The following is a 57,180-nucleotide window of genomic DNA, read 5'->3' as shown; positions in this document are numbered from 1 at the left end:
ACACCGCTAAAATCTAATGGTGCTGCCAATGGAAGCCACCAAGTAAACGACAAAAAACAGGAAGCTATTGGCGACCTGTTTTCACAAACAAACGGTAATGGCCAGTCTGATAAGACAGCCATTGCCACTACCAATATTAATGCTATTCCTGAACCTGCCCCGTACACTGGCGAACTGCAATCATTCCACCGTAACGATTGCCTTGTGGTAGATAACGGTTGGGTTGGTTATCTGCAAGATGTGCAAAGGAACGACGACAAGGCAACAGCAACCTTTCATCCGTTGCAATTGCCGAGCTCACAGAAAGCAAGAGCCGAAGCCTATATAGCCGTAAGGGACAGTTATATCAACCTGTACCAAAAAGAAGCTGAAAAGCAGACCGAGCATAAAGAAGAAAGGGAAACGCTGAACCTCCTGTACGATGGCTTTGTCAAAAAATACGGTAATCTCAATGCTGCCGACAATGCCAAGCTGATAAAGACCGACAGCGCAGGCAAAGAAATCCCCTATCTGGAGCGTATCATTGGCGGCGTAATCCACAAAGCGGATATTTTCAGCCGTCCCGTTAGCTTTTCTACCACTACGTTAGCAACCGACAATCCCGAAGAGGCTTTAGCCGCCTCGCTGAACAAATACGGAAATGTGGATTTGGACTTTATGTCCGAAATCAGCAGCCTGCCTACCGATACCCTTAAAGAAGCCCTGCACGGGCGGTTGTTCTTCAATCCGCTACAACAGGAATACGAAATAGCTGAACGTTGGATTGCAGGTAACGTAGTTGAGAAAGCCGACGACGTAAGAGCCTATCTCGAAAACAATCCCGATGATACCGAAGCCAAAGAAAGCCTTAACGCTTTAGAGGAAGCCCGACCAAAACGTATTGACTTTGAGGAATTGGATTTTAACCTCGGCGAACGGTGGATACCTACTGGGATTTATGCCCGTTTCGCTTCGCACCTGTTTGATGCGGATGTACTGGTTCATTATTCCGAAAGCTCCGACGACTTTTCTGTAAAGTGTCATCAGGGCAATATGCACATTTGGGAAAAATATGCCGTCAAAGCGGAAAGCCGCACGTTTGACGGTATTGCCCTGCTCAAACACGCCCTTGTCAATACCACGCCTGATATTACCAAAAAAGTACTGGTTGGCGACCAAGAGGTTAAAGTACGGGATATGGAAGCCATACAAATGGCGAACACCAAGATTGACGAAATCCGTACCGCCTTTACCGACTGGCTACACGCACAGAACGATGAGTTTAAAAACAGGCTGACCGACCAGTACAACGATACCTTTAATTGTTTCGTTCGCCCAAACTATGACGGAAGCCATCAGGAATTTCCGGGATTAGACCGCAAGGGAGCAGGCATTGAAGACCTGTATTCAAGTCAAAAGGACACCGTTTGGATGATAAAGCTGAACAACGGTGCTATCTGCGACCACGAAGTAGGCGCAGGAAAAACGCTGATAATGTGTACCGCAGCGCAGGAAATGAAGCGTTTGGGATTAGCCCATAAGCCGATGATTATCGGGCTGAAAGCAAATATACCTGCCATTGCCGAAGACTACCGTAAAGCCTATCCACACGCCAAAATCCTTTATCCGGGTATTGATGATTTTACGCCGAAAAAACGCCTGCGGATTTTCGGGAATATTAAAAATAATGATTGGGATTGCGTGATACTTACGCACGACCAGTTCGGAATGATACCGCAATCGCCCGAAATACAAAAGGAAATCCTCGAAATAGAACTGGACAGCGTAGAGCGCAATCTCGATGCCCTGAAATCGCAGGGCAAGGAAGTGACAAGGGGAATGCTCGCCGGGGTAATCAAGCGGAAAGAAAATCTTGAAGTAAAGCTGAAAACGCTGCAACACGATATTGAAAACCGTAAGGATGATATTGTGGACTTTAAGATGATGGGCATAGACCATTTGTTTGTGGACGAAAGCCACCAGTTCAAAAACCTGATGTTCAACACCCGTCATACACGGGTTGCCGGACTGGGGAACGTGGACGGCAGCCAAAAGGCACTGAACCTGCTGTTTGCAATCCGCACCATTCAAGAGCGTACCAATGCGGATATGGGTGCAACCTTTCTTTCGGGTACAACCATCAGCAATTCATTAACGGAATTGTACCTGCTGTTTAAATACCTGCGCCCCCGTGCATTGGAAAAACAGGGTATTCATTCCTTTGATGCGTGGGCAGCTATCTATGCACGGAAAACGACCGATTATGAATTTTCGGTAGCTAACAATATTGTAGCAAAAGAGCGTTTCCGCTACTTTATCAAAGTGCCGGAACTGGCACAGTTCTATTCTGAAATCACGGATTACAGAACGGCTAAGGATATTGGTATTGACCGCCCCACTAAGAACGAGGTATTGTACAACATACCGCCAACGCCCGACCAAGAAGCCTTTATCCAAAGCCTGATGCAGTTTGCCAAAACGGGCGATGCTACTTTGCTCGGTAGAGAACCATTATCGCAAAGGGAAGAAAAAGCAAAGATGCTCATTGCGACGGACTATGCCCGTAAGATGTCGCTCGATATGCGTATGGTAAGTGGTATATACGACGACCATCCCGACAACAAGGCTTCGCATTGTGCGGTAAATATCGCCAAGTATTACAACCAGTTCAACGCACAGAAAGGAACGCAGTTCGTTTTCTCCGATTTGGGAACTTACAAGCCCGGCGAATGGAACGTGTACTCCGAAATAAAACGCAAACTCGTGGAGGACCACGGCATACCTGCGCACGAAGTAAGGTTTATTCAGGAAGCGAAAAATGATAAGCAACGTAAGGAACTTATCAACGGAATGAACGAGGGCAAAATCCGTGTACTGTTCGGTTCTACAAGTATGCTCGGAACTGGCGTAAACGCACAGAAAAGAGCTGTTGCCGTTCATCATTTAGATACACCGTGGCGACCGTCTGACCTTGCCCAAAGGGACGGGCGGGCAATCAGAAAAGGCAATGAGATTGCCAAATTCTTTGCCGATAATAAAGTTGCTGTGATTATCTATGCAGTTGAAAAATCGTTGGACAGTTACAAATTCAACCTGCTGTATAATAAGCAGCTTTTCATCGACCAGTTAAAGACTAACAACCTGACCAAAAGAACGATTGACGAGGGAAGTATGGACGAAAAATCGGGAATGAACTTTTCGGAATATGTGGCAATCCTGTCAGGAAATACAGACCTGTTGGATAAAGCCAAACTGGAAAAACAGATTGCCGGACTGGAAAGCGAAAAGCAGGCGTTCAACCGCTCTAAATCCAGTGCCAAATTTAAGGTACAGGATTATATGGAAATGTTGCAAAGCACTCAATCCCGTTTGAGCCGGATGAGTACCGACTGGGAAAACTTACAGCAACGCCTGCAAAAGCGTTCGGACGGTACAATCGAAAACCCTGTGCTGTTAGATGGCTTGCCGCCCAATGCAAATCCGAAACAAATAGGCGCAAAACTGAACGAGATTGCGAACAAAGCCCGCACGGCAGGCGACTATCGTGAAATAGGCAACCTCTACGGGTTTCAATTATTGGTTAAAACAGAACTTCCAAAGGATAATTCAACACTCGAAAGGGTCAATAGATTTTTTATAACTGGCGAGGGCAATATCAAGTACACCTACAATAACGGTCTGATGGCAAAAGACCCCGAAACCGCCGCAATGAATTTTTTAAGGGCTTTGGAAAAACTGCCGGGCTTTGTGAAGCAGGAGCAGGAGAAAATCGCTGAAATACAAAAAGACCTGCCGATACTTCAGGAAGTGGTTAACGGTACTTGGGCTAAGGAAAGTCGATTGAGTGAGCTTAAAACGGAACTGGCTGCCGTAGAAAGAAAGATACAGCTATCTATTACGCCGGAAACCAAACAAGATGCTTCGGAGCAGGCAGAAAAGCAGAATGAAGCCCCAAAGGTGCAGGAAAGCATTATACGGACAAAAGGCGTTCATTCACCTCGTGGCGTATTATAATAGTCGTTACTTTTCGTCCTTTTCGTCCATTTTTTTTATTAGGGCTTCACAGAGGCTGTCAAGGAATTTGGTTCGGTTTATCTTACGGGCTTTCAGTTCCATAAACGTGTGGTAAAAATCGCCTAACTCAATATTAAAGGCTTCTTCAAAAGTTTTAGCTATCAATTTTATGTCTGTATTCCCATTGTTAAATACACCGTGGGAGTACAGTGCATATATGAGTTCCGTCAGTGCCGTTTTACTTGCCGTCCATTTCAATGAATTGTCCGAACCCCTTTTCACATTGATGTTATTGAGCCTGTCTTCCAAATAAACTTGTATCAGGTCATTGGCAATAATCTTGGCAACCTTATAATCGTGTGAAGTAGAAAAACGATGGTCTGCTTCAAAATAAAATGTGTCTAACCACAGCCTTATATCGTGCTTGCCACGCAGAAAGTATTTTTCATCCAGAAAAGAATTGTTGCTTCGATAATATTTATAAAACTCTATGTTGCTATTAAAGAATCTTTTAAGCTTTTTAAGCTCTTTGGAGAAATATTTTTTAAAGCGGTTATAGCCGTAAGGTCTTTTAGTTTCAATTTTATAAACAGTATTGTAGTAAATTAATTTTGATACAATAATTGGCTTTTGATATTTGAAAAAATTTATCTCTTCCTGTATACTCTTAAAATCGTTATTTAATACAAATTCTTTTAATTCGGATAAACACTTTATCACAATTGGTATCGCTATCTCAATTTTATCTGTTAAGTAGTCACTTTCAATTTCTAGCTCACTTAAAGCCGCTTCAAGTTCTAAAATTTTTTTGTTATAATATTTTTCCATTTGAAAAGATATTTGGGTATTATAAAACAAGAAAGCCTATGCAATACTATAGGCTTAACTTGACATCTTACAACGCAAACATCATTAGATAAAACAAGTGTTACAACTTATTTATCCAACAATATCTACTTATCGAGCATTACTTTATAAGTCGGATCTTCAATGATATTTACATCAATAACAGCTTCAGCATTTTTGAGAAGTTGGCGACAATCGTCACTTAAATGCCTTAAATGTATTTTCTTGTTCTGCTTGGCATAACGGTGTGTAAGTACATTCAATGCCTCAATTGCGGACATATCAACAACTTTACTTTCTTTGAAGTCAATAATTACTTCAGAAGGGTCATCAAGTACCTCAAACTTTTCTGTGAATGCAGTGGTTGAGCCAAAGAATAATGGACCAAATATTTCATAGTGCTTAACACCATTCTCATCAACATACTTTCTTGCGCGAATACGTTTAGCACTCTCCCAAGCAAATACTAATGCAGATATTATAACTCCAATTAATACTGCTAAAGCAAGGTTGTGAAGCAATACAGTAATCAAAGCAACTAACATCCCAACAAATATATCGTGTCTTGGCATTTTATTAATGATGCGGAGGCTTGCCCACTCAAATGTTCCTATTGCGACCATTATCATAAGTCCTGTCAATGCTGCCATCGGAACTTTTTCAATCAAACCACTGCCGAACATTATAAATATTAACAGCGAGATAGAAGCAACAATACCTGATAACCTAGCTCTTGCACCGGCAGACACATTTATTAAACTCTGACCGAGCATTGCACAACCACCCATACCTGAAAATAAACCAGAAAGAATGTTTGCGGCACCCTGTGCTACTGCTTCACGATTACTTTGTCCTCTAGTCTCTGTTATTTCATCAATGATATTTAAAGTTAACAAACTCTCTATAAGGCCAACGCCAGCAATGATTGCAGCATAAGGAAAAATAATCTGGAGCGTTCCTAGACTAAAAGGCAATTGCGGAATATGAAATGGAGGGAAACCACCTTTAATTGATGCGATATCCCCAACAGTTTTTGTATCTATTTTAAAAAGATAAACCAAACCAAATACAACTAATATTGCAATAAGCGATGCTGGTATAGCTTTTGTAAGTTTTGGCAATCCCCAAATTATTAACATCGTTAGTCCTACTAACGCTAACAGGATATACAAGTTTGTTCCTGTCAACCATATTCCGGAAGGGTCTTTAAATTGGTCAAGTTGAGACATAAAAATTATTATTGCCAGACCATTTACAAAACCGAAAATGACTGGATGCGGCACTAAACGGATAAGCTTTCCTAATTTTAAAAAGCCTGCCAACATTTGAATGGCTCCTGCTAAAATAACAGTAGCGAACACATATTCAACCCCGTGAGTTTTCGCTAATGCAATTATGACAACTGCGATTGCTCCTGTTGCCCCGGAAATCATACCGGGACGACCGCCCAATATAGACGTAACCAAACCCATTACAAAGGCTGCATATAATCCTACTAAAGGTGAAAGACCTGCAATTAACGAAAATGCTACTGCTTCTGGCACTAAAGCCAAGGCTACAGTTAGACCCGATAATACTTCGATTTTGTAATCTACTTTTTGTTTGAAATCAAACAGATTGATGATTTTTTGCATAAGGGATTTAATAAAAATTGTGTAAAAGAATAGGACATACCCATTAAGGAAAACCTTGGATACGTAAATACTACCAATAAGATGAATTGGGAAAAAACAACTAGTTACCTTTTATCAGGGCGGAGTAACTTGAGATGATATTTTTGCTGTTTTTTTCATTGAAGTTGCAAATTTAGAATTTATATCTTGATAAGACAAGAAATCTTTTATATAATTAACCGTCTTGCAACAAATGCTGCAACTTCGGGTCGTTCTTGATGCGCTCCATTTCACTTACAACAATATTCAGGATGTCGGATTTTATCTGTTTGTAATTGTTTTCAATTTCCTGCTTCATTTTATCCACGCCCTGCTCATTTACAAAAGATAAGATTTGCGGTATTTGCTGATAGGCTTTGATTTCTGCCGCTACCTTTTCATTATCTACCACAATTTCAGCATGGAATATCTTTTGCTCGATACGTTCATCAAAGTTATCTGATACGGAACCGACAAACATACCCTGTGTAAGCGTTGAAATTTTGGAAGCCGGTATAAGGCTGTCTAACTGTGTGGAGATAGAGGTAGATTTATCATTGCGGTTAATGGTCATACTTTGGCGTTTCTGCAATACTTTTCCAAAGCGTTCCGAAAGGCTTTTAGCCGTTTCGCCAACTACCTGACCACTGAATATATTACCAACTGTATTTTGTATTACCTTGCTTTCTTTGTCGCCGTAATCCCTCGTTAATTGCGAAAAGTCCTGAAAGCCCAAACATACTGCTACTTTATTACTTCTCGCTGTTGCAATAAGGTTATCCAGTCCCCTGAAATAAATTGTGGGTAACTCATCAATGATAACGGAACTCTTTAGCTGCCCCTTTTTATTAATCAGTTTTACAATCCTAGAATTGTATAAACCCAAAGCTGCAGAATAAATATTTTGACGGTCGGGATTATTGCCGACGCACAAAATTTTAGGTTCTTTGGGATTATTGATGTCAAGCGTAAAATCATCGCCTGTCATTACCCAGTACAATTGCGGGCTAATCATTCTTGATAGTGGGATTTTTGCCGATGCTATCTGACCTTGTAACTGGTCTTGCGCCCCGCCCTGCCACGCATCCATAAAGGGCGACAAATAATTTTCCAAATCGGGGTATGAGGTTAAAATTGTGAACACGTCTGAATACTTTTTGTTCAGCAATTCAATGGCGTGAGGGAACGTACAATACTTGCCGTCATCGTAGATTTTTAGATACCAAATAATGGCAGCTAAAAGAATAATTGGGCTTTCCACGAAAAAATCCCCTTGCTTCTGTATCCACGATCTGTTAAGGTTTAGCATTATGGTATAAGCCGCTTCATAAGCATCTGAAATGTCGGTCATAAAGTCGGGATTGAGTGGGTTGCAACGGTGGCTCTTGCGTGGGTCGTCGAAATTTATCACGTAAAATTTCGGCTGAATTTTGTACTTGTCACGATGCTTCAGCAAATGGTTGTATGCTATTGTCGAAAGGTCGTCAAACTTAAAATCATAAATGTACATTGAGAAACCTTTTTCAATCTGTTGTTTAATGTAATTGTTTACAATGGCATAAGATTTTCCCGAACCCGGCGTACCGAGAACGATGGATGCCCTGAAAGGATTGACAATGTTTATCCAGCCGTTGTTCCATTTCCCTTTGTAATAAAATTTGGTTGGCAGGTTGACGGAGTATTCATTCTCCATCAATTTTGTTTCCTGTTGGAAACTCTCATTTTCATTGTTGAAAACATCGTCCATCAGGTTGGTACGCAGCAATCGGCTCATCCAAACGCCAGCAACCATTAAAGCAATGTAGCCCAAACCTGAGGTAAGGATATATAGAAAAGTAGCGGTATTTAGCGGTAACTTTAGTAATGGTGTATTCAGGAAGAACAGCACAAAGCCATTGCCCAAAGCCACGTAAATTTTAGTCCAGGTTATCTTCTCGTTCTTTACTCCCTTTGTTCCTATGCAACTCAAAGCCAGTAAAACCAAAGCGAATGCTTTGGTGTAAAGAGTATGTGAAAACAAACCCGCCGTCCGGTCGAAATTGCCTAATATCTTGTTGATTACTTCCAACGTCCAACCACGTTCTGAAAAGAAACCATAACAGAACCAATAAAGGTGCATCAGCACCAAAAGAATACTGACTGCCCGCATAAAAGCCATTATCTTGGCAAGCCCTCTTAAATCGTCTTCTCCCTGCATTATTTGAAGTTTTAATGTTCGGGCGTGAATTTAAAGGCTCTGTGGAGTGGCTATAAGATTGTGGCAGTCTGTGGCGTTGTGTGGCAGTGTTTGGCTAAATATTATTTCTGACCTCTTTGGCGTTTGCGCTTCTTCTTCATTTTATTGGCAAAGTCTTGTTCCTCATAATCTTCGCCCTGGGCTTCGGGCAGTAAGCCACCCAGTGCTTCAATCAAACCGTCTTCGTGTTTGTCGGTAGCTAAGAAGTCGAACAAATGGTGTGGTTCTTCCGCAGGAAGATCCGCATCATTTGATGTGGATAGTTTGGGTTGTAAAACGGCAGATTCCTTAATATCCGGGTTGATGTTACTGTTCCAATAATCATTAAAGGTGTTGGCAGAAAGTTCAGTTGCTAAACGTGAACCGTTCCAAACTGCTTTGGAATTGTGGTCAATAAATGTGATGCCATAAATACGCCCTGTATCATTCCGGCGCACGACTACGTTAATGCCCTGTTCCGCTAATTGCTTTTTAAATGCCTGTTCATCGCTTGTGGTTTTCAGGGCAATGGTAACGGCAGATTTTAGGGTCTGTTTGGCGGGGCTATCTTTCAAAGCCGTTTTGCATTTCGCAAAATGCAGTTCCAAAGCCGGAAGTCCTGCGCTCTTTCCAAACAGCGAAGCCTTGAACGGATGCCCGGCTCTTTCGCCTTTTTCATTTAAGGGAATGTATAATAGACCCTGCTGCATTTTTCCCTGCAATTCGCCCTCGATTTTCTCGGTGGTAATTTTGAACAGGGAAAGCAGGGCATTGTATTCGCCTAAAGTTTGGTATTGGTAGTAATTCGGCAGGTGGCGAACGACCGAAGCGATTTGACTTTTTACATCGCCTGCCCGATAATCTACCGGACGGAAAACCTTATCAGTCTGGTTACGCTCTTTGTCGGTGGCGGGTATCACCCCGTGTTTTTTTTCCAATTCACGGCATACATTCATAGACCGCATTTTCTCGAATTTGTCCGAAATCTTTTTGCCCTGCTCGTCCACGCAAACCGATACAATGTGTATATGGCTGCGGTCAATATCGGTATGTTTGAACACCACAAAAGGCTGTTCGCCGTAACCCATTTCCCGCATATACTGTTCTGTCATTTCCCTAAACTTATCATCGCTAACCTTATCGTTCGGGTCAGGATTGAGCGAAATATGCAACGTATGTTTCTCGGTGTTGCGGTTGGCTATCAGGTAAGGGGCAAAAGACTGGGCTAATTGTGCCACCGAATAATGACCGCTTGCGGTTTCAATCATCTTATTGGCAAACAAAATCTGCCCGTTTTCATTCTCCACTTTAAGCTGATTGTACGCCAATGCCCCGTATAAATTTGCGCTTCTTCCAATTTTTGCTATCATTTCTACCGCTATTTTTTCAGGTGTTTGGCTTCAAATTCTTCGCTTATTTGGATAATTTTCTGACACAGCATTGCCATTTCAGCCGTCTGTTTTTCCAGTTTGTACAGAAACGCTGCGGCTTTTTTCTCGGAAAAATTCTTGTACAACAGCTTTACAATTTGGTTATAGTTCACACCTATGGAACGGAACTGGCTGTGAAAAGAGGTTAGCCGCATATAAAAATCAACCGTTCCCTTGTCAATCTGAATGGTCTTTATGGTCTTGTCAAAGATGCAGGACGTTATGAAATGCGCTTTTACCTGCATACCAGATTTGTCAAAAAGGGCAAGAAAGCGGGCGTGTTCCTGCTCGTTAAAGGAAATTGTATAGCGGATTGTCGCCGGGTCTTCTTTAGGGCGGCGTCCGGTCTTTTTCAATTGCTTTCTGTTGTTATCGTTCATCACTAATCCATTTTAAAATCCATACAAAACCCTGACTTCGGAAGGTGTTTTCTGCCCCCTGCAAAGGGCAAGTTGTTTTGAGCATCGGAAATCATTCCGAGATGCTCAAAACACAACTTGCCGTGTTCCGTTGAACACAAAAATCCGCCCTGCGGGACGGATTAAATGTAACAGGGAAAAACGGCTCGATGCCGTTCCCGTTACCCTCCGATTTGTCAAAAGAATTTTGCATAAATCCATTAATAAAAATCATTGTACAAAGTAAAGCCCTGTTTACGAAAGCATTGTATTGTATAGCAGTGCCAAACACTGCCTTTGAACGCCAAACACTGCCACACCGCAATCAGCGGGCAAATCAATCGCTTTATTTGCCGTATAATTTTAGTGCAGGTAGTAAAAAATGTATCTAAACAGAGAAGAAAATCAAGTTTGCAAACAAGCGGTTTGGAATAAAAGCATAGGGTTTTAAAAGCATAAAACAATAAAAGTGTAAAAGCATAAAAGCGGTAAAGCAATTTACCTGTTGCAAGGTTTGCCACTTACCAAAGAATGTACCTGACAAGGCAAAAATGAAAGCAGATACCTGTGCAGGAAAGTACCCAAAAGGGAATGCAGGAATATAGGAATGAGGTAATAATCAGATAAACCAATATTCAATCCTGCAAAACAAATAAAGTGTGTAACAATAAATTTTTAAATAATGGAAACAACAAAGAAAACTTTAAAAATCAGCTTCTCCACCCAAAAAGGCGGTGTGGGAAAATCTACAATGACCACTTTGCTGGCAAGTGTGCTTCACTACCGTTTAGGTTTTAATGTGCTGGTGATGGACTGTGACTTTCCGCAGCACAGCCTGACCAATATGCGTGAACGGGATAAGAGAACCATAATGCAGAACGACTACCATAAAAAGGCGGCAATGAAGCAGTTTCAAGCCATCAACAAAAAAGCGTACCCGATTATTAAATGCAAAGCTGAAACAGCTTTGGAGAAAGCATCGGAATACAGAAGCCAGTCGGTGGTTGTACCGGATGTTATTTTCTTCGACCTGCCGGGAACAGCCAATACCAAAGGCGTACTGACTACCTTAAAAAAAATGGACTTCATCTTTTCGCCCATTACTGCCGACCGTTTGGTAGTGGAAAGTACATTGAGCTTTACCAAAGCCTTTCTCGGACTTCCAAAAACGGACGAGGGCAATCCCGAACAAGAGATGTGGCTGTTTTGGAACCAAGTGGACGGCAGGGAAAAAACAGGTTTGTATGATGCGTATCAAAGTGTCATCAAAGAACTCAACCTGCCTATAATGGAAACAAGAATAATGGATAGCAAGCGTTTCCGAAAGGAAACAGACGATACAGGTAGTTATGTATTCCGGTCAAGTTTGCTGCCTGCCGAACCACAGTTAATGAAAACAACTAAAATGGATTTGTTTGTCGAGGAATTTTTAAAAATCACTCATCTATAAAAATAGTAAAGTATGGCTTCAGATAACAAAAACAACGATTTTGAAAAGCCCAATGTTGATGAGGAATACCTTATGAACATCATAAGCGGCGATGAGCCTGTTGCTCCACCGAGCAATAACAAAAAGCAGGATGTACCAAAGGAAACAAAGCCCAGGGAAAAAGTCCGTAACAGTTCATCAAAGAAAGCGGACTATGAGGAAACGTTTTTGGTCAATCGGTTTCCATCGGGGCGTAACGGCAAGGTCGTTTACATACGTCCCGAATACCACGAAAGGTTAATCCGCATTGTGCAATTAACAAGAGAAGAAAAGACTACACTCTATTCTTATATCGACAACATCCTTGAACACCACTTTAGGGAGTTTGGGGATGATATTACTGATTATTTCAACGAACGTTTTAAACCCATTTTATAGTTATGGAAATAGTAATTGTGATATGCCTGCTGATTGTGATTGCCCTGCTTGTGCAGGACAAGATTGTAATCAAAAAAAGTTCAGAAAGAAAACCGATACAGGAAAAAAGCAACCCTAAACTGCCCGATATTATGGGGCAACCTAGACCTAAGAGAAGCCTTTCGGTGCCAAACAATGCCACCGAAAGCCAAGTTGAAAAACCAGAAATAAATCCTGATAATTTTGACATAGAATACGACGAAAATGAAAACGTCGGCATTCAAATTCCGCAGGAAGAGCTGGACGAAGTTTTCAGTAATATGCCTGATTTTGGGGAAGAGGAGGAAGAATGGAATAGGTACGAATTATCCGATGGCGATAACGGTTTCGCCCAAGGGGTTACCTTTGAAGAACTAAGCTCCGTGGGGATACTGCTTCAAAAAGAAAAACTGGAGCAATCTCAAAAGGAAACAGCGATAGCTATAGTTCAGAAAATACAGGGAACCGAATTATTCAGCCTTTTGGAAAATTCTATGGAAGGCACTTCTCGTAAAATAGCAGAGCTATTGGATAGTAGCCTTTCTTCTGAAACGGAAACCAGTTCTTCCACTTTGCGGAAAAATGATTTGGAAAATTTCGACATTGGGGAGTTTGTATAGACTTCCCTTTGTCTTTTAAAACAACGAAGTATGGAAAGAGAATTGCCCAGTATAAATATCGAGGGAACAGATTTCTTGATCGATATAAATAAGGTCGAGTTAAGGAAAAAAAACAATCCAGTCAATACCATTTCAATTTACGTAATGAGCGATGTAGAAGATGGCTACGCTTTTAACTATAGTCTACAGGAGAAGAACATTCCGAACCTTATAAGTAACGGAGAAGACACTTCAGTAAAGATACCGGAACTCGTTGTGCTTGATCCAGCAGGAATGGCAGAAAAGTATAAGCTAACACCCCAAGAATTAGAAAATAAAACAGACTTCGACTTGATGGTGGATCAGACGGCATTCAATGACAGAACCCAAAAGGGAATGCTTCCTACAATCAATATTGAAGGTCATACATTTTATGTTGATATACGCATGGATATGCTTCGCCCCAAAGATGATTTCTTGTCAAAAGGAATTGTCTTTGATGAAATAGATCATTATTTCTCCGAGGAAGCGAATGCTTACATCATTCCCTACAACCCTAAAACACGCGAATTTCAAGAGTTAGATTATGATAGTATTCTGGTATTTCCAAAAGACCTTATCGCCGTTCAATTTCCTTTTCAAAGAGATCTTGATCCAATTGGTTGGAACCGAAACGGAGGTTGGAATATCAAAGAAGATTTAAAGCGTATAGGTCTAAAATCTCATTTTGAAGCAAAGACAATTCCCTGGAAGGAAACATTCCTACCACAAATAATAACAGAAAATCTGATGGTGCTGAAAGAAAAAACGATCAAGAAAAAACTCCAAAACAAGTCTGTTTCCTTTTCAAAAAAAGAGCAAGGAAGCAAAGGGCGAAAAATGTAACCTCTTTAAAAGAGGATTAGTAAGAAGCACGTCGAACATCATTTTGTTCGATGTGCTTCTTACTAATAGCTACCAATTAAAATGGCACTCACTGCCAAGTAATTCCTCTCACTATCAATTTTGGAAAACGGTGGAAATTAGGGGCTAAAAGCACAAACCTATTCATCAACTCGCACAACAACTCAACTTTGAGACGTCCTTTCCAAATGTTATGGCTGCTAATTTTATGCCTTCTCCTAATGTCAAATAAGGATAGAAACTCTCAGCCAATTCCCTTACTGTAATACCGTATTTGATAGCCATACTTAATAGTTGAATAAGTTCCCCGCCTTCGGGTGCAACTACTCTTGCACCTATCAGTTTGTCAGTTTCGGTATTGCGAATGAGTTTGATAAAACCCCTTGTGTCGTTTGCTGCAATGGCTCTCGGTACGTCTTTAAGTTCCAGTTTTGAAACTTCAAATGGAATGCCTTTTGATTCTGCCTGTGCTTCATCTAAACCTGCCCCTGCAATTTGTGGGTCAGTAAACACCACCCAAGGTAAAGAAGAATAATCGGCTTTATTATCTGTTCCTGAGAACGCATTTTCAACGGCAATTTTACCTTCAAAAGCGGCTGTATAAACAAATGCAGGGGTGTTGGTTACGTCACCTGCTGCGTAAATGTTAGGTAGATTGGTTTCCATTTTTTCATTTACAGCGATATGTCCGCTTTTGGTGAGTTCCAAACCAATGTTATCTAACCCTAATTGGCTTGTATTGGCTTTTGTGCCTGTGGCAATTACTACCTTACCTTTTTCTATAATTTGCGTAAATGAACCGTCAGCACATTTACAGTGAATGATGGTTTCATTCCCTTGTTTCTCGAATTTCACGGCTCTGAAATTAGGTAAGATTTCAATGCCTTCTTTTCGCATTTGGGTTTCCAATGCTTCACTGATGTCTGGGGTTTGTGTCCGTAGAACACGGTCGGTAAATTCAATGATTCGGACTTTAACGCCTAAACGATTGTACGCCATTGCAATTTCCAAACCTATGTAACCTGCTCCCATAATGGTCAAGCTTTCGGGTTTTTCTTCCAAGTCGAAAAGGGAAACGTTGGTCAAGTAGTCAATTTTGTCCAATCCTTCAATAGTCGGAATGTTGGTCGTAGCTCCCGCAGCAATTAAAAATTTGAAGGCTTTGTATTCCTTGCCATCAACCAAAATGGTTTTGTTGTCTTTGAATTTTGCCCAACCTTTTAGCATAGTCAGGTTTTCAAAATCGCTTACCACATCCATATATTTTTTCTCTTGAAGTGTGGCTACTAATTTTTTCTTGTCTTTGATGATTTGAGCGAAATCAATATCAACTCCTTTTGGCTTGATGCCTTCAAAGTTGGAATGTGTAGCGTGATAAGCCGACTCGCCTGCACGAATAAGATTTTTAGAAGGCACACAACCCACGTTGACACAAGTACCGCCAAAGTCCAAACCACCGTTTACCATTAAGGTCGATAAACCTAAACTTTCGGCTTTGATAGCTGCCGAAAATGCAACCGAACCACCACCGATAATTATTAAATCAAATTGATTATTCCTACTATTTCCATTTTCAGAAATTTCACTTTTTACACGATAGTTTTTTGTGCCGTTAATGGTATTGATGATTTCTTCTTTACTTGTTTTGGTAGGGTCAAAAGAACATTCACAAGTAGCTTTTGGGTAGCTCACATTGGCTTCTTTAACACCCTCATTTTGTGAAAGCATTTTTTTTATTCCTGTGGCACAATGGTCGCAGGTCATACCTGCAATTTCCAATTTTATTTTTTCTTCTTTCATCTTATTTTTTTAATTTATTTAGGACTATACTTAACAACATTTCATTCCTATGTTTTTAGGCTCAAAGAAATCCTCAAGCGTCAATATTTTTCCATCAGGATTATTTTTTAACCATTGTTTTGCTGTTCTTTCGCTTGCAAAAAATGAAACGTGATTACATAGCGACCCTTTAATATTGCAGGTGTCAACAGATTCTACCCAAGAAATAAATAAAGGATAAGGAGTTGTCCATAATAGCTGACCTCCGTTTATTTGTAATTCTATGAGAGAACTATCAATTGGGTCGGACGAATGAACATTGACTTCCACATCTAACCATTCAGCAAACAGAATGGCATCTACTACACACCATGTGTATAACATCTTACCATTTACAATAAAGCGATGTTTGGTAGGAACTGTAGATAGACCAGAAAATGCAATAATATTTCCTTGTACATCGGTTTCGCCCAGTTTATTCAAAATAGCGTCCGCTTTATCTTTGGACACTTTTATTAGTTTATAAAATCTGTTTTTAGATATAGAACTGCCTTGCATCAATTCTTGAAATATTCGTAAAATAAAATCGCTATTCTTTATCTTAAATTCAGAAAAAAGAATGTCGTTTAATTGACCGTCAATATATTTTCGTTGATTTTTCATAAGTTTTCTATTTTGGGTTTTACTGCAAACATGCTTTACTTCCTATAATATCGCCATCTGATGCACTCCAGATATAAGAAAGACCATCTCCTGTTGCTGTAGCTGTTACTTTTGTGGTTGCCCCAATCGCAATGGTGCTTTGTTCCGCACTCAAATCTGTGTAAGAAATGGTCGAAGTACCTGTTGGGGTGGAAGAATTAGTACCGGGAGTTGAAGAATTTGTTGGTTTTACTTCCGGTTCCTGTACTTCTTTATTACAACTAGCTACTATCATCCCGATAGTAACAATGCCTAAAATTAATTTTACAGTTTTCATATTATTTAGAATTTTCTTTAATGATTTCGGCTTTATAACCTGTTTTTTCAATTACTTTTATGATAGCTTCAGGATTTGTTTTGCTTGGGTCGTACTGGATAGTTGCCAAATCGCCCGGATATTCCACTTTGTGTTCAATAATGCCGTCCACTTCTTTGAGGGCATTTGAAATATGGTTGGAACAACCTGCACAAGTCATTCCCGTGATTTTCAGTTGCAGGGTCTTACCTTCTTGCTGGTTTGTATTTGCTGTTTGTGCTTTACTGTCAGTCGGTTTGCAACATTGAGCATTAAGCTGAGCAATTCCAATTAGGAACAAAGCACTCAATAGAATTAAATTCTTTTTCATAGTATAATTATTTAATTAAGTTCTTAAATACGAGGGGCAAAAAAATACTATTTCTTGCCAACCACTTTGTAACCTGTACCGTTGATGGCTTCTTCAATTTGAGCAAGACTCACTTTGGTTTGGTCAAATTCTACTTTGGCAGTCGCTTCTTCATAAATCGCATCTACCTTAACAATGCCTGGCAATTTGTTCACATCATTTTCTACGTGTGAAGCACAACCATTGCAAGTCATTCCTTTTACATCAAAAGTTACCGTTTGGATGTCAGAAGCATTGACGATTACAACTTCCTTGTTGTCGTTTGAAGGATAGAAAATGTGTGCGTAGTTCGGAAAAGCGAGCATCAAGGCTGCAAATACGGTTACAATTCCCAAGAATGTTTTGGTCTGCATAAAGGGTTTCTTTTCGTCTTCTTCGCAATCACATTGAATTTCTTCGGCTGTTCGTGGTTTAAGTTTCTGATACCAAGCAAAACCCAACACCAAAACAGTGATACCGATTAGATAAGGTCTTGCTGGTTCCATCCACGAAAATGTAGATGCCACTCCTGACGCTCCTGAAATAAGAGCCAATACAGGTGTAATGCAGCAAAGTGATGCTGCTACTGCCGAAAGCACTCCCGCTCCGACAAATCTGTTGTTTTTCTTGTTCATACTGTTTCCTTTTTTGAATTGTTTATGATGTGTTTAAAAAATGGACGAAGTAAAGTCAGTTGCTCTTGTTTCAAAGAGTAGAAAATGGTTTGTCCTTCTCTTCTCCCTTCAATGACGTTTCCGTCTTTTAGTTTTCTGAGGTGTTGCGAAACGGCAGGAATGCTCATTCCGAGAATGTCTGAAAGGTCGCAAGGGCAGAGTTCGTTTTCTTCTTCTAAGAGAAATAAGATTTTCAACCTTACTTCGTTTCCTGCCAATGCTAAAAGTCCACTCAGTTGGCTGAATGCCTTGTCGTTGGTTTGAAGTATTACTCTACAATTGTCTATTTGAACCTTGTCGGCAAACACACGGATACACGATTGATTGTTTTCCATAATTTCCTTGTTTAGGATTTAATAACGCAGCAAAAATACAAATAGTTTTCTTATTTAAGCAAATACTTAAATGATAATTTTAATAAATCTTTTTTTTAAGCGGTGGGTCTCTTGGGACTTTGTTAAGGGGATAAATAAATACCCAGTGTCTTTTTAGGATAATGGAAAACTTATAAAATCATAAGGGAGAAATTTTATCAGCTATTCTGTATCGAAATGTTTGGCATTTTTTCATGCTCCATTATCAACTATAACGCCACTCACTGCCAAATCATTCCTTTGACTGTCACTTTATTATAACGCCTTGATTTCTGAAACACCTTTGTTCAGAAAGCCCGCGAGAAGTGGGAATACAATAACAAATTAATGTGTTTAATCATGAAAAAACAAAGAAAAAAAGTTTTGCTGGCAGCTACATTGATGCTCTCAGGAATCGGTGCATTCGCCCAGGGAAATGGTACAGCAGGTATCACAGAAGCTACCCAAATGGTCACCTCTTATTTCGATCCCGCCACACAGCTTATCTACGCTATTGGTGCCGTAGTAGGACTCATCGGAGGTGTTAAAGTGTACAACAAGTTCAGTAGCGGAGATCCCGATACCAGTAAAACGGCGGCATCGTGGTTCGGTGCCTGTATCTTCCTTATTGTAGCTGCTACCATTCTTCGTTCATTTTTCCTTTAATCCTTTGCCCTATGAGTAATTACAACATCAACAAAGGCATTGGAAGAACAGTAGAATTTAAGGGACTGAAAGCGCAGTACCTATTCATCTTCGCCGGCGGATTACTTGGGACATTGATCCTGGTCATGATACTTTACATGGCTGGGGTTAATTCTTACATCTGTCTGTCTTTAGGAATTGGTGGTGCTTCGCTAATTGTATGGCAGACCTTTTCACTCAATCAAAAGTATGGTGAACACGGATTGATGAAAATCGGCGCAATAAAAAGGCATCCCCATTACATCATCTGTCGCAAGCCTGTGCATCGTTATTTAAAGTCCACCTCTAAATCAACTGCCGTATGAGAAATGTAGCAAAAGTCACTACGTTGGAAAATAAGTTTCCTTTGTTGGCAGTAGAAAATAATTGTATCCTGTCCAAGGATGCAGATATTACCGCTTGTTTTGAAGTACGCTTACCAGAACTATTCACAGTAGCTTCTGCGGAATACGAAGCGATTCATTCCGCTTGGCATAAAGCTATCAAGACCTTGCCCGATTATACGGTCATCCATAAACAAGACTGGTACATTAAGGAAAACTATGCACCAGATATTGCTGGTGAGAATTTAAGTTTTTTAGGCAAATCCTACCAACAACATTTCAACGAACGCCCTTTCTTGAACCATTATTGCTATTTATTCCTGACCAAAACTACCAAAGATCGGATGCGGATGCAAAGCAATTTCTCTTCGCTCTGCAAAGGTACGCTGATACCAAAGGAAATCAGAGATAAGGAAGCAATCCACCGTTTTATGGAAGCCGTTGCGCAGTTTGAACGTATCGTGAATGATAGTGGTTTCATAAGCCTACGACGCCTGAGTGAAAACGATATCATCGGTAAAGATGAAAAACAGGGGTTATTAGAACAGTACCTCACCTTGTCAAGAGATGCAGGGACACCCATGCAGGACATCGCATTAGGAGCCGAAGAAGTTCGTATCGGGAACAAAAGGTTATGCTTGCACACCTTATCCGATACGGACGACCTGCCCGGAACGGTATCAGCGGATACTCGTTACGAAAAACTATCTACTGATCGAAGTGATTGTCGTTTGTCATTCGCCGCACCTGTGGGCTTGTTGTTAAACTGCAACCACATTTACAACCAATATTTGTTTTTGGATAACAGCGAAGCCAGTCTACAAAAGTTTGAGAAGTCCGCAAGGAATATGCACTCACTGGCTCGTTACAGTCGTGCCAACCAAATCAACAAAGAGTGGATAGAAAAGTACCTAAACGAAGCCCACAGTTTTGGGCTATCTTCTGTTCGTGCTCACTTCAACATTATGGCGTGGTCGGATGATCCGGCAGAACTGAAACAGCTAAAAAATGATTGTGGAAGTGCTTTAGCATTGATGGAATGTAAACCCAGACACAACACTACGGATGTAGCAACATTGTACTGGGCAGGAATGCCGGGTAATGCAGGTGATTTTCCCGCAGAGGAAAGTTTTTACACTTTTATTGAGCCTGCATTGTGCTTTTTTACGGAAGAAACCAATTACCACAATTCGCCATCACCATTTGGTATCAAGATGGCTGACCGCCTGACTGGAAAGCCTATCCATTTGGATATTTCGGATTTGCCGATGAAACGTGGAATTATTACCAATCGTAACAAGTTCATACTCGGTCCATCGGGAAGTGGTAAATCTTTCTTCACAAACCATATGGTACGACAGTATTACGAGCAAGGCGCTCACGTTTTGCTTGTGGACACCGGAAATTCTTATCAAGGTTTGTGCGAACTCATTAAAGGTAAAACCAAAGGCGAAGACGGTGTTTACTTTACTTATACAGAAGACAACCCAATTGCCTTTAATCCTTTCTATACCGATGATGGCGTATTCGATATTGAGAAGCGTGAAAGTATCAAGACTTTGATACTGACACTCTGGAAACGTGATGATGAACCACCAACCCGTTCAGAAGAAGTAGCATTATCGAATGCTGTATCAGGCTATATCGAGCGCATCAAACAGGAAGATATTTATCCATCATTCAATGGCTTCTATGAGTATGTAAAAGGCGATTACCGCAAGGTACTCGAAGAAAAACAGGTAAGGGAAAAAGACTTTGACATTGCCAATTTCCTTAACGTACTCGAACCCTACTACAAGGGCGGTGAGTATGATTATTTGCTCAATTCCGATAAGCAGTTAGACCTGCTTTCCAAACGCTTTATTGTCTTTGAAATTGATGCGATAAAAGACCACAAAATCCTCTTTCCCATAGTCACGATCATCATTATGGAAGTCTTCATCAACAAGATGAGGAGGTTGAAAGGCATCCGAAAGCTGATACTAATTGAAGAAGCGTGGAAAGCGATTGCGAAGGAAGGTATGGCAGAATATATAAAGTATTTGTTTAAAACGGTTAGGAAGTTTTTCGGTGAAGCCATCGTGGTAACGCAGGAGGTGGATGACATCATCCAGTCGCCCATTGTTAAGGAAAGTATCATTAACAACAGTGATTGTAAAATCCTTTTAGACCAACGCAAGTATATGAACAAGTTTGATGATATACAGGCGATGTTGGGGCTTACAGATAAGGAAAAAGGGCAGGTACTTTCTATCAATATGAACAACGATGCAAGCCGACTTTACAAAGAGGTTTGGATAGGCTTAGGTGGTACGCACTCGGCAGTCTATGCCACCGAAGTTAGTTTGGAGGAATACCTTGCTTACACCACCGAAGAAACCGAAAAAATGGAAGTGATGCAGCTTGCTGCTGAACTGGACGGCAATGTAGAACTCGCCATCAAGCATATCGCAATGCAAAGGCGGGACAAAGTAAATCAATAGTCAATTAACAATTTAAAAATTCAGAAACAATGAAAAAAGTATTGTATCTGGTGTGTACGGCACTAATGCTCGCCGTAGCACCGTCAGCGAAAGCTCAATTTGTAGTAACTGACCCTGCAAATCTGGCATCAGGAATTATCAACAGTGCGAACGAAATCATACAGACTTCTTCCACCGTGAGCAATGTCGTAAAGAACTTCAACGAAGTGAAAAAAGTGTACGATCAGGGCAAGGAATATTACGACAAGCTAAAAGCTATCAACAACCTTGTGAAAGATGCCCGTAAAGTACAGCAAACCGTATTGTTGGTAGGCGATGTGTCCGAAATATATGTTCAGAACTTTGGAAAAATGATGAACGATCCCAATTTCACACCACAGGAATTGGTTGCAATCGGCAATGGTTATTCGGCACTGCTCAATGAAAGTACCGAACTGCTGAAAGAATTGAAGCAAATTATAACCTCTTCAAGCCTTTCGCTAAACGACAAAGAGCGTATGGATATTATTGATCGTGTGTACAAAGAGGTAAAGGATTACCACAGCCTTGTACGCTACTACACTAATAAGAACATTTCTGTAAGCTACCTAAGAGCGAAAAAGAAAAACGACGCACAGAGAGTTCTTGAACTCTACGGAACTTCTAACCAAAAATACTGGTAAAAATGGAATGGGATAATCTTCACGAACTCCTTCGTTCACTTTACGACGATATGATGCCGCTTGCAGGTGATATGGCGGCTGTGGCTAAAGGATTGGCGGGATTGGGTGCGTTGTTCTATGTAGCATTAAAGGTTTGGCAGGCTTTAAGCCGAGCCGAGCCTATCGATGTGTTTCCGTTACTGCGTCCATTCGCTCTGGGTCTTTGTATAATGTTCTTTCCAACCATCGTGTTGGGAACCATTAATGCAGTATTAAGCCCGGTAGTTACAGGAACTCACGCCATACTCGAAGACCAGGTGCTTGACCTCAACCAACTCCAGCAACAGAAAGACCAATTGGAATACGAAGCAATGGTACGAAATCCCGAAACCGCCTATATGGCATCAGACGAAGAGTTTGATAAAAAGCTGGATGAATTGGGCTGGTCGCCATCGGACGTTGGTACAATGGCAGGAATGTATATGGACAGGCAAGCCTACAAGATAGAGAAAGCAATAAAGGATTGGTTTCGCAATTTATTGGAAATACTCTTTCAGGCGGCGGCTTTAGTTATTGATACCATACGAACATTTTTCCTGATAGTCCTTTCGATACTCGGACCAATAGCTTTTGCTATTTCCGTTTGGGACGGATTTCAGTCCACGCTCACACAGTGGATCACGAGATATGTCAGCGTATATCTCTGGCTTCCTGTTTCCGATTTGTTCAGCTCGATGCTGGCAAGAATACAATCCCTCATACTGGAAAGGGATATAGCAATGCTTGCCGACCCGACCTACATACCCGATACGAGCAATACGGTGTACATCATCTTTATGATTATCGGTATCGTTGGCTACTTCACAATTCCAACAGTAACAGGTTGGGTAATCCAAGCCGGAGGTGCAGGAAACTTTACTCGTAATGTAAATCAAACAGCGATGAAGGCAGGAAACCTTGCGGGTGCTGGTGCAGGATCTACAGTAGGAAACATCGGCGGTAAACTGATGAATAAATAACAATAAATCATTCAAAAAAATGGAATTTAAAACGCTAAGAAATATCGAAAACAGCTTTAGGCAGATAAGACTATATGCCATTGTGTTTGCGGTTCTCTGTATTGGCGTGGTAGGATATGCCGTATGGCAGTCCTACCGCTTTGCAGAAGAACAACGCCAAAAAATCTATGTATTGGATAACGGCAAATCTTTGATGCTTGCCTTATCGCAAGATGCAAGTATCAACCGACCTGTGGAAGCAAGGGAACACGTCAGACGTTTTCACGAGCTGTTTTTTACACTTGCTCCCGACAAAAACGCTATAGAAAGCAATATGAGCAGGGCATTCAATCTTGCCGACAAAAGTGCCTTCGACTACTATAAAGACTTGTCAGAAAAAGGCTATTACAGTCGTATTATATCAGGAAACGTACAGCAACGCATCGAAGTAGATAGTGTGGTCTGCAATTTCGATACCCATCCTTATGCGGTACGAACCTATGCAAAACAATTCATCATTCGGTCAAGCAATGTAACCAGACGTAACTTAATTACTTCCTGCTACCTAGTCAACTCCGTTCGCTCTGACAACAACCCACAAGGCTTCAATATCGAAAAATTTGCAGTCGTGGAAAACAGGGATATAGAAGTCATCGAACGCTAAAAAACAATCTTATGGAAACATTATCAGATTTAAACACGTTCGCAAAAATCCTTACAGAAAAAGGATATAACGGCTATTTTCATACGCAGGGTGCGTATGCCGGAAAGCTGAAAGAAAGTATCAGCGATTACCTTGAAAGCTGCCAAAAAGGTGCAGATACTTTGCCTAAACAAGACTTGTTGTTGACAGGCTACCTACAATGGTCGGGAGAAGACAAGGCAAGTGTAGAATGCAGTATGTGGGTAAATTATCTGAACGGCAAATTCTCACTCAACAGAATGGAGGTGGCAAGAAAAGACCAATTTGGGCAATTGCTAAAAAAATCGGAACTGACAAACCTCTCTTTAATAGTCGTACCCAATGCAGTTGAGGTTATTGCTTTGGTTAATGATGAACAAAAGCAAAATGTGGGTAAAATCTCCAAGCGGTTCAAGCTCTAACATCATCATAAAAAATTAAGAGTATGAAAAAACTAAGAGCAAATATGGATAGGTATTTTGATAAGCTCGACGAACGTTGGCAGGCATTGCCAGTGCGCAAGCAGCACCAATATACCCTGTACTTTTTTGTGGGATATCTACTGCTTACCACAGGTGTAATTTTCAAAGTCTGGTACGATACCTCAAAGTCTGGAAACGATATGATCATAGAGCATATCGAAAATCCTGTCCTCTAAAAAAATGGAAGTCCTGCAAGATTGCAGGATAGTGTATCAACAATTTTAAAAAATCAAATTTATGAAAGAAAATGAGAACAAAAAATCGGTTGTTCGGGTAACGGAGGGGAACTCGACAGCAACTGCTGATGTGTTGCAAGACGGCACACAGAATAATAAGGAGAAGCTCAAAAAGCCCTTAATTTTCGGCTTAATGGCGATTGTTTTCGTGGGTTGTATGTACCTCATATTTAAACCATCCGAAGACAAAAAGACAATTGAAAATGTAGGGCTGAACGATGCGGTACCAGAGGCTACTGGAACTGGAATGCCTGCCGACAAAGGCAAGGCGTATGAACAGGAAATGCTCGAACGCAAAGAGCAGGAAAAACGCAATGCATTGGCTACACTTTCAGACTACTGGAATACAGAAGACAAAGAAGAGCCAACCGACGAACCGTTTAATGAAGAAGAGGAAAACAACAGCTTTGGCGGTAGTGGGAGAAATTCGGCAAGAAGCAGTAACCCTGCTTTGAACAGCTATCGAAATAGCCAAAGCGCATTGAGTTCCTTTTATCAAGATGATAACGCTGAAACAATGGAACTGCGTAAGCAGGTGGACGAATTGAAAGAAAAATTATCAGAAAAGGATGTGCCACCTGTGGCCACAGTTGATGACCAATTGAAGCTAATGGAGAAATCCTATGAAATGGCAGCAAAGTATCTGCCAAAAAATGCGAATACCGAAAATTCAACACCTGCTAATGGTGCTGTTCCGGATGCTATTAGTGCTATGGCTACTAACCAAAAAGAGCATTTTGTATCGTTCACATCAGCAAGAAAAAATACAGTATCAACCCTTTACCGTGAACCATCGGACAGTGCTTTTTTAGCGGATTGGAGCGAAACAAAGAACCGTGGGTTTTATACCGCTGGTTCTGTGGAACAAATGGCACAACCCAAAAACAGTATCAAAGCCTGTGTACACGATGCCCAAACAGTAGTTGGCGAAACAGGTGTGCGTTTACGATTATTAGAGCCTGCAAAAACACCGAGCCGTACCATTCCAAAAGGAACGATTTTAACGGCTAATGCGAAATTTCAGGGAGGGCGTTTACAACTAAAAGTTACCTCGATAGAACTGGAGGGCAATATCATCCCGGTAGATATAACCATTTACGATTTGGACGGACAGCAAGGCTTGTACGTTCCATATTCGCCGGAAATGAATGCCCTTACCGAAATGGCAGGCAATATGAGCCAGACAGGCGGAACAAGCGTAATGCTCACGCAAAATGCTGGACAGCAGGTTGCAGCAGACCTTAGTCGTGGCGTGGTACAGGGAATTTCGGGCTACTTCGCCAAAAAGGTAAGAACCCCAAAAGTTACGCTGAAAGCAGGATATCAAGTCTTCTTGGTATCTAAAAAATAATGTTGAACTCAAATAATTTTAATAATGAAAAATCATTTAAAAACCTTTTGGGCAATTGTCCTGATACTCGGCTTTGCCGTACAATCTTTTGCACAAGACAGCATCAGAACTCCGCTTGCATTAGGCAAGATAGAACCGTATAAAATGGAAGTTACCTACGATAAAACTTCGCACTTGATTTTTCCGACCGCTATCCGTTATGTGGATTTGGGAAGCGAATATCTAATTGCAGGAAAAGCAGAAGATGCGGAAAACGTGTTGCGTGTAAAAGCAACGGTAAGGGATTTCGAACCTGAAACCAATTTTTCGGTCATTACGAATGACGGACGTTTTTACAGCTTTAATGTGTATTACAGTTCTTACCCGGAGGCAATGAGCTACGACCTACTTACAATGCAAAAGGCAGTGGATAAAGCCAATGGAAACGATGTGCTTTTTGAAGAATTGGGCAATAATTCGCCTTCACTAGCAGGCTTGCTATTAGAAACAATTTACAAAAATGATAATCGGATTGTAAAGCACATTGGGGCTAAGAGTTTCGGCATTCAGTTTATTCTCAAAGGCATTTATATCCACAACGGCAAATACTATTTCCATACGGAATTGAGAAATAAAACCAATGTGCCTTTCCAGATTGATTTTATCAATTTCAAAGTAGTAGATAAAAAGGTAGCCAAACGTACTGTGGTACAAGAACGCCCGATGATACCCCTCAGAACTTACAAGCCTTTGGACGAGATTGGCGGGAAACTAACCGAACAAAACGTGTTCCTGTTAGACCAATTTACCATTGCCGATGACAAGGTACTGTTGATTGAGATTTTCGAGAAGAACGGTGGCAGACATCAAACTTTGCAGGTAGAAAATTCGGATTTGATAAAAGCTCGTTTAATAAACGATATGCACCTAAAATTTTAATAACATTTTAATCCAATAATATGAAAAAGTATATCTATACCGTGATGCTCATCTTGATGGCCATCACGGTTACACAGGCACAAAGAATGCTCCCAAAACAGAAAGGACTGGAAGTAAGTACAGGTGTAGTATCCAAAGATAAAATTGGTAATGATTATTACCTCAATATTGGAATGACCGTGAACGGTAAAAACGGGAACTATCAGCTTTGGGCATTGGAATACACCCACCAATACCACGACTACAAAGACCTCCGCATACCGCAGGAAACCTACACTTCCGAAGGCGGCTACAGTTTCTTCCTTTTGGGCGATGCTCGTAAAAACATTACGCTGAACTTCGGAATAACAGGTGTTGTCGGTTATGAAAGCATCAATCGTGGCGAAGCGATGTTGTATGACGGAGCAAAGATTTTGAGCGAGGATAACTTCATCTACGGAGCTGGTGGACGGCTCACTCTTGAAACATATCTATCAGACCGTTTTGTGTTAATCCTGCAAGGACGCACAAAAGTATTTTGGGGTACGGACTTAGAGCAATTCCGACCATCCGCAGGTGTGGGATTAAGGTTTAATTTTTAAAAACTTAAAACAATGATAGCTATATTTAATAAATTCAGAATAGGATTAGTGCCGATATATGTAATGCTGGCAATCCTAACAGCTTCGGTAACTTTAGTATCTTGTAGTAAAGATGATGAACTCGAAATACAGAACGATTTTCCTTTCGAGGTAAACGTGATGCCAGTTCCAAAAGATGTAGCCAATGGACAAACGGTAGAAATACGCATTGACATACAGCGAACAGGCAATTACAGCAACACACAGTATTTTCTTCGCTATTTCCAATTTGACGGACAAGGCATATTGCGGTATTACGATGAGCAACCATATTTACCGAACGATTTATACCCATTACCCACAGAGCAATTTCGGTTGTACTATACTTCAACATCTGCCGTTTCGCAATCCTTTGATGTTTGGATTTCGGACAGCTTTGGAAATGAAAAACAGATAAGTTTTCAGTTTAATAGTGCTGATTAAAAACAATGAAATCCTGCCACAAAAAGCAGGATTTCTCTTTTTAAGGGATATTAAAACTGTTTTTTTTTGTAAATTTAAAAAGTAGATTTTAAGTGTTTTGTTATGGTCGCATCATTGGTTATAGGAATAATATTTTTGATTGCAGGTTTAGGACTTCGCTATTGGCTTAACCGACGAAAGTTTTACAGGCGTGGTCCGATGGGAGCCGAAGGTTTTTCATCTTATGAAAGTTCGGTTTTCATTAAATTTATTGAAAAGGTTGGTAAATGGATAGCTTATGGATTGATTATATTTGGACTTTTATCACTTTGGGTTTATTCTCGTGAGAAAAAAGATAGGGAAATCCAAAACATGGAAATCCAGAAACAGAATTAATCATTTTTAAATGACAAAATCCTTTGATGACATAACCTTGCGAAATATATCTGACATTATATCAAATCTATTAACGCATACAAAAATCACAGAACATTTAGCTGGTGCTAATATTTCTCAATCGCAAATTGGTACAAACAAAACCGACAGACTTTTTTATGCATTAAAAGAAAAGCAAATACAAGACAATTGTGGAAATAATGTATTGGCATTTGTAGTTAGGTTATTAAATCCTAAAAGATATAATTCCGAAGACGAATTTGAAAGAGACAGAACAACTATCAATGAAAAATTAGTTTACGAAGGGATAGAAATTGATAAAACCGGACAACCCCGACTAGTTGAAAAGGCTAAAACCATTTCAGAAGCTAAAAGCAGGTCACTTAAAATCAAAGAAAAAGTACACGGTATCGGAGTTCATTCAGAAATTTTACCATACTGCGAAGCCGAATGGCTGAAAGAAAATTATTTTCACTCTATACTAGAAATCACAAAAAGTGTTGCGGAAAGACTTAGGCAGAAAAGTGGCTATACTTCAGATGGAGTAGATCTGGTTGATGATTGTTTTGCTTTAGGAAAAGACAAAAGACCTATGCTTGCTTTTAATATGCTGAATAATCCAAGCGAAGAAAGTGAGCATAAGGGTTTCGGCAACTTCTGTAAAGGATTTTTTTCTATGTACCGAAATCCAAAAGCGCATAACCCGAAAATATTAGAAGACACTCAACTTTCAGAAATGACTGAAGTATTGGTTGTAGCTACAATTATTCATAACAAACTTGATAACACTTACAAAACAGGACTTAAATAGCGCAAATCGGATAACCCAAAAGTTATCCGATTTTTTAACTTACAAATCGGTGCATATAAAAGATGAGAGTTTTAGAGGTAAATAAATTTCGTCTGGACTGTGTTTTATGTAATCTTCTTTATCATAGTCCCACATAAAGCCAGGTCTGATTAAAGTAAAATCGTTTGTTTTATTTACGTACTGAACGTAGCTATAACCCCAAGGCGATTTGTAAATAATTTGCCCGTTAACTGCTGATGTATCAAAGTTCTTATCTTCAATCTGTTCAATCACTTTTATAAACGAAGGACATAGTCTTTCGTAAAATATCTCTAAGTTTTTTTCAAATCCTTTTGTTCTGTTTTTCAGCTCGGAAATTCTAATATTAATTTTGGATTTTAATTCTACAAAATTGCTATTGAAATCATCTACATTCCTACAACCTAAATAATGAAGTGCATTTAAAGCCATAGTAAAAAAGTAATGTAATTCATCATCTTTCCATCGATTGTTAATTAAGCAAACAATTGTATTTATGAGTGCCTCTTTTTTTAGTTCCTCGATTTTCTTTTTTGTATAGTCAAATTCATACGCTTTAAATCCGCTTCTTGCCAGCATCAAAAAGTCGCCAATTAAGTTTAAACAACAACCCTTTACATTGTTATTGTCATAATCGTCTACAAATGGTAAATAACTGAAAAAATGGTGCGTGTCTTGTTCGTCATACTTTGCAGATTTCCCTCCGTATTCACTTATCAACTCAAGAGCGATTAAATATTTAGTCAAATCTGTAAGTGTAGGCCTATATGTTTTTGGTCGACTATTCCCATAGAGAATTTCTTGTTGGTAATTGTAAAGGTTATCAAAGTAGTTCATCAACTTTCTTTTTTCAGATTTAAGAATGACAAAAGAGAGGTTACGAACCGTTGCCACTTCTCCTTCCTCATTTCCATTTATGTTGCCTAAATCGTCTTCTTGCTCATCAATACTTATATCAGCTTGTTTATTTGTTGAAATTCCATTTAAATTGATGAACTTCAAAACATCTAAAACACGTAGGGAAAGAGAAGAGAGTAGAAGGTTTTTTTCAAATCCAGAATTTTCTATTGCTTTATAGGAAGAGAGATCGTAAAGTTTTTCAGGTTCTTTGTCATCATTCAGCTTTGTAAACGTGCTTCTCCTACTATCTAAAAAGCTGGCTCCTGTCTCATTTTCTGTTTCGTCAAAGATGGCGTAATGCAACAAGTCAAGAACTTTACTTAGTTCGCCATTTTGAATTTCGCTATAAATTTTCTCAATTTCCTCTGTTTTTGGGTTAGGATGCGTTTTCGCCAAAAGGAAATAATCGGAAATTAATAGTTTATTTGAGATAATCCCATCATTAACATTTGTCAATTGCACATATAGGAAACTGCCTAATTCTAAATTGACTGTTATTTTTAGCTCTTTCGCATAATTTGAGAAAGTTTTGGAATACAAAAATCGGTTTTGTTTATCGAAGAAAACAACCTTGAATTCATCGGTATAAGTTCCAGTGGAATGAAGTATAAATTCATCATAAATCAACTCTGCACAAAGCAACTGTACTTTAAATTGATTGTTCTTGATTATAGTTTCATAAATTGACTGATTTGTAGTCGCTGTAAATTCATCAAGGCTTTTACTATTGCTTGTTTTCAGTTTTATGCCTAATTGATTTAATAATCCACCTTTTTCTGACTGAATAAGAAGTGAAACTTCTGCATTTGAATTTTTGCCCAATAATCCCAATCCTGCAGGTGTAATATTGGCACTACCGAACAAGCAAAATTCTTTTCCATTTTTTGTCTTGAAATGAATAATCTTCCCGTGAAGTTTTGATTTTGAGTTTCCAGATTTTGCATATTGGATTTTGCTTACGCCTGCATCACACCAATCGTAAAATGTAAACGCTTTGTTCACTTGCATTGCAGAAGGGATTAAACCACTTTCATCCAATATGACTTTTACTATGGCTGAAGGAAAAAGAGAATTAAGTTCTTGCAATACTTTCCCATTTTTGTCATAATATGGAGAAATGGTAGTTATTTCTACTACTTTCTCATTGCTAAGATGTTTTAAAAGTTCGTTCCAAATAGAAGTTGTTTCAGTATTAAACAGGAAAGCAACCTTCTCTTTTTGCGACGTTTCGAAAAATTGAAATGGTTTTGTCTTTGGCAATTCATTCAGCCATTTAGAATGTTCAAGTATCCATTTTGTAGTTTTTTCATTCATCTGTCCTTTAACTGACGATGAAAGAGTTGATAGATAATCCCAAGCTGACGAAAAGACTGATGAATTTTCGGTTGAACGAATATCAAAATGAAATGCTCCCCAAATCTCATCATTGTTGCCATTTCCAGAATTTGTAAGGTTTCCAGAACCAACAATAAGCAATCCTTCTTTTTCACCAAACAACATCCAAATTTTTGGATGGAATACTGACTTTTGAAAAACAGGATAAAGTGAATAACCGGCAGAAAGTTGCATTTCTTCTCCTGTCGCTTGTTGCATTAACTCTGAATAATAATGTCCATCAATAAAAACGTTGATGTTTCTCACGCCACAAGAACGCAACCATTTCATTGCTTTCATTTCAAAAAAATAAAAGTCAAAGCTGAAGGTAGTAAGAATTGCAGAATGATATCTTCTGCTTCCTATCAATGTTAGTATGTTTTCTCTTTCTAGTATCATCAGTCAATCAAAAGTTTCTTATGTAATGGCGATAAAACCCTTTGGTCGTTGATTACCTGTAAATCAAACATTATGTTTTGCAAGGCGTTCATTCTTGGCGATGTGTTTCTTGGAGGAAATGTATCTATGAAACGGATGTATTGTTCCTCAATAAAAAATTTGTGAGTAGCCTGTGAGCCGTTGCCCATTTTTCTGAGTGCAACCATTGAGTGCCTGTAAATAATTTTGCGTAAAATAAATTGTTCAACAAAATCTTGAAGTGTATCGTTTTCTGCTGTGTGAACTGTCAAGATACCATCAACCATATTCCCATCCCTTTCTATCTTTTTTCTGCTCATAAATTCTTTCAATGGATGAAGTTGCTCTCTATTATTTTTGAATATTTGAAGCAAAAGAATAAAGCCATATTTTGCTACTATAACAGGGTCGTTTGTTCCATCAATTTCCTTTTTGATGTTTTCCTCATCTTCTGTGTCAGGGATTAACTCCAAAATTTCTGCAAGTGAACTTGTTGGCTCTGTAGCTTGCTTTAGCTCTTTGCATATTTCATTTGTAATACTGCTTGAAAATTTCTTTACAAACAATGGTAGATATTGGTCTTGTTGGAAATCGTAAAGATGTTGTAATACAGCCCAAAACATCGTACCGCAACTGTACTGCCAATACTCATTTAATTGATAGCAGTACCAACCAATATTAGTTTCCGTTTCAGGATAACCATTTGTTCCCAATTTCTTTCGGTAACTTTCCAATAGAAATCTATACCAGTCGTAATTATTTTCATTTTTAACAGCTGTATTTAAGAGCGACAAAATTGTTTCCCTTCTGTGAAAAGTAAAACGTTCTTCCATTTCTTGACTTGGATCGTCTTTGTCCAAAAGCATTTCTACATATAGTTGCCATTCGGCATTTTCTGTTTGTACCGTATCAATCGCAAAATACTTTATCAGTTCTGAAATATCATCTTGGTAGAGTTTTCCTTTTTTGATATTAATATAAAATAACTCTTTTATTTGTGGTGACAATGATCCTTCAAAAGCCTCGGCTAATTGTTTCCCAGAAACTTTTTGTCTTGGGTGTGGTTTACTAATGTTGTAAATAACATCTCCATCATCATTTATTGCTGTAATAATTAAGGAAAGTGCCTGCATTGCTCCGTAATAATATTGTCCGAATGCACCGGATGGATATTTCCAATAAACATTTTTATCGGTATTGTCCTTGTCTGCTCCTTCGGCTAAGTCAAAATAAGTTTCCTCAGCTGTATTTATTAGGTTTGAAGCAAAGTTACTTCCTGTTATCTGTTGAACTCCTTTACGCTCGCTTTGCATAATTATGGCAATCATCAATTCAGCTCTGCGGATAAAACGATATTGTTCTTTTGAGTTGCCTTTCTTCTCGGTCTTGAAATAGAAGTCTAAAAGCCAACAATAAAACCCATAATAACGGAGACGATTAGTCAAATTGGAAATTCCAGGCAACATAGTGGCGTAAGTCGCTTCTGAGGTTGTTTGAAGGCCTAACGGGTCAAGTCCAGTGATTAGACTTATTGATGCTCCCCAAAACGGATAATTTGAATTGCCTTTTTGTAATACTGCCATTTAAAATTAATTTATCAGTAACCTATATTCTTCAAATTTACAAAATAAACTATCTTGAAATTTATATCGTGGCGACAAATACTACCTTTCAACGCCAATCAATACAACATTTTCCAAGCCTTTACAAATCCTTGATAAATTCCACTTCCACAGAAAAATTGAGCAGATTATGGAAGTTATTGCAATACAAAAATCCACATTAGACGGAATGAAGAATGAACTAAAAGCACTTTTAGAAATGACCGAAAATGCTGTACGGAAATATACTCCAATTTTCAAAGAAGAAAAGTGGCTCGATAACCAGGAAGTGTGCCTGATGATGGATATTACCAAACGGACTTTGCAGACCTATAAAGACAAAGGGCTATTGCCATATTCCAAACTGAACCGCAAAAATTATTATAAACGCTCGGATGTACTGTCTTTGCTCGAAGCTGGACACCCCTACAATACCAATGACAATGAATTTATTGACGAATGAAGCTGAAGAAGTAATCGAACAACAGCAAATGATAATGCAGTTGAGAAACCGTATTGAAAGCATATTAAAAAATTATCGTCCTGTAATGAACGGAGAAATTTATTTGTCGGGCGAAGATGTATGCAAATTGCTACATATCAGCAAACGGACTTTACAGCAATACCGTGATGATAATATCCTGCCGTATATTCAGATCGGTGGCAAAATTATTTATAAGGAAACAGATTTGATGACAATATTGGAGCAGAATTATATCAATCACAAAACAAATTCAGGCTAAGCTTTTTGTTGCATTAATACATCTAATAGCAAGAGTTTAGTATCTTTGCTATGTAAAATATAGAAATACTTAAAGTGTTTTTGCTTTAAGTCCCACATTGAAAACTGGTAATTTTTAGACAACGGGACGATAAGGAAGAACGCTCATGCCATAGGCGTGGGCGCTCGCTTATTCGTTGTCGGGTATACCAGTACCTCAATGTGCGGTAAGTGTAGTTGCCTGCGCTTTCTTTTTGTGCAGGGCTACATCAACTTTAAAAAAGTATGATGATATGGAAACTGGTACAGCACAACAAAAAATTACACTCGCCTTTATCAATGATAAAAGCCCAATTTTAGATTTCATTTGTAAAGACCTCATTGCTTCAGGAACTGAAGTCTTATTTCGTTCGGAAAGCATTGAAGATGGACTATCACAATTATCTTCATTAAATGAACTCCCGAAAATTTGTATTATCGACCTTGATTTTTACAACAAGAATGTTTTGGTTGAACTTCAAGAATTAAGAACAAAATATCCAACAATAAAACTGATTGCACATAGTGATATTGATGATAAAAAAGTCGGTAAACCTCTTTTAGACATTGGTTTTGCAGGTTATCTACTCATTGGTAGCGATGCAGATGATTTTAAAAGAGCCATTGACCAAGCTGTCTATAGCTCTAACTAATAATATGAATGTTATAACAATTATTTTACTTGAATATTATTTTATAGAGTTCAGTGATTAAACTCTCTCTTCTTTCAAAATCACAGTTTACCGTAAAAAAATGAGATTTAATACTTTCCAACGTAAAATCTTGATAGATATTTATTTCCTTATTGAATACAGTAAAGGTTTTACCATTTAAACTGTAAATATCTATACTCGAAAAGTCTGGTCTAATTTCTAAAAATGCTTTCTCACTTGGCCTTTTTAGTAAATAATCATATCTTTTTTTATCAGAATCCCATAAAACTTGATGACTCCTTACAAAGGATTTTGGAAACTTACTTTTTACAGCACTTAAGATTAATTCATCAAGCTCGTCATTTGTAAATAGCTCTTGTTTAGGATAATCTAATAATCTTTTTATCTGATTTGGCTCTGGATCATCGTTAAGCTTATAATCACTCGTAATTTGACGATCATAAATAATAACACCAATAGTAATTTCAACACCAAATTGGTTTGTTGAAACAACACTTATTTCTTTAACAATTTTCCAATCTTTTTGGTCTAAAAGTTTAATTGTAATTTGTTCGTTTGATTTGTTTTTATCAGTATTCATATATTATTCCCATTTTAAGTTTTGAGCATATTTAGTATGGGGTGAGATTTCAAACATATACTCCTTACTATTTAAACTATGTCCAAGTGTCTGTATCAAATCGTCAGTTACCCAAATAAATTTGTTTGATTCTTTTTCTAATTTTAGTTTTTCTAGAATTGGTAATTGTTCATTATTAATAACCAAATCAAAAATTTCAAAAATAAATATCCCTTTACCCCCGCTATCTAATTTGATAATTGGAGATTGAATCTTTTTTTTAAATTCATAATCAATGAAGCGAAATTGTCTCCAGGGTAAAATGTCTTCTGAGATTAATTCTTCACAAAACTCTCTCCATGGAGAAATTTCCCTATCCTTTTTTGAATCGAACCATTTAAGAAAAGAGATTACATTTTTTCCCCTAACATAAACTCTCAAATCATTTTTAGCTATTCCTTTTTCTGTTTCAAACTTTCTGTCAGGTTTTACTTCTAATTTTTCAAAAATAGCACTACTACTAGGTAATGTTTTATAACATCCACCTACTGGCTGATAATAATTTCTGGTTCTACTTTTTACTAGTAAATACTCATTGTCAACTTTAATTCTGTACAGATACGCAATTGATAAACGAAAATCTTTTTTGCGGTGCAAAATTTGAGTATTAATAATTAATATTAGTTGTTTATAATTATCTATTAACCAACCTAAAATCAATGTTATTAAAGAAATTATACCTGCTCTTGTAAATGGAGAATGCCAAAAATCATTGTCAAATAATCCAATAATAATAAGTAAAATAGGTATGGTATATTTTATGAGATTATCTTTCATATTATTTTTGGACTTGGATTTAATTGAATGATTGTTTCTTTTACCGATTCAAAGTCCAATGCTTTTGAAGGAAAACATTTAGATACTGCTTCAGGTAAGACTCTCAATCGAATGTCTGAAAAAGAAAAAGCTAAACCATTATTATGTTTTTCACCAGTTAAATCTGCTAAAGTTTCTAATTCTTTATCGTTTAATCCAATTTCTCCAATTGATTTTTCAAACAATTGCTTTCTCTCATCAAAAGTAGGTCTCTCAAATTCTAATATTATTGCAGCTCTTCGAATAATTGCTTCATCCAGAAAATGAAGTCTATTTGTTGACATGAATAAAATAGCTCTACCATTTAATTCTCTTAATTCGTCAATTTTTTGAATTAATGTATTAACAGCTGCCTTTTCTTCTTGATGCATTTGCATAGTTGACCTAGTTGAGGCTATAGCATCAGCCTCATCAATCAATAAAAATGCAATTCTTCTTTTTCCCGCTTGATTTTTTAATTCACTGAACGCATCATTTACCAAGTTACCCATTTGACCATGTAAACCTTCTCCTCTTACTCTTGTACTTAGTTTGAGAAAAAAACCGTCTTTTTTAAGTTCTCGTAACATTCTATCTGCAATTGCTTCAGCGGAAATTGTTTTTCCGGTACCTGCGTCTCCAGACAGTATAATTAGCGGATACTTCTCTTGAAGCTGAGAAATAATCGGTAGCTCTACTTTGTGAAACTTTTTACTCCATTCACTTAATCCTTCTTGATCAAGTAATAATTTTAAGTTAGAAAAAATTCTATCGAATTTTGAATCAAAACCAACTAAGTTCTTTGCTCTTTCTTGTATACCCTTGTTAGGTAATTCAACTATATTGTCAAAAATATTATTCATAGCTATTTGTAATTAGTTTTTTTTAATTCATATCCTTTGCTAGCATATAATTGAGCATTTGAACTTTGAAGACTGGGGAATGAATTATCAATAGAGGATGCCGTCCATGATAATTTAAAACCTTTTGAAAAATTTTCTTTTTCTGAAGCATTTAAATTTTTCCATTTTTGAGTATATGCCAAAATGACTGATAATCTTGTATTTGGAATGTCAGTCCAATCATTATTCTTACCTGCTCTTTCACTTTCTGTAGATGTTCCAAGAGAATTCACAATAAATTTTGAAGCTCGAATTACTCTTTCTGTCTCGCTGTTTAGTAATACAACATCAACTGAATATAAATATTCATTTTCAGCCAATAAAAGTATGTCATAGAATAGTTTATCAACATATTCCATTGTCCATTTTCCAGTTCTTCGTGCAATTGTTCTAATATCAGCTTCACAGCCTTCAAAGGTTTTTCTTATATCTAAAACTGTATAAGTGCTGGTTTTTGTAGTTGTTCCGTACATAGGCATTAATCTAAATTAAAAGTTGGTCCGAAAACACGTTTCCATTCTTGAATAGTGTCTCCTTTATTATTTTTTGATTCGGCAATATTTAAGGTATCAAAGGCATCTTCAGCTTCTTCAATAATTTCATCCCATTTGTTTTTATCAAGACGTTTCACAATATTGTTCTCTTTGTTTGTATTATCAGCAATGTAAATAGGTGAGTCATAATTGCCAGGAATTGATTTAATTGAATCTTTAAATTCAATTATGGGAAATGATGGATTACTTACGAATTGAAAGAATCGAATTACACCTTCTTCAATACTTTCTTCTATACCATAGTTCTCATCTAAATAAGCAACAATTAATTCAATTGAAAATGATGATAAACCTGGTTCGTTGTCTGTAGGCTGCAATTCTTTATAATTTTTCCACCATTTTATTGTTCTAACAATGGAGGTGTAAGATGGATTTTTTTGCCTTTTTTCTAGTGAAAAGCTTAATTGTTTACTGATACTTGTTATATATTTTTTTCCACCGCGTCGACTTGGCTGCCAAACATATTCGGCTATATCTTGTAGTGGAACAACAGGAACAATGTCAACTTGTAAACCTGTTCCACTAAAGGAAATTGTTATTGATTTTGTATTTCCTTTAGCATCAACATCTCTTTGAATATCCTTTTGTGGATATATACTTTTTAAATAAGAAACAATATAATCATATAATTTGGGTAGATCATTATGAATTTCTTTATCTCCAGAAATAAAGAGTACCAAATCTATATCTATAGGGTTTTCTCCAGTAGGTTTTAAAATTGTATGCTTTTTCCACGAACCAGCAATAATGTACTTTTGAACTTTTAATCCGTGACTATCATCTTCAGCAATTTTTTTTTCTAATTTTTCTTTCAAATTATTGATTTGATCTCTGTATTTACCCATATTTTCAGGCTGCAGTTTGATCTTCTCAATAAAGTTTTGTAAATCTTTATTTGATAACTTCATAATTTTAGTTTTTATACATCTTTATATATCAAACAGTTGCCCATTTATTTGGTTCAGACTTTTTGTCAGTTTAAGTTTGTTATTAGCTTAAATTGTCTACTAAATTCATATTGCTGCTAAGCTGCTAAATAGTAATTTTCTTCGAAATATTTCTATCCGAAAAACAGGTCATAAGCGATCATTAATCAGGCGACGTTCTTTTGCTTTTCTTTGATCGCTGTGTGGAAAGAAAAGAAGTCAATACTAAATACAGCAAATGGGATAGCGAATATCCCACGTAATAATTTAGCAATCTGTTTGGTAAAATGTAAGGAAAGGCAATTGTGTAGTGGTGCATTTTGACAAAGTGGTTGCATCCGCTTTAAACCGCAAAAATGCGTTTCCGACCGTAGCGAGGAATTGCATTTTTGCCACCCAAATTTTCGGGTCAGGCGACTTTTATCGGGTGGGTGCGGAAATCTTTCAGATTGTGAAAAAATCCCCTGTATTCGGTCATTCCTTTGCGAAACAAGTTCCACAATAACGAACAACCCATTTGTGTCAATGATGAATTGATAAACAAATCTTGGTGTTCCAACGCTTCGGCAAGTGAGCAACTTGGCGTGTTGTCCTCTTGTTCGGATTGCTTCAATAGTTCGCCAAATTCATCGGTAACAAATGGCAGGCTTGCCACCGTTTCGTACTTTTCAGAATTTGGTTGTTTTATCTCTCCGATAGTAGATAGTAGCACTTGTCCTGTATCTTGGCTGTTGCCAAAATCTAACCAATATTTTGGTTCGTCTTGATAATGTCTGCGGTAACTTATTTCTTTAAGAATTTCAGCAACACCAAACCTCGCCTGTACATTATCCACACAAGTAATGGTAATGGTTACCCTTGCTTTTTCGGGTGGTCTGCCAAAATTATCTTTTTCAAATTTTACCGTTTCGGCTTTCCAATTTGTTCCTGCCCAACGGTTACAACGATTGACTAAAGCAACGGATTTGTATAATCCTGTTTCACTTTCTGCAAAACGCTGTCTGCCCAAATTGGCACTCGTGATAACATCATCGTCCCAAAGGCGGACTTGTAACCCTGCGTGTCCCAACGCAATCAAACTTTCGTTTATTTCCATTAAAGCAGTCAATACTTTTGAGCCTGTGCCACCTGCCCCGATAAGGTTTACCGAAATCGGATTGGTAGGATTGAGCAGGTAATTATCTGTAAAATGAACTGCGGTTTTTGCTGTATTCATCACAATAGATTTTTAAGGATTTTGTTGTTCTTTTTCAATACTTCTTTAGGAAAGGGTTTATCGGTATTGATAAGGTCTTTCCAAAGGTTCACAATGTTTTTTTTCGTCAAGTTTTCGCATAATGAATGACTGAAATAGGACTTGAAAAAATAATGTTCCCAAGCCTGTAGAAATTCCTCAACCGAAGCCGAATTTTTAATATCAACACTCACCGTACCCATACAAACATTGCCTTTCTCGTAGATATTGAAGTAAGGTGCGTAATGCAATGGCGTTTTCTCGGTGGGTCTTCTGTCGCTTGCCAAAGCAAATAACGTAAGACTGCTTTTGCTTGCCAACCAAAGCATTGGCGGTACTTGTGCCATTCCGCTGGGTATGCCCAAACTATCCACAAAATACAGTTTCCGTTGCTGTGTTTTGGTGTACCAAAGTACCGTACCTTTTTCCGCATTTGGATTGATGTGTAAGATATTGGTCGGCAAAATTCCTTTTGGTTTTAAAAAAGCTTGGTTCTTTTCTTCATCGGTCTGTAAGGACTTTGCTAAAATATTGGCTTCTTTTACAGTTAATGGATGGGCATTGATAGGCGTTCCGTTGATGTCCATATCAAAATGCTCAACATACATATCGTTTTCAGTTCCTTTGGTTTCATAGAAAACCAAAGCAGATTTCGGATGGTACAATGTGCCAAAATGGTCTGTTATATCTGTTGTTGTATTCATTTTTCTATCGTTTTGTATTCGTATAATATTCCACTCAAATCATTCAATAAACCAAACAAACGGTTCTCAAAATCAAGATTGGCTGTTGGTATTTCGCTTCCGTCAAATCGCTTGGAAATAGTAGGTTCTTCCATTGCTCCGTACTCGTTAAATTCATTGTTGATGGTATCTGAAAGGCTTTCGTATAACCAGCCTCTGGTATCTGCAATAAATGAAATGTACTTTTCCATTCCGATTACTTCATTTTCGTCATCATCATAAGGGTCTTTTTCGGGCAATGTTGCGTTGCTGAAAATAGTGGTGTTCGGATATTCTGTACAAAGGGCAAACGCATTACAAGCCACTTGCCAACATTCCTTGTCGAACATATCAACACTTTTAAATCGGTTCAAACGCTGTTCAAATACCTTTAGATTAGTTCGATTAAATAGCTTTTGTTCTATTCTATCGCCAATGTATTCGGCATTTCTCAACTCACGTTTGTAACTTTCCGTTTCGTCCGTTTTCTCGTCCTGTTCCACCCAATCTTTGTGCATTTCATATAACCAATACAGATAGCTGTCTTCCTGTCTGTAATACGGCACATCGGCAATATGGTACAGATAACTACATACTGATAATAGAAGCGGTGCAGTCTTTTTACGCTTCGGGTCTTTGAGCATTTGAAATAGTGGTATAATTGGAATATAATACAAGGTCGTACCCACATTGTACCTTTCCTCGCTTACGAAAAAGGTTTTCTTACTGTCCTGTACCAATTTGAAACTATCCCAATTTTTGTTGGTACGTTTTACTTTGGTTTCCATATCCCACATAGCCAATACGATATTGTAGGGAAAACCAAAATCCTTGGTCTGTGTTGCCTCAATGTTGTAATGCTCGGCAAGTTGGGAAAGGGACTTGTAAAAATCCCTCTCCGTTTTCTGACAAGCCTGTACGGATTTTGCTGTTTTCAGTTTTGGCAGAAACGTACACTTTAGAATACCATTGGTAGCATTGCTATTGGTACGGATTTCTGCTTGTCTTTCTGCACTTGGTTTGCGTCCTTTGGTCTTTGTAGCCAATTGGCGAACTCGCCCAACTGTCGGTGCAATTGCCGTTGTCGTTTCTGTTCGGGTATGCTGATAGTTCCCGATATGATGTTGCGTTGCATAATTCATTGTTTTAAAATTTTGGTTTAACCTTTCGTTCCCATTACGCTCTCAAATTTGTACTCGACTGCATCGTCTTTTATCTGCGGTGCAGATGCTTTTGCCGTAGTCAAAATCGGGTACATATTGGCGTAAAAATTCATTACGGCTTCCACGCTCCAACGTGGTTCGGGGTCGGTCAGTCTTATGTCCTGTCCTTTATCTTTGAGTATAAAAACTCTTTCTAATTGCGTTGCTAATAACATAATGTTCTGTTTTAATGATTACTATTCTTTTCATCTTCGTCTGTTTCATCAATAGGATAATCGGCAGTAATTTCTTGCTCTATTGGTGGTTCGGGTTTTGCTTCGTCCATTGCTCCGAAAAGGCTCGGTGTTGCGAATTTGTCGGATAATGCTATTTTGCGTTTGCGTATCTCGTCTGCTTTTTCGGGAAACTCCGTTATATCGGGAACTTTTATCCACGCTTCACGGAATTTGCCCTCTTTCTCCAACTCGTCCGCCTTTGCCATTGCATCTTTAAACTTCTTGTCTTTGACTTCTTTTTCTTTTTTCTCTTTTTCGGTTTTTGCTTTCTCGATTGCCGATTGTGCTTTGGCTTCATCAAGTTGCTTTTGAAATTTCTCCATATCCACCATTAAGCCCGATACCTTTTGTATAGGTGTGGTTATCTGCTCAAAAAATCCCTCGTCAAACTCCTGGGGTGTGGCGTTAAAGGTCAATGGTGGAATTAGATTTTTTGCACTATCTCCGCATTGTTCGTTATTGAGCAATACTGTTACAATTAGGTTGCTTTCTATTCCTTTTGAAATGTTCAGTTGTAATACTCCTGTAAAGTCCAACTGCTGTATCTGATTGAAAAAATTGGTGTTCATCGTTCTTAAATTTTAATTGTTATTACTTTTTTCTTTTTTAAGTTTCTCGTGCATATCTGCCCAATATTCCTGTCTTTCCTTGTCTGTTTCTGTTGGTGGGTGGTGCTGATATTCTTTATACCAACCTGTTTGTTGAATAGCTTTTATGAGGTCGGTAACTTCAATCCAATTCCCTTTTTTATCTATGATTTTCATCGTACTTGGCTTTAAGTGTTATTTGCTGATTTCCGCTATTTGGTCAATCCTGCCATAAATGATACTTCTAAGACTTGTTTTATCGGGAGCGTTGTATTCTGCCCAACTACCGTACTGCTTTACGATATAGGATTTTAAAACATCCTCAAATCCAAAGCGATAACCCATAAGCGGTACAGCTCTTTTGAAATAGGCGTTTCGGTTTACTGCTTCTGCAAGCCAATTTTTTTCGGCTCGGTTCAATTTTTCGCCTTTGTTCAGTTTTTCCCTTAATAAGTAAACCTTTGCATTTTGCAGGGGTGCCAATTCGGGTACATCGTGGCGTACAAACTTTGTGGCTATTATTGTTACTATTTCCATTGCGGTAGATTTTAAGGTTGCTGATTTTTGATTTTTCGTTCCAACAAGGTTTCCAATATCTCGTAATCACTTTCGTAAATTTCTCCTTCGAAATGGTAGGTGTCCGTTTCTTCATCAAACCCGTATTGTTCAAAATCTTCGTCTTCCAAATAAATATCTGTGAGTAGCTTGTCATAAAATGTTGCCCTACCATATATAAGATTGCCCATTTCTTCATAATCCTGTGTAAAGTTCACTTCGTAATGTTCCGCTATCTTTTGAATTACTTCTATATTGGGCGACCATTTTGTTTCATACTGAAATTGCCCTTCATCGCCTTCATTCCAATAGATATTGAAGAAATAACCACCATTATTTTTAGAAATAAATTCGGGTAGTTGCCCTTCTTCGGTTTTTTCTTCCTTTTCCTTCATTGATTGAAAAAGTTCCTGTATTGCTGTGATTGTTTCGGGTTTCCCCTCGAATACAACTGTATTACTGCACCAATTTGCCATAACTTTTGTTTTTAGTAGGCTACCACCGATTAAAGCGGTAGCCTGTTGTTATTTAATTAAGGTTTAGGATTTCTGCACCATCTAAAGCAAAACCATTACACAATTCAAATGCTTTCTGTGATTTGAGTTGAGCAGTGCCACCCAATACAATGCTCTGCAACTTGGCTTCATCATTCTTGTAATTTCTTACGTTCTGATAGTAACCTGTAACCGCATTATAAGCTCCGAACAATGTTCCTTTTGTCGTATCCATTTGTTGGGTGTCGCTTATCATTGCGTATGCAAAAGCATCTTCAACGGTGTTTTTGAACACGGTGGAAATTTCATCTTCTGCACCTTTTTTGATAAGGTCAAGCGTTTCCTTATTCGGGCAAAGTGCCAATTGGATTAGCTTTTTAACCTCTTGGTCCGTTACCTTTACTTTTGCCCATTCGTTGAAAATACTCTCCAATTGATTGCTTAATGTGTTGGCAAGTCCCATAATCTTGTGAGCGTTCTCGATACGTTGTTTTGCTCCCGAAGTGTGTTTGATACGAACAACATTGGTCATACTGCGTAAAGATGCATTCAGCGTGTTTTGGCAAACAATACGGATAGGCGTAAATGCGGCTGTGATGCTTCCGCTACCATCGTGCGAAGTGGTAAGGAAAATGTACTTTTCTGTAACATCATCGCCATTGCCTACACGAATATAATCGGGCAATTTGGCTGTAATAAAAATGCGTTCTCCGTTGCCTATTGCTCCTGCGGTTTCGTACAGAATGCCCTCGTCACCGCCTACAATAGCATCAAAGAAATTAAAGGCTTCACGGTTTTGTACGATATGGTAATCCTTACCGACTACGCCCAATACGGCATTGTTATCGGTGCGTATGTTGGCGAAATAGTTAGGTACTTCCAATTCGCTACTGCCTATCTCTATACCGTTGGTGGTTTCGATAATGCCCGAACCTTTGGTAAATAGTGGGGATTTTACGACTTCGTAATCTAATCCTGCGTGTTTGATAGCTTCCTCGCTTGTTGGGTATTGCTCCACGATTTGCCCTAAACCGTGCCACGCTTTTTGCTGAACGCTGAAAAATGAATAACGTCCTGTTCTCTCGTTGAAATTGATATTATGTGCCATAATGTTTAAAATTTTGATATAAAAAATGGATTGAATGTTCTTGATTAAAATGGAAGGTCGTCTTCTGTACCTTTTCCTGCTGTACTGTTGTTTCCTGTTTGTGCAGTAGCTTGTACGCTTTCGGTTCTCTTACTACCTCCGTGCAATTTGATTTGTGAGGTGTGGAAATTCAGACCTGCTCTTGGCTCTCCATCATTACCTGTCCACGCTCTTGTACTTACTCGTCCCGATAGTTCTACCAAAGTGCCTTTTGTGAGTAGCTTGGCTACATTCGGGGTTATCCAATAGGAGCAGTCGAAATAGGTTGTTTGCTCTATGCGTTCGCCTTGCTTGTTACGGTAGCTGTCGTTGGTCGCTACTGAAAAATTTACTACTTGTTTGTCCTGTGACGTTGTGCGTACTTCCGCATCCCTTGTCAGTCTTCCTGTGATGTTCATATTCTTTAATTTTTAGTTATTGATTTTGATTTTTTTTAGATTTATTCGGCAATGAGAGGAGGTGCTGTTTCGTTTCATTACCATTTCCAATGTTTTTAATTTTCGTATCTGACATTTTTTTTATTCGTTTAAAGAGCCGGAGTATGCTATGTTTCGTTTCACGAGCATAAAAGGTTCGTGTTTAGCATCACCAAGGTTTTGGAAAAAAATACTACCCAACGGGTGGAGATTATTTTCCAAACTTGCTTGACCTTTGTGATGCGTTAAGAACACGGAAATACCTTTGCTCTTGAAATGGGACAAAAAGCATACGGGTCTTTGGATAAAAATGAATGTGGAAGCTAAGAAGATGGCATTGAGAAATGGTTTACAGTGAATTGAAATAACACTTCCAATTCGCTGAATTTTTAAAACACTTTTTTAAAGCGGTGGGGCTATCAAAGCCACACTAATAGAGGATTAAAAAATTGTATTTGTGTGGGAGGCGTAGATGGCAACATTTTTTAATCTTCTGTTCCAGAAGTAGCCGAAAAGCTCTTTTACAGAAAGGGAATAGCAGAGCGAAGTAAATGTGCTTTGGCTATAAAATATGGGCATAAAAAAAGCAGAACCGTTAAGTTCTGCTCGTAATTATCAAATTGTGATTAACTATATAACCTGTAAAAACGCTTCTTCAATCTCCTTAAATTTAGGAGCTACCAAATCCATATCCTTACTAATCTTTTGGCTGGTAATTTTAGCATAAATCTGTGTAGTAGAAATATTTTTATGCCCCATCATTTTACTAAGGCTTTCAAGGGGAACACCTTCTGTCAAAAACATCGTTCCAAATGTGTGTCTTGCGGTGTGAAAAGTTACTTTTTGTTCTGTAATAATTTTAGCTTTTTCAATTAATTTGCCAATGTGAGTATTGCAGGTTACATTGGTTGGAACTGGAAAGATAAACTCATTACGAGTGCTACCGAGGTATTTTTCTATGATACGTTTTGGGATTTCCATTAACCGAACATTAGAAGCAATATCTGATTTTTTTCTTCTGCTGATGATCCATTGATGGCCATCGAAGAAAGACTGAATATTGTTCCTTGTTAGTTTTTTAATATCCGCATAAGCAAGTCCGGTAAAACAACTGAAAATAAAAAGATCTTTTACAAGCTCATACCGTGGGTGGGGCGGTGCACACATCATCAGTTTTTCTACATCTTCTTTAAGAATATAACCCCTGTCGGTTTCTTCCATATTAATTTCATAATCTTGAAACGGATTATCACGTATCAAACCTTTTTTTATAGCCAATTCTACCAGACTTAGTACGGGCATCGTGTAAACCCAAACCGTATTATGTGTAGATTGTAAATCGTACCGAAGATAAAAATCGAATTCCCTAATAAAATCTCCAGTCAATTCCCGAAAGGCCATATCATCACGATGATAGCGTTCTTTGATAAAAGTGGTAAGATGATTATAAACCGTGATGTACTTGTTGTAGGTGCTTTGTGAACGTTCTTCCTTGTCAACCAATTTTTTAAAATCCTCATTTTTATCGTTAAAGACTTTTAGAATTGCATCATCCATTACACCAACACCCAAGAATGAGAGCTTTACTTTTTGGGAAGTAGCAAAGCCCTCGTGTTTCAGCATATCTTCATAAATTTTGTCGATACGCCCACGTATGTTATCCAACTTTTTATTAATATTTAAAGCTGTTGCGCTTTTGCCCTCAACTCTTCCATATTTTAGATCCCAATTGCTAGGGTCAATTTCTAACTTTGTCCCAAAAGTTTTAGGTGTTCCGTCAATGGTAATACGTGCCATAATTGGAGCATTACCATTTTTTTTTAGTTCGTTCTTTTTCAAGTAGAAAAGCAGTTTGAACGTTGATTTTTTTGTCTGCGTCATAACTCAAATGTTTAATGTTTAAAATTAATTTACATTGAGTTACAAGGAAATATAAAAATAAGTGCAAAACACTGAAATATAACCGTTTAAACTAATAAGGAACCTCTATTAATCGGTAACGAATTAGTAACTTAACTTTGTCATTTCAAACCCAAAACCTATCAGACACCGAGTTCCAAATAAAGACTACTTCTTTATAAAACATTGTATAGCAACGGATTTAATCGTTTTGCTTAACTTTGCTTTTTACTAATCTTTTTTTTCTAAAATACAGTATTTTTCTTCGAAAACTGAACTTAGAAAAGAATATCATTATTCATGATGTTACGTGAATTGGCGTTCCTGTTGAATATAGGAATTTGAGCTGACTATAATTATTTTTCAATGCTTATTCCATTTCAAAAGTAACGGTCACATTCCCTGAACCCAATGCGGTTGCCAAACCCGTTACATCATCTACCGCACCTAATTTCGTGTAGCTGTACGATGTTGAAAAGGTCTTGTAAAACAGCACCAATGTTTTTGAACCGTACAACATTAAATCCCCGTTTTTGATGGTTCCGGAATTGGATGAGTTGATCGGCAGGCTGTTCGGGAAGTCATAATATTTCTCATTATTATTCAGCTCAACCATATTAATGGTTAAGGGCAGCATTTCTTTAAATGCTTTTGCTGATTTGTCGTCCAATAATGTAGCTGTAAAGGTTTGTGAACCTATCTTTATTTTGATTTTACCATTTGCCAGAGGAGTAATATTTTCTGTGTTGCCATTATCATCATTCTTATCGCAGGACGAAGCACTGCATACAATCATTGTCATAAAAGCCACAACCATCAAAAAAGAATGTTTCATAGATAACCCATTTTATTTCAAATTGTCTTTAAGGAATGTTTCCAACTTACCAAAAGGAATAACATCAATCTTGTCGTACAAATCGACGTGTACCGCATTGGGGATAATCATTAGTTCCTTTGGTTCTGCTGCTGCCTTAAAAGCATCTTCGCTGAAATAACGGGAGTGCGCTTTTTCTCCTGCAATGACTAAAAGTGGTCTTGGCGAAATCTCTTTGATATACGTCAATATCGGCATATTCATAAACGACAACGCATTAGTGGCATTCCACGCACCCGTTGAATTAAGGGAACGCTCGTGAAAGCCTCTTGGTGTACGGTAATAGTCGTGGTATTCCTTTACAAATTGCGGTTCGTCGCCTTTCAGCTTTTCAGGATTTAATATTGCGCCGGATTGGAATGTTCCTGCTTCGGCATCATTCCAACGCTGTTCGCCCAACTGTTCCAATGTTTTTGTGCGCTGCTCCAATGTAACGGCATCATTATAACCTTTTGACATTACCCTCGTCATATCGTACATACTGGTAACGGCAACGGCTTTTACACGTTTGTCAATGGCAGTAGCGTTTAGGGCAAAACCGCCAAAGCCACAAATACCTATGATACCGATTTTCTTGCGATCTATGTTTTTTTGTATGCCGAGATAATCTACTGCTGCGCTGAAATCCTCCGTATTAATATCGGGCGAAGCTACGGCACGGGGTTCGCCGCCACTCTCGCCCGTATAGGACGGGTCAAATGCCAGTGCGACAAATCCACGCTCTGCCATTTGATTGGCATACAATCCCGAAGATTGTTCTTTCACAGCCCCGAATGGTCCGCTAATGGCAAGTGCCGCCAATGACTCGCTGCCGGGATTTTTCGGGGTGTATAAATCGCCTGAAAGCGTAATGCCATAGCGGTTTTTAAAGGTTACTTTTTGGCGGGTTACTTTATCACTCAACTCAAACGTGTAGTGTTCTGTTTTTGCTGTATCGTTCATTTTCTCTGAATTTTTATTGTTTGTATTCTGTATGCAGGATTGCCCTAAAAGCATCAGGCTTAATAATGCTAAAACTGATAGTATTTTCATATCTCTCCATTTTAAATTGACTTAATGATTTTTGCAGGAATACCGCCTACAATCGTATTATCGGGGACCTCTTTTGAAACGACCGCACCTGCGGCTACTATGGCATTTTCGCCAATGGTTACACCCTGCATAATGGTAGCACCTGCACCAATCCAGGCATTCTTTTTGATGTGGATATGCCCGGTGGTCAGCGTTGCCCTGGTTCCGGGTGTTACGGGGTGTCCCTCGGACAGCAGGCTGACCTTTGGCGCTATCAGTACATTGTCTTCAATAGTGATACCGCCCAAATCAAGAAACACGCAATCGAAGTTGATGAATACGTTTTTACCGATTTGGGTATGCCGACCGTAGTTAATATGTAGTGGTGTAAATACGGTTGTGGTTTCGTCAATCCCGCTTCCTGTAATTTGGCTTAATAAACTTCTCACTTCGTGCGGCTCGGCTGTGCCGTTCATTTGAAGCAATAATTTCTTTGTATCGTAACAGGCTTGTCCTATTTTGGAATATTGTGGGTCGCTGAATGGTACGCTTTCCCCATTACGTAACCGTTCAAATATATCTGTCGTTTCTATTTCCATTGCCTAACATTTTATAGTACAAAGGTAAAAACAAAGCCTTACAACGGTTTTGCTGTAAGGCTCAAATTACTTTTCTGTAAGGCTCAATTTTATATTTCTGTCGGTGGGATGCCGTATTGCTTTTTAAATGCAGTAGAAAAGTGGGAAAGGTTTTTAAAGCCAACTTCCGTATAAACTTCCTGTACTTTTTTCTTTTCTTCTTTGAGTTTGATGTAAGCCATTTCCAGACGTTTATTGATTAGCCATTTTTGCGGTGTGAGGCTGCTTATCTTCTTAAAATCCCTTTTGAATGTTGCTAAACTTCTTCCGGTAAAAGCTGCGATTTGTTCCATTGAAAGTTCCTGCATATAGTTTTCATTAAGGAACTCCAACAGGTCAATTTTCCAGGGGTCGGCAAAATCAAAAAGTATCGGGTAGAATTGCTCCGAACTGTTGAGCAAAGCATAAATTCCCTCCAATAGTTTTAAATGGGTTACGCCCTCTGTTGGTTTTACATTGCTGTCAAAATATGGCGTAAGCGACTGGAATAAACTTTCTATTGCGGGGCTTGGCTTTAGTTTGAATATTTTTTTATCGGATATAGGTACATCTTTGGGTATATCCGCTTTATTCATCTTGCTGTAAAACTCCCGCAAAACATTCCGTTGAAACGTCAGCGAAATACCTTTGTAGCAATCTGCGCCCTTACTGTTTTTGAACATTTGCAGGCGATTATCCCTCCTGATGAATGCGCATTCTCCCGCCTTTATTATGGTCTTTTTATTCCGGTCAACAATAACCTGTTCGCCCGAATAGATATATACCAAAACGTGTTCGGGCTTGGAGTGTACACAGTGTGCGCCATATTCGGAAAAGCACGAAAGGAAAATTCCCGAATAGCTTAATGTGTCGTATTTATCTTCTTGCTCTACATTCATAACCTGCTGATATTATTCCTGTACAAATTTAGAAATTTTGTGCCTGCTTTGCTTTTCTGAAAGGTTCATTTTGTTTTGCTGTGAGGTTCACTGTAAAATTAGTGATTTCGACTGCGTGTGTATCTTCTTTTCATCTTATTGAAAGTAATTTTTGCTCTGGTTTTTTCCTGTTTCCAACCGAGAAAGGTGTTTTTGTGTTTTACACTGTTTATTATTGCGTTTAGCGATTTTAGATTCTCTGTTTTATACGGCATAATATAAAAACAGCTGTAAATCATTTATTTACAGCCGTTTTTATATTATTATTCTTTGCAGTATTTTTGGTGAAAATGTATTTAAAGGATTAAACAGCAGTATAACCGCCATCTACGAGATAGTACCCTCCTGTCATAAAGGACGCTTTATCAGAGCTTAAGAACAGGACTAATTCAGCTACTTCTTCTGCTTCCCCCAAGCGTCCCATCGGATGCTTCGCACGCAAGGTTTCCAATTGTTCTTTACCCAGATGTGTGGTCAGCAAAGGTGTCATGATATATCCGGGACCGACTGCATTACAACGTATATTCTTCGGACCGTATTCGGCACCTATGTTGCGGGTCAATCCTACTACAGCATGTTTGGACGCTGTATAGGCTGATGACATGGGTGCAGCGACCATACCATGTATGGAAGCCATATTGACTATAGCTCCTCCTCCGTTTTTCTCCATAGCTTTTAACTGGTATTTACATCCGTAAAATACACCGTTAAAATTGATATCAGTAACTTTTTTCCAATCCTCCAGTCCATAGTCTCCGCTTAATGCAGCTGCACCACCTATACCCGCATTATTGCAGGCAATATCTAATTTTCCGTATTTTTCTATTGTTGCATCTACAAGAGCCTCATTTTCTTCTGCAGACGAAGTGTCTGCCTTAACAAAGAAGGCTGTGCCTCCGGCCTGGACAATCGTATCTACCGTTTCCTGACCGGCTTTCTCATTAATATCTGAAACGACTACTTTTGCACCTTCTTTTCCATAAGACAAAGCTACAGCACGACCAATTCCTGATCCTGCTCCGGTCACAATAGCTACTTTATTATCTAAAATTCCCATGATAAATTAATTTTAATGAATACATACAAGTTACGATTTTGCTAACAGGCGTTTGTCTTATGAATGTCTGATTCTAAATAAAAGTCTCAAAAAATAGATTTTACGCCAATTTGAATAATAACTTATCACAATACTGTATATTTATCTTTTGGATATTAGTATGCAGTCAGATATTACAATCAGTTCCTATTTAGAAAGTTTTCAGCTTTTCACCGCTTCTGAAGTGGATGTGATTGCCTCTCATTTCAAACCTAAATCGCTAAAGAAAGGAGACTATTTTATCCGGGAAGGTAATTATTCGAGTGAGGTTGCACTGGTTGTCTCCGGAATTTTCCGCTCCTACTATCTGAATGACAATATGGACGAAATTACCTATTGTTTTCGTTTTCCTGAGGAATTGCTGGCGGCCTATTCATCCCTTATTCAGCAGACTCCCAGTCTGGAAAATATACAGGCGATTTCCAATGCTGAGCTTTTTGTGATCAGTGCTGATGATATCAGAAAACTGGATGATCTTTATCCAGGCTGGATCAGGTTTCAGAAAATGATTGCCGAACAACAATATATTGAACTGGAACAACGTGTTTTTCAATTGCAACGTCAGCAAGCTATCCAACGTTATACCAGCTTGCTTCAGAATCAACCTGACTATATACGCCTTATACCTCTTCAATATCTGGCTACTTATCTGGGTATAACACAGCGGCACCTTAGTCGTATAAGAAGGGAAATTGTTTTTTAGGACATTTGTCCTGTGCAGCCTGTTGTTCTATATGGTATTTTTGTACAAACAGCAGCCATAATGTCAAAAAATAAAATCCTTATCATCAATGCTCATCCGAACAGCAATTCCTTCAATGCAGCACTTACGGAAGCCTATAAACAGGGTGCGCTGGAGTCCGGAGCTCATGTTGAGGAAATCATAATATCGGAATTAGAGTTTAATCCTAATCTGCAGTATGGATACCGTCAGCGAATGGAGTTGGAACCCGATCTGCAGGAGGCCTGGCAAAAGATTCTGCAAGCCGATCATATCGTATGGATTCATCCGGTATGGTGGGGAGGTCTTCCGGCCATCAGCAAAGGGTTTATAGATCGCTTATTTCTTCCCGGTATGGCTTTTCAGTATCGTCCCGATTCCGTTTTTTGGGACAAATTGTTAAAAGGAAGATCGGCTCATATCATTACGACATTAGATCAACCGGGATGGTATTACCGTCTTTTCTTCGGTCGCCCCAGTGTCAATCAGTTAAAGCGCTCCGTCTTACAGTTTTGCGGAATCAGTCCTGTAAAAGTGACTTATGTAGGTATTGTAAAGACTTCTTCGGATGCATTGAGACACAAGTGGCTGCAAAAAGTGAAAAAATTTGGCCTGCACAGAAAATAAAACCGCTATTTACGCATTATGCGGCTTAAATATCTTCGTACAGGAATGTCGTATATAATCATTGTCAGGTACGCAAATAATACCAATAGTATAACACATAGCGGTATGATATAAAAAAGCTGCTCTGTACTCGGCTTGTATTGCGTATAATAGTGAGCAAACACCCATATTCCCCAATAATGAGTCATATAGATCGGATAGGATATCTGTCCCGAAAAATTACAGATCTTTTGTAAGGAAGGTGAAAGAAATGCCCCTGCGCCCAGAGAAACAAGCAAGGGGAAATATAAAAGTACAACCAGAGATTCTGCCAGCCAGTTCCATGAGGTGAACGGCATCATAAATGGCAATATCAGCAAAATACTAAGACTTGCAAAGCCTAGTTTGGAATGTAGAATCCATTTGGAACGATGAATAAGTAAACCTGCAAGAAAGGAATAGGCAATGCGTGCGCCGCCTTCCCAAAAATTTCCTTTTCCCCATCCGCCGGAAAGGCCACCAGCGGTATAACTGACATAACATAAAACACCTGCTGCCACAACGGTTAACAGGATAAGGAATGTTCGTCTGATGCGGGACAGAAATAAAGCATATACAATGTTAGCTATATATTCCCAAAAGAGAGACCATGCCGGAGCATTCAGTCCAAACATGTTATACACCTTATCTTTCATTACCGGAAACGGGATAAGAACCAGAGTGAAGACTATAATGAGGATCATGCGACTGGTAGAAAGAACTTCTTCAGGTCCGGTAAAAGGATCAAAGAAATAGCCTAACAGACCCAGTATACCACCCAGAATCACTAAAGGATGCAGACGTATAGCTCTGGAAATAAAAAACTGCTTAAGTCCCATTTGATTAATACGATCATCATAAGCATAGCCTATTACAAAACCGGACAAGCAAAAGAAGAAATCTACAGCCAGATAGCCGTGTCCTACTATATTATCACTAAAATCGCTGTAGATCCATTCCAGAAAATGGAAGATCACGATGACCAGTGCGGCCACACCTCTAAGTCCGTCCAATATGGCGTAATGTCTTTTTGAAGTGGCTAAACCTGCAGGAGAATTAAACATAAGGTAATGATAATATCAATTTATACTTTATAATTATGGCTTTATATCATTGATAATGTGGCTATATATAAAAGCCTGAAACTATATCAATTCAGCATATCGGGCATTCGTAACCTTTACCAGGTCCTGCGGACTCAGGATAATCTGCAATCCTCTTTTTCCCGCACTGATACTAATAGAAGTCTGCTCCCGGACAGATTGTTCTATGTAAGTCGGAAATGCTTTCTTCATTCCGATGGGCGAACAGCCTCCCCGTATATATCCGGTCAGTGTCTGTATATCTTTTACAGGGATCATTTCGCAATTCTTATTACCGGAAGCCTTCGCTATTTTCTTAAGATCAAGTTGTGTATCTCCCGGAATTACCGCGACAAGATATCCTCCAGTATTCCCTTTTAAAACTAAGGTTTTATATAATGATTTAGGATCGAGACCCAATGATTCTGCGACATGACCAGCACTTAAATCGTCTTCGTCTACATCATATTCGCGTAATTCATAATGGACCTTAAGCTGATCCAGCATCCGGACAGCATTGGTTTTATTTGACATGTGTGTTCCTTATTTTCCGGACGTGAAGATAATAATTTTAACAGAAAGTCAACCTTCCGTATGGGAATGCTTTTGTATCATTCTTTATATAATAGTAATCTGCATTATATGTTATATTGAAAAATGTAGGCCTTTAACCGTAATAATCGTAGTTATCCGGATTTGTTAATGGTTTTCATCTGGCGATGAAGATACTCCGGTAAAGATCAGAGATAGGATTAAAGAATAGAAATCCCCTGATCGTGAATCAGGGGATTTGAACGTTTTGCTTATATAAACCAGCTATTTACTTAAGCTATCGTAATGTCCTCAGAAAGATATACATCCTGTATCGCATGTAGAAGCTGTATGCCTTCGTTCATTGGTCTTTGAAACGCTTTTCTGCCGGATATCAATCCGGTTCCTCCAGCTCTTTTATTGATAACTGCAGTTTTGACTGCATCCGGAAAATCATTTTTGCCTGATGCACCTCCCGAGTTGATAAGTCCTGCACGACCGGAGAAGCAATTCAATACCTGATAGCGGCAAAGATCAATAGGATGATCTGAAGCCAGTTCGGTATACATGCGTTCATCAAGCTTGCCATAGCTGCTGCTGCCCATATTGAGGACCTGATAACCTCCGTTTAATTCCGGTAGTTTCTGTTTAATGATATCTGCCTGTATCGTTACTCCCAGATGATTGGCCTGCCCCGTCAGATCTGCCGAAAGGTGATAATCCTTTCCGCCGGTCTTGAAGGCATCATTGCGCAGGTAACACCACAGGATGGTCGCCATACCCAGACGATGAGCTTCCTCAAACGCTTTTGCAACTTCCACAATCTGTCTTCCTGAATCATCTGATCCGAAATATATTGTTGCTCCTACTGCCGCGGCTCCAAGATTCCAGGCTTCGCGAACTGTTCCATAGAGGATTTGCTCACTTTTGTTGGGATACGTCAATAACTCATTATGATTTATCTTGACAATAAAGGGGATCTTATGTGCGTATCGGCGTGCAACGGAGCCTAATACACCAAACGTAGTGGCAACGGCATTACAACCTCCTTCTATTGCGAGTTTTACAATATTTTCGGGATCAAAATATAAAGGATTTGCAGCAAAGGATGCCCCGGCACTGTGCTCTATACCCTGATCAATCGGTAAAATGGATAAATATCCGGTATTTGCGAGACGTCCATGTCCAAAAAGCTGTCCCAGACTGCGGATCGTTTGCGGATTACGGTCAGAAATGCCATATACCTGATCGATAAAATCGGGCGATGGCAGATGAAGTATATCTTTGGCAACAGCTTTACTCTCATAACGGAGTAATTCATCAGCTTCAGTGCCGAGGTAAGTAGTAATTTGATCAATTATAGCCATAATATTTTCTTTTATGTTAAAACCATTGAAATGCTTAAATGTTTGTTGCTTTCCTGTTCGTATTCCTGATTACCGAACATGATAAATTTATCTTATCAATTTGAACATTCGCGATATTCTGAAAAGCACCGAACTTACTCTTAACAAACTATTCTTTAGCAATTTACATCTTTAAAAAATGAAATAAATATAAAAATTTAAAAAATCTGTAGCTTTTCGATTCTTCGTTTCGTTTTATATTCCAAAAGAGAAAAAATAACTGAATTCCGGTAAACGGAAATCTAAACTTTAGAAAACATGAAAAAAAATACATTTTATCTAATGATCTGCTTTGTATTAAGTAGCTTTTTACTTAGCAGCTGTCTGAAAGACGATGATAACAATTATATTGACATTCCTGCTTGCGGTCTGACTATGATCAATGGATTTTCAGATGCTCAGGGCATTGTTTATTATGCTGATCAGCGTGCTGTCCAGAATCCGTATTTTCCATTAATGTATAAAGGTTATGATTGGGTCGGACTATTCACAGGAAACCGCAATATTATTGTAAAAGGAACTCAGGATCCTAAAACATTGGTCGATACTACATTTGCAGTGAAAGACAGTGTTTATTATTCTTCCTTTACTTATGGTACAAAAGATAAAGCAAAACACTTTATTACGGAAGATAAAAAGATCACTCTTGCACCGGCAACGGATAAACCGGCTGGTCTTCGCTTCTTCAATTTAGTAGATATGCCTGGCAAAGTGTCTCTGCAGATCGGTGATGCGGCTGTGAATGATAAATTTAAAGACAGAGTTACCGAAACTCAGATCTCAGCTACTGCTAATCAGGTTTTTGTGTCTCAGGCTAGCGGTACTTTCAAATTATCCGTAAAAGATGAAACCGGTACAGTACTGGTAAGCAGAGACGGAATCAAATTAGATCCGGACAATTATTATTCTATTATTCTTGTCGGTAAGAAAGATAATACCAATACCCCATTATATATTGGTGTGGTAAAGCAGGCTGTAAACTAGCATAATTTTTTCCTTTATATACGTAGAAGGCCGGTTGAACAGCACATGTTTAATACGGCCTTTTTATTTTATAAAATTCTGCGTTAGCATTTATTTAAGAAAATTTTCTACCTTTGCAACAG

General features: G+C 38.6%; 62 protein-coding genes (1 of these 62 only partly in view). 25 read left to right on the top strand and 37 right to left on the bottom strand.

Going from position 1 to position 57,180, the window contains the following annotated elements:
- Window positions 1–3,993 carry the 3' portion of an N-6 DNA methylase gene (locus tag I6J03_RS19910; protein WP_078704226.1) on the top strand. 1,452 nt of this gene lie to the left of the window's left edge, so 3,993 of the gene's 5,445 nt are visible here — the last part of the coding sequence; its start codon lies beyond the left edge, outside the window; the stop codon is at window positions 3,991–3,993.
- Window positions 3,994–3,999: 6 nt separating this feature from the next.
- On the opposite strand, the gene I6J03_RS19905 is transcribed toward I6J03_RS19910, so the two are convergent.
- The 5 genes from I6J03_RS19905 to mobA all read right to left on the bottom strand — a co-directional run bounded on the left by I6J03_RS19905 (window position 4,000) and on the right by mobA (window position 10,516).
- Window positions 4,000–4,821: an RteC domain-containing protein gene (locus tag I6J03_RS19905; RefSeq protein WP_003002391.1), complete on the bottom strand. Its 822-nt coding sequence runs from the start codon at window positions 4,819–4,821 to the stop codon at window positions 4,000–4,002.
- A 125-nt stretch (window positions 4,822–4,946) separates the two neighbouring features.
- Entirely contained in the window at window positions 4,947–6,473 is a 1,527-nt protein-coding gene (locus I6J03_RS19900) for a SulP family inorganic anion transporter (RefSeq protein ID WP_003002394.1), read from the bottom strand.
- A gap of 214 nt (window positions 6,474–6,687) precedes the next feature.
- A complete protein-coding gene (gene mobC / locus I6J03_RS19895; protein WP_003002396.1) occupies window positions 6,688–8,688 on the bottom strand; it encodes a conjugal transfer protein MobC in 2,001 nt (666 codons plus the stop codon).
- A 101-nt stretch (window positions 8,689–8,789) separates the two neighbouring features.
- Entirely contained in the window at window positions 8,790–10,076 is a 1,287-nt protein-coding gene (gene mobB, locus I6J03_RS19890) for a conjugal transfer protein MobB (protein WP_003002398.1), read from the bottom strand.
- Between the two features lie 8 nt (window positions 10,077–10,084).
- Entirely contained in the window at window positions 10,085–10,516 is a 432-nt protein-coding gene (gene mobA, locus I6J03_RS19885) for a conjugal transfer protein MobA (RefSeq protein ID WP_003002400.1), read from the bottom strand.
- 700 nt (window positions 10,517–11,216) lie between these two features.
- On the opposite strand from mobA, the gene I6J03_RS19880 reads away from it, so the two are divergent.
- From I6J03_RS19880 to I6J03_RS19865, 4 genes are read left to right on the top strand one after another with little or no spacing between them, the layout of a single operon-like run.
- On the top strand, window positions 11,217–11,984 hold the full coding sequence (locus tag I6J03_RS19880; RefSeq protein ID WP_003002404.1) for a ParA family protein: 768 nt from the start codon (window positions 11,217–11,219) through the stop codon (window positions 11,982–11,984).
- A gap of 12 nt (window positions 11,985–11,996) precedes the next feature.
- On the top strand, window positions 11,997–12,401 hold the full coding sequence (locus I6J03_RS19875; RefSeq protein WP_002978223.1) for a DUF3408 domain-containing protein: 405 nt from the start codon (window positions 11,997–11,999) through the stop codon (window positions 12,399–12,401).
- A gap of 2 nt (window positions 12,402–12,403) precedes the next feature.
- Window positions 12,404–13,039: a hypothetical protein gene (locus tag I6J03_RS19870; RefSeq protein WP_002978226.1), complete on the top strand. Its 636-nt coding sequence runs from the start codon at window positions 12,404–12,406 to the stop codon at window positions 13,037–13,039.
- A gap of 30 nt (window positions 13,040–13,069) precedes the next feature.
- On the top strand, window positions 13,070–13,903 hold the full coding sequence (locus I6J03_RS19865; protein ID WP_003002407.1) for a hypothetical protein: 834 nt from the start codon (window positions 13,070–13,072) through the stop codon (window positions 13,901–13,903).
- A gap of 165 nt (window positions 13,904–14,068) precedes the next feature.
- Here the strand turns inward: I6J03_RS19865 and merA are convergent, their stop codons facing one another.
- The 6 genes from merA to I6J03_RS19835 are packed head-to-tail and all read right to left on the bottom strand — an operon-like array spanning window position 14,069 to window position 18,055.
- Window positions 14,069–15,721, bottom strand: a complete 1,653-nt coding sequence (merA, locus tag I6J03_RS19860) for a mercury(II) reductase (RefSeq protein WP_003002408.1) — start codon at window positions 15,719–15,721, stop codon at window positions 14,069–14,071.
- Window positions 15,722–15,751: 30 nt separating this feature from the next.
- Window positions 15,752–16,363: an organomercurial lyase gene (gene merB, locus I6J03_RS19855; protein WP_002978232.1), complete on the bottom strand. Its 612-nt coding sequence runs from the start codon at window positions 16,361–16,363 to the stop codon at window positions 15,752–15,754.
- A 19-nt stretch (window positions 16,364–16,382) separates the two neighbouring features.
- The gene (locus I6J03_RS19850) at window positions 16,383–16,679 is read right to left on the bottom strand and encodes a hypothetical protein (protein ID WP_002978236.1); all 297 of its coding nucleotides are present in this window, start codon (window positions 16,677–16,679) and stop codon (window positions 16,383–16,385) included.
- Between the two features lies 1 nt (window position 16,680).
- The gene (locus tag I6J03_RS19845) at window positions 16,681–17,028 is read right to left on the bottom strand and encodes a heavy-metal-associated domain-containing protein (protein ID WP_002978237.1); all 348 of its coding nucleotides are present in this window, start codon (window positions 17,026–17,028) and stop codon (window positions 16,681–16,683) included.
- Between the two features lie 47 nt (window positions 17,029–17,075).
- On the bottom strand, window positions 17,076–17,681 hold the full coding sequence (gene merTP, locus I6J03_RS19840) for a mercuric transport protein MerTP (RefSeq protein ID WP_002978239.1): 606 nt from the start codon (window positions 17,679–17,681) through the stop codon (window positions 17,076–17,078).
- Window positions 17,678–18,055, bottom strand: coding sequence for an ArsR/SmtB family transcription factor (locus tag I6J03_RS19835; RefSeq protein ID WP_002978241.1), 378 nt, complete (start codon window positions 18,053–18,055; stop codon window positions 17,678–17,680). The genes merTP and I6J03_RS19835 overlap by 4 nt, the downstream gene beginning before the upstream one ends.
- A gap of 378 nt (window positions 18,056–18,433) precedes the next feature.
- Between I6J03_RS19835 and I6J03_RS19830 the strand changes: the two genes are divergently transcribed.
- The 14 genes from I6J03_RS19830 (at window position 18,434) to I6J03_RS19765 (ending at window position 29,121) form a co-directional block, all read left to right on the top strand.
- Window positions 18,434–18,739: a DUF4134 domain-containing protein gene (locus I6J03_RS19830; protein WP_034871415.1), complete on the top strand. Its 306-nt coding sequence runs from the start codon at window positions 18,434–18,436 to the stop codon at window positions 18,737–18,739.
- Window positions 18,740–18,750: 11 nt separating this feature from the next.
- Window positions 18,751–19,083: a DUF4133 domain-containing protein gene (locus I6J03_RS19825; protein ID WP_003002417.1), complete on the top strand. Its 333-nt coding sequence runs from the start codon at window positions 18,751–18,753 to the stop codon at window positions 19,081–19,083.
- A complete protein-coding gene (locus tag I6J03_RS19820) occupies window positions 19,080–21,584 on the top strand; it encodes a TraG family conjugative transposon ATPase (protein ID WP_003002420.1) in 2,505 nt (834 codons plus the stop codon). The genes I6J03_RS19825 and I6J03_RS19820 overlap by 4 nt, the downstream gene beginning before the upstream one ends.
- Window positions 21,585–21,613: 29 nt before the next feature.
- Window positions 21,614–22,246, top strand: coding sequence for a DUF4141 domain-containing protein (locus I6J03_RS19815; RefSeq protein ID WP_002978253.1), 633 nt, complete (start codon window positions 21,614–21,616; stop codon window positions 22,244–22,246).
- 2 nt (window positions 22,247–22,248) lie between these two features.
- Window positions 22,249–23,244: a conjugative transposon protein TraJ gene (gene traJ, locus I6J03_RS19810; protein ID WP_002978255.1), complete on the top strand. Its 996-nt coding sequence runs from the start codon at window positions 22,249–22,251 to the stop codon at window positions 23,242–23,244.
- Window positions 23,245–23,263: 19 nt separating this feature from the next.
- Window positions 23,264–23,887: a conjugative transposon protein TraK gene (gene traK, locus I6J03_RS19805; RefSeq protein ID WP_002978256.1), complete on the top strand. Its 624-nt coding sequence runs from the start codon at window positions 23,264–23,266 to the stop codon at window positions 23,885–23,887.
- Window positions 23,888–23,898: 11 nt separating this feature from the next.
- Window positions 23,899–24,327, top strand: coding sequence for a hypothetical protein (locus I6J03_RS19800; RefSeq protein WP_003002425.1), 429 nt, complete (start codon window positions 23,899–23,901; stop codon window positions 24,325–24,327).
- A gap of 23 nt (window positions 24,328–24,350) precedes the next feature.
- A complete protein-coding gene (locus I6J03_RS19795) occupies window positions 24,351–24,563 on the top strand; it encodes a hypothetical protein (RefSeq protein ID WP_003002428.1) in 213 nt (70 codons plus the stop codon).
- Window positions 24,564–24,624: 61 nt separating this feature from the next.
- Window positions 24,625–25,974 carry a conjugative transposon protein TraM gene (gene traM, locus I6J03_RS19790; RefSeq protein ID WP_034736782.1) on the top strand — a complete coding sequence of 450 codons (1,350 nt, stop codon included), beginning with the start codon at window positions 24,625–24,627 and terminating at the stop codon, window positions 25,972–25,974.
- A 24-nt stretch (window positions 25,975–25,998) separates the two neighbouring features.
- Complete coding sequence (traN, locus tag I6J03_RS19785; protein WP_003002435.1) at window positions 25,999–26,892, top strand: conjugative transposon protein TraN; 894 nt, start codon at window positions 25,999–26,001, stop codon at window positions 26,890–26,892.
- Between the two features lie 20 nt (window positions 26,893–26,912).
- A complete protein-coding gene (locus I6J03_RS19780; protein ID WP_003002438.1) occupies window positions 26,913–27,473 on the top strand; it encodes a conjugal transfer protein TraO in 561 nt (186 codons plus the stop codon).
- A gap of 12 nt (window positions 27,474–27,485) precedes the next feature.
- On the top strand, window positions 27,486–27,935 hold the full coding sequence (locus I6J03_RS19775) for a DUF3872 domain-containing protein (protein WP_003002441.1): 450 nt from the start codon (window positions 27,486–27,488) through the stop codon (window positions 27,933–27,935).
- 102 nt (window positions 27,936–28,037) lie between these two features.
- Entirely contained in the window at window positions 28,038–28,310 is a 273-nt protein-coding gene (locus I6J03_RS19770) for a molybdenum ABC transporter permease (RefSeq protein WP_003002444.1), read from the top strand.
- Window positions 28,311–28,320: 10 nt separating this feature from the next.
- On the top strand, window positions 28,321–29,121 hold the full coding sequence (locus I6J03_RS19765; RefSeq protein ID WP_003002448.1) for a TIGR02391 family protein: 801 nt from the start codon (window positions 28,321–28,323) through the stop codon (window positions 29,119–29,121).
- 39 nt (window positions 29,122–29,160) lie between these two features.
- Here the strand turns inward: I6J03_RS19765 and I6J03_RS19760 are convergent, their stop codons facing one another.
- On the bottom strand, window positions 29,161–31,713 hold the full coding sequence (locus I6J03_RS19760) for a phospholipase D-like domain-containing protein (RefSeq protein ID WP_232279582.1): 2,553 nt from the start codon (window positions 31,711–31,713) through the stop codon (window positions 29,161–29,163).
- 98 nt (window positions 31,714–31,811) lie between these two features.
- On the bottom strand, window positions 31,812–33,413 hold the full coding sequence (locus I6J03_RS19755) for a hypothetical protein (RefSeq protein WP_103913855.1): 1,602 nt from the start codon (window positions 33,411–33,413) through the stop codon (window positions 31,812–31,814).
- A gap of 169 nt (window positions 33,414–33,582) precedes the next feature.
- Between I6J03_RS19755 and I6J03_RS19750 the strand changes: the two genes are divergently transcribed.
- The 3 genes from I6J03_RS19750 to I6J03_RS19740 all read left to right on the top strand — a co-directional run bounded on the left by I6J03_RS19750 (window position 33,583) and on the right by I6J03_RS19740 (window position 34,844).
- Window positions 33,583–33,894, top strand: coding sequence for a helix-turn-helix domain-containing protein (locus tag I6J03_RS19750; protein WP_003002460.1), 312 nt, complete (start codon window positions 33,583–33,585; stop codon window positions 33,892–33,894).
- A complete protein-coding gene (locus tag I6J03_RS19745) occupies window positions 33,875–34,174 on the top strand; it encodes a helix-turn-helix domain-containing protein (protein WP_003002463.1) in 300 nt (99 codons plus the stop codon). The genes I6J03_RS19750 and I6J03_RS19745 overlap by 20 nt, the downstream gene beginning before the upstream one ends.
- Window positions 34,175–34,445: 271 nt before the next feature.
- A complete protein-coding gene (locus I6J03_RS19740; protein WP_003002467.1) occupies window positions 34,446–34,844 on the top strand; it encodes a response regulator in 399 nt (132 codons plus the stop codon).
- A gap of 25 nt (window positions 34,845–34,869) precedes the next feature.
- Here I6J03_RS19740 and I6J03_RS19735 read toward each other — a convergent pair whose 3' ends face one another.
- From I6J03_RS19735 to I6J03_RS19635, 21 genes are all read right to left on the bottom strand, one after another.
- Window positions 34,870–35,445 (bottom strand): hypothetical protein, encoded by a 576-nt coding sequence (locus I6J03_RS19735; protein WP_003002470.1) that lies wholly within the window; start codon window positions 35,443–35,445, stop codon window positions 34,870–34,872.
- 3 nt (window positions 35,446–35,448) lie between these two features.
- Window positions 35,449–36,261: an SMODS-associated NUDIX domain-containing protein gene (locus I6J03_RS19730; protein ID WP_003002474.1), complete on the bottom strand. Its 813-nt coding sequence runs from the start codon at window positions 36,259–36,261 to the stop codon at window positions 35,449–35,451.
- Window positions 36,258–37,142, bottom strand: coding sequence for an ATP-binding protein (locus I6J03_RS19725; RefSeq protein ID WP_003002482.1), 885 nt, complete (start codon window positions 37,140–37,142; stop codon window positions 36,258–36,260). Before I6J03_RS19725 ends, I6J03_RS19730 begins: the two co-directional genes overlap by 4 nt.
- A gap of 2 nt (window positions 37,143–37,144) precedes the next feature.
- Window positions 37,145–37,654 (bottom strand): HORMA-1 domain-containing protein, encoded by a 510-nt coding sequence (locus I6J03_RS19720; protein WP_034736833.1) that lies wholly within the window; start codon window positions 37,652–37,654, stop codon window positions 37,145–37,147.
- 5 nt (window positions 37,655–37,659) lie between these two features.
- Complete coding sequence (locus I6J03_RS19715; RefSeq protein WP_003002487.1) at window positions 37,660–38,643, bottom strand: CBASS oligonucleotide cyclase; 984 nt, start codon at window positions 38,641–38,643, stop codon at window positions 37,660–37,662.
- A gap of 427 nt (window positions 38,644–39,070) precedes the next feature.
- Window positions 39,071–39,877, bottom strand: a complete 807-nt coding sequence (locus I6J03_RS19710; protein WP_003002489.1) for a PRTRC system ThiF family protein — start codon at window positions 39,875–39,877, stop codon at window positions 39,071–39,073.
- Complete coding sequence (locus I6J03_RS19705; RefSeq protein WP_003002491.1) at window positions 39,877–40,599, bottom strand: hypothetical protein; 723 nt, start codon at window positions 40,597–40,599, stop codon at window positions 39,877–39,879. The genes I6J03_RS19710 and I6J03_RS19705 overlap by 1 nt, the downstream gene beginning before the upstream one ends.
- Window positions 40,596–41,759 carry a hypothetical protein gene (locus I6J03_RS19700; RefSeq protein ID WP_003002494.1) on the bottom strand — a complete coding sequence of 388 codons (1,164 nt, stop codon included), beginning with the start codon at window positions 41,757–41,759 and terminating at the stop codon, window positions 40,596–40,598. Before I6J03_RS19700 ends, I6J03_RS19705 begins: the two co-directional genes overlap by 4 nt.
- Before the next feature lie 17 nt (window positions 41,760–41,776).
- Complete coding sequence (locus I6J03_RS19695) at window positions 41,777–41,995, bottom strand: PRTRC system protein C (protein ID WP_002978317.1); 219 nt, start codon at window positions 41,993–41,995, stop codon at window positions 41,777–41,779.
- Window positions 41,996–42,006: 11 nt separating this feature from the next.
- Window positions 42,007–42,624: a PRTRC system protein E gene (locus I6J03_RS19690; RefSeq protein ID WP_003002497.1), complete on the bottom strand. Its 618-nt coding sequence runs from the start codon at window positions 42,622–42,624 to the stop codon at window positions 42,007–42,009.
- A 12-nt stretch (window positions 42,625–42,636) separates the two neighbouring features.
- Window positions 42,637–42,819 carry a hypothetical protein gene (locus tag I6J03_RS19685; protein ID WP_003002500.1) on the bottom strand — a complete coding sequence of 61 codons (183 nt, stop codon included), beginning with the start codon at window positions 42,817–42,819 and terminating at the stop codon, window positions 42,637–42,639.
- An 18-nt stretch (window positions 42,820–42,837) separates the two neighbouring features.
- Entirely contained in the window at window positions 42,838–43,179 is a 342-nt protein-coding gene (locus tag I6J03_RS19680; protein ID WP_003002502.1) for a hypothetical protein, read from the bottom strand.
- An 11-nt stretch (window positions 43,180–43,190) separates the two neighbouring features.
- Entirely contained in the window at window positions 43,191–43,673 is a 483-nt protein-coding gene (locus tag I6J03_RS19675; protein ID WP_003002504.1) for a DUF1281 family ferredoxin-like fold protein, read from the bottom strand.
- Between the two features lie 52 nt (window positions 43,674–43,725).
- The gene (locus I6J03_RS19670; protein WP_003002508.1) at window positions 43,726–44,799 is read right to left on the bottom strand and encodes a DUF932 domain-containing protein; all 1,074 of its coding nucleotides are present in this window, start codon (window positions 44,797–44,799) and stop codon (window positions 43,726–43,728) included.
- A 44-nt stretch (window positions 44,800–44,843) separates the two neighbouring features.
- A complete protein-coding gene (locus I6J03_RS19665) occupies window positions 44,844–45,236 on the bottom strand; it encodes a single-stranded DNA-binding protein (RefSeq protein WP_003002511.1) in 393 nt (130 codons plus the stop codon).
- A 648-nt stretch (window positions 45,237–45,884) separates the two neighbouring features.
- Entirely contained in the window at window positions 45,885–47,135 is a 1,251-nt protein-coding gene (locus tag I6J03_RS19660) for a site-specific integrase (RefSeq protein ID WP_003002515.1), read from the bottom strand.
- Between the two features lie 388 nt (window positions 47,136–47,523).
- On the bottom strand, window positions 47,524–47,988 hold the full coding sequence (locus tag I6J03_RS19655) for a cyclophilin-like fold protein (protein WP_003002520.1): 465 nt from the start codon (window positions 47,986–47,988) through the stop codon (window positions 47,524–47,526).
- 12 nt (window positions 47,989–48,000) lie between these two features.
- On the bottom strand, window positions 48,001–49,059 hold the full coding sequence (locus I6J03_RS19650; RefSeq protein ID WP_003002522.1) for an alpha/beta hydrolase: 1,059 nt from the start codon (window positions 49,057–49,059) through the stop codon (window positions 48,001–48,003).
- 11 nt (window positions 49,060–49,070) lie between these two features.
- Window positions 49,071–49,637 (bottom strand): sugar O-acetyltransferase, encoded by a 567-nt coding sequence (locus tag I6J03_RS19645; RefSeq protein WP_003002523.1) that lies wholly within the window; start codon window positions 49,635–49,637, stop codon window positions 49,071–49,073.
- A gap of 89 nt (window positions 49,638–49,726) precedes the next feature.
- Entirely contained in the window at window positions 49,727–50,554 is an 828-nt protein-coding gene (locus tag I6J03_RS19640; protein ID WP_003002526.1) for a helix-turn-helix domain-containing protein, read from the bottom strand.
- A 343-nt stretch (window positions 50,555–50,897) separates the two neighbouring features.
- On the bottom strand, window positions 50,898–51,650 hold the full coding sequence (locus I6J03_RS19635; RefSeq protein ID WP_003002529.1) for an SDR family NAD(P)-dependent oxidoreductase: 753 nt from the start codon (window positions 51,648–51,650) through the stop codon (window positions 50,898–50,900).
- A gap of 160 nt (window positions 51,651–51,810) precedes the next feature.
- Here I6J03_RS19635 and I6J03_RS19630 point away from each other — a divergent pair, with 160 nt between their 5' ends.
- Together I6J03_RS19630 and I6J03_RS19625 are read left to right on the top strand one after the other, a co-directional pair.
- Window positions 51,811–52,392, top strand: coding sequence for a Crp/Fnr family transcriptional regulator (locus I6J03_RS19630; protein ID WP_003002532.1), 582 nt, complete (start codon window positions 51,811–51,813; stop codon window positions 52,390–52,392).
- 60 nt (window positions 52,393–52,452) lie between these two features.
- Window positions 52,453–53,037 (top strand): NAD(P)H-dependent oxidoreductase, encoded by a 585-nt coding sequence (locus I6J03_RS19625; protein ID WP_236586204.1) that lies wholly within the window; start codon window positions 52,453–52,455, stop codon window positions 53,035–53,037.
- A 5-nt stretch (window positions 53,038–53,042) separates the two neighbouring features.
- On the opposite strand, the gene I6J03_RS19620 is transcribed toward I6J03_RS19625, so the two are convergent.
- From I6J03_RS19620 to I6J03_RS19610, 3 genes are all read right to left on the bottom strand, one after another.
- Window positions 53,043–54,119, bottom strand: a complete 1,077-nt coding sequence (locus I6J03_RS19620; RefSeq protein ID WP_201693927.1) for an acyltransferase family protein — start codon at window positions 54,117–54,119, stop codon at window positions 53,043–53,045.
- An 81-nt stretch (window positions 54,120–54,200) separates the two neighbouring features.
- Window positions 54,201–54,671, bottom strand: coding sequence for a Cys-tRNA(Pro) deacylase (gene ybaK, locus I6J03_RS19615; RefSeq protein WP_003002540.1), 471 nt, complete (start codon window positions 54,669–54,671; stop codon window positions 54,201–54,203).
- Between the two features lie 290 nt (window positions 54,672–54,961).
- Window positions 54,962–56,035, bottom strand: a complete 1,074-nt coding sequence (locus tag I6J03_RS19610; protein ID WP_003002542.1) for a class I fructose-bisphosphate aldolase — start codon at window positions 56,033–56,035, stop codon at window positions 54,962–54,964.
- Window positions 56,036–56,332: 297 nt separating this feature from the next.
- Here I6J03_RS19610 and I6J03_RS19605 point away from each other — a divergent pair, with 297 nt between their 5' ends.
- Window positions 56,333–57,058: a DUF4397 domain-containing protein gene (locus I6J03_RS19605; protein WP_003002545.1), complete on the top strand. Its 726-nt coding sequence runs from the start codon at window positions 56,333–56,335 to the stop codon at window positions 57,056–57,058.
- Window positions 57,059–57,180 lie beyond the last annotated feature (122 nt).

It is taken from the genome of Sphingobacterium spiritivorum, from assembly GCF_016724845.1.
Taxonomy (GTDB): Bacteria; Bacteroidota; Bacteroidia; order Sphingobacteriales; family Sphingobacteriaceae; genus Sphingobacterium; species Sphingobacterium spiritivorum_A.
Note: the sequence above shows the minus strand (reverse complement) of the source record. Positions and strands in the feature narration are given on the sequence as shown.

Excerpts from the sequence above, each read along its gene's own strand:
- I6J03_RS19655 (WP_003002520.1), bottom strand. The coding sequence starts at position 47,988 with ATGAAACATTCTTTTTTGATGGTTGTGGCTTTTATGACAATGATTGTA.
- I6J03_RS19645 (WP_003002523.1), bottom strand. The coding sequence starts at position 49,637 with ATGGAAATAGAAACGACAGATATATTTGAACGGTTACGTAATGGGGAA.
- I6J03_RS19880 (WP_003002404.1), top strand. The coding sequence starts at position 11,217 with ATGGAAACAACAAAGAAAACTTTAAAAATCAGCTTCTCCACCCAAAAA.
- I6J03_RS19610 (WP_003002542.1), bottom strand. The coding sequence starts at position 56,035 with ATGGCTATAATTGATCAAATTACTACTTACCTCGGCACTGAAGCTGAT.
- I6J03_RS19640 (WP_003002526.1), bottom strand. The coding sequence starts at position 50,554 with ATGAATGTAGAGCAAGAAGATAAATACGACACATTAAGCTATTCGGGA.
- I6J03_RS19835 (WP_002978241.1), bottom strand. The coding sequence starts at position 18,055 with ATGGAAAACAATCAATCGTGTATCCGTGTGTTTGCCGACAAGGTTCAA.
- I6J03_RS19830 (WP_034871415.1), top strand. The coding sequence starts at position 18,434 with ATGAAAAAACAAAGAAAAAAAGTTTTGCTGGCAGCTACATTGATGCTC.
- I6J03_RS19905 (WP_003002391.1), bottom strand. The coding sequence starts at position 4,821 with ATGGAAAAATATTATAACAAAAAAATTTTAGAACTTGAAGCGGCTTTA.
- I6J03_RS19690 (WP_003002497.1), bottom strand. The coding sequence starts at position 42,624 with ATGAACACCAATTTTTTCAATCAGATACAGCAGTTGGACTTTACAGGA.
- I6J03_RS19695 (WP_002978317.1), bottom strand. The coding sequence starts at position 41,995 with ATGTTATTAGCAACGCAATTAGAAAGAGTTTTTATACTCAAAGATAAA.
- I6J03_RS19900 (WP_003002394.1), bottom strand. The coding sequence starts at position 6,473 with ATGCAAAAAATCATCAATCTGTTTGATTTCAAACAAAAAGTAGATTAC.
- I6J03_RS19665 (WP_003002511.1), bottom strand. The coding sequence starts at position 45,236 with ATGAACATCACAGGAAGACTGACAAGGGATGCGGAAGTACGCACAACG.
- I6J03_RS19845 (WP_002978237.1), bottom strand. The coding sequence starts at position 17,028 with ATGAAAAAGAATTTAATTCTATTGAGTGCTTTGTTCCTAATTGGAATT.
- I6J03_RS19670 (WP_003002508.1), bottom strand. The coding sequence starts at position 44,799 with ATGGCACATAATATCAATTTCAACGAGAGAACAGGACGTTATTCATTT.
- I6J03_RS19735 (WP_003002470.1), bottom strand. The coding sequence starts at position 35,445 with ATGAATACTGATAAAAACAAATCAAACGAACAAATTACAATTAAACTT.
- I6J03_RS19765 (WP_003002448.1), top strand. The coding sequence starts at position 28,321 with ATGACAAAATCCTTTGATGACATAACCTTGCGAAATATATCTGACATT.
- I6J03_RS19870 (WP_002978226.1), top strand. The coding sequence starts at position 12,404 with ATGGAAATAGTAATTGTGATATGCCTGCTGATTGTGATTGCCCTGCTT.
- I6J03_RS19720 (WP_034736833.1), bottom strand. The coding sequence starts at position 37,654 with ATGTACGGAACAACTACAAAAACCAGCACTTATACAGTTTTAGATATA.
- I6J03_RS19725 (WP_003002482.1), bottom strand. The coding sequence starts at position 37,142 with ATGAATAATATTTTTGACAATATAGTTGAATTACCTAACAAGGGTATA.
- merB (WP_002978232.1), bottom strand. The coding sequence starts at position 16,363 with ATGAAAAATCAACGAAAATATATTGACGGTCAATTAAACGACATTCTT.
- I6J03_RS19700 (WP_003002494.1), bottom strand. The coding sequence starts at position 41,759 with ATGAATTATGCAACGCAACATCATATCGGGAACTATCAGCATACCCGA.
- traK (WP_002978256.1), top strand. The coding sequence starts at position 23,264 with ATGGAATTTAAAACGCTAAGAAATATCGAAAACAGCTTTAGGCAGATA.
- I6J03_RS19825 (WP_003002417.1), top strand. The coding sequence starts at position 18,751 with ATGAGTAATTACAACATCAACAAAGGCATTGGAAGAACAGTAGAATTT.
- I6J03_RS19730 (WP_003002474.1), bottom strand. The coding sequence starts at position 36,261 with ATGAAAGATAATCTCATAAAATATACCATACCTATTTTACTTATTATT.
- I6J03_RS19740 (WP_003002467.1), top strand. The coding sequence starts at position 34,446 with ATGGAAACTGGTACAGCACAACAAAAAATTACACTCGCCTTTATCAAT.
- I6J03_RS19635 (WP_003002529.1), bottom strand. The coding sequence starts at position 51,650 with ATGGGAATTTTAGATAATAAAGTAGCTATTGTGACCGGAGCAGGATCA.
- I6J03_RS19660 (WP_003002515.1), bottom strand. The coding sequence starts at position 47,135 with ATGACGCAGACAAAAAAATCAACGTTCAAACTGCTTTTCTACTTGAAA.
- I6J03_RS19605 (WP_003002545.1), top strand. The coding sequence starts at position 56,333 with ATGAAAAAAAATACATTTTATCTAATGATCTGCTTTGTATTAAGTAGC.
- I6J03_RS19675 (WP_003002504.1), bottom strand. The coding sequence starts at position 43,673 with ATGGCAAATTGGTGCAGTAATACAGTTGTATTCGAGGGGAAACCCGAA.
- traJ (WP_002978255.1), top strand. The coding sequence starts at position 22,249 with ATGGAATGGGATAATCTTCACGAACTCCTTCGTTCACTTTACGACGAT.
- I6J03_RS19875 (WP_002978223.1), top strand. The coding sequence starts at position 11,997 with ATGGCTTCAGATAACAAAAACAACGATTTTGAAAAGCCCAATGTTGAT.
- I6J03_RS19760 (WP_232279582.1), bottom strand. The coding sequence starts at position 31,713 with ATGAAAGCAATGAAATGGTTGCGTTCTTGTGGCGTGAGAAACATCAAC.
- I6J03_RS19630 (WP_003002532.1), top strand. The coding sequence starts at position 51,811 with ATGCAGTCAGATATTACAATCAGTTCCTATTTAGAAAGTTTTCAGCTT.
- I6J03_RS19775 (WP_003002441.1), top strand. The coding sequence starts at position 27,486 with ATGATAGCTATATTTAATAAATTCAGAATAGGATTAGTGCCGATATAT.
- mobA (WP_003002400.1), bottom strand. The coding sequence starts at position 10,516 with ATGAACGATAACAACAGAAAGCAATTGAAAAAGACCGGACGCCGCCCT.
- I6J03_RS19715 (WP_003002487.1), bottom strand. The coding sequence starts at position 38,643 with ATGAAGTTATCAAATAAAGATTTACAAAACTTTATTGAGAAGATCAAA.
- merTP (WP_002978239.1), bottom strand. The coding sequence starts at position 17,681 with ATGAACAAGAAAAACAACAGATTTGTCGGAGCGGGAGTGCTTTCGGCA.
- I6J03_RS19680 (WP_003002502.1), bottom strand. The coding sequence starts at position 43,179 with ATGGAAATAGTAACAATAATAGCCACAAAGTTTGTACGCCACGATGTA.
- I6J03_RS19820 (WP_003002420.1), top strand. The coding sequence starts at position 19,080 with ATGAGAAATGTAGCAAAAGTCACTACGTTGGAAAATAAGTTTCCTTTG.
- I6J03_RS19770 (WP_003002444.1), top strand. The coding sequence starts at position 28,038 with ATGGTCGCATCATTGGTTATAGGAATAATATTTTTGATTGCAGGTTTA.
- mobC (WP_003002396.1), bottom strand. The coding sequence starts at position 8,688 with ATGCAGGGAGAAGACGATTTAAGAGGGCTTGCCAAGATAATGGCTTTT.
- I6J03_RS19625 (WP_236586204.1), top strand. The coding sequence starts at position 52,453 with ATGTCAAAAAATAAAATCCTTATCATCAATGCTCATCCGAACAGCAAT.
- traN (WP_003002435.1), top strand. The coding sequence starts at position 25,999 with ATGAAAAATCATTTAAAAACCTTTTGGGCAATTGTCCTGATACTCGGC.
- ybaK (WP_003002540.1), bottom strand. The coding sequence starts at position 54,671 with ATGTCAAATAAAACCAATGCTGTCCGGATGCTGGATCAGCTTAAGGTC.
- I6J03_RS19800 (WP_003002425.1), top strand. The coding sequence starts at position 23,899 with ATGGAAACATTATCAGATTTAAACACGTTCGCAAAAATCCTTACAGAA.
- mobB (WP_003002398.1), bottom strand. The coding sequence starts at position 10,076 with ATGATAGCAAAAATTGGAAGAAGCGCAAATTTATACGGGGCATTGGCG.
- I6J03_RS19750 (WP_003002460.1), top strand. The coding sequence starts at position 33,583 with ATGGAAGTTATTGCAATACAAAAATCCACATTAGACGGAATGAAGAAT.
- I6J03_RS19650 (WP_003002522.1), bottom strand. The coding sequence starts at position 49,059 with ATGAAAATACTATCAGTTTTAGCATTATTAAGCCTGATGCTTTTAGGG.
- I6J03_RS19620 (WP_201693927.1), bottom strand. The coding sequence starts at position 54,119 with ATGTTTAATTCTCCTGCAGGTTTAGCCACTTCAAAAAGACATTACGCC.
- I6J03_RS19685 (WP_003002500.1), bottom strand. The coding sequence starts at position 42,819 with ATGAAAATCATAGATAAAAAAGGGAATTGGATTGAAGTTACCGACCTC.
- traM (WP_034736782.1), top strand. The coding sequence starts at position 24,625 with ATGAAAGAAAATGAGAACAAAAAATCGGTTGTTCGGGTAACGGAGGGG.
- I6J03_RS19815 (WP_002978253.1), top strand. The coding sequence starts at position 21,614 with ATGAAAAAAGTATTGTATCTGGTGTGTACGGCACTAATGCTCGCCGTA.
- I6J03_RS19865 (WP_003002407.1), top strand. The coding sequence starts at position 13,070 with ATGGAAAGAGAATTGCCCAGTATAAATATCGAGGGAACAGATTTCTTG.
- I6J03_RS19780 (WP_003002438.1), top strand. The coding sequence starts at position 26,913 with ATGAAAAAGTATATCTATACCGTGATGCTCATCTTGATGGCCATCACG.
- I6J03_RS19710 (WP_003002489.1), bottom strand. The coding sequence starts at position 39,877 with ATGAATACAGCAAAAACCGCAGTTCATTTTACAGATAATTACCTGCTC.
- I6J03_RS19705 (WP_003002491.1), bottom strand. The coding sequence starts at position 40,599 with ATGAATACAACAACAGATATAACAGACCATTTTGGCACATTGTACCAT.
- merA (WP_003002408.1), bottom strand. The coding sequence starts at position 15,721 with ATGAAAGAAGAAAAAATAAAATTGGAAATTGCAGGTATGACCTGCGAC.
- I6J03_RS19745 (WP_003002463.1), top strand. The coding sequence starts at position 33,875 with ATGAATTTATTGACGAATGAAGCTGAAGAAGTAATCGAACAACAGCAA.
- I6J03_RS19795 (WP_003002428.1), top strand. The coding sequence starts at position 24,351 with ATGAAAAAACTAAGAGCAAATATGGATAGGTATTTTGATAAGCTCGAC.
- I6J03_RS19850 (WP_002978236.1), bottom strand. The coding sequence starts at position 16,679 with ATGAAAACTGTAAAATTAATTTTAGGCATTGTTACTATCGGGATGATA.
- I6J03_RS19755 (WP_103913855.1), bottom strand. The coding sequence starts at position 33,413 with ATGGCAGTATTACAAAAAGGCAATTCAAATTATCCGTTTTGGGGAGCA.